This window comes from Paenibacillus sp. PAMC21692 (assembly GCF_014303795.1).
GTDB lineage: Bacteria > Bacillota > Bacilli > Paenibacillales > Paenibacillaceae > Pristimantibacillus > Pristimantibacillus agaridevorans.
Window position 1 is genome coordinate 5,752,603 of record NZ_CP060293.1, and the last position, 56,956, is coordinate 5,809,558.

Sequence of the window (56,956 nt, forward strand, 5' to 3'; positions counted from 1 at the left end):
CGCGTTCGGCTTCGACCACTTCAGAATGAGCCTCTCCCATTCTGCGTACGTAACGACTCCGTTAATCCGTTCCCTTATGACGCCGTTGCCGTCAATTAGGAAGCTCGTTGGGAAATTATTAACCTTATACAGCTTCGTAATCGTGCCTTCCCGGTCCATTAACATCGGGAACGTTAGGCCAAACTCTTCGACGAACTCCCTCGCCGAACGTTCCTTATCGTAATTCGTAGAGTTGACGCCATACATTTCCATGACATCTCCATACTGTTCATGCAGCTTCTGCAGATCAGGAGCCTCCATCACGCAAGGACCGCACCAGGAAGCCCAGAAGTTGACGAATAACAGCTTCTCTCCGGCTCCTCCGCCTATCGTATGGATAGCGTCGTCCATGCCCGGGAGCGTTATGGCCGCGGACTCGTATCCCGCCTTGGGCTTAAAGCCGCTTGGCGATGCCAGCTCCGTTGCGGCTGCGGCGCCTTGCTGCATGTATTGAAAGATGCCAAGCCCTGCTAACAAAAAAGCCGTGAAAAACCACGCTGCTGTTTTTTTCACTTAAGTCCTTCCTTCCGTTAACCCTATTCATTGTTCCCATCGTACCACGCGAGGTATGGAAGCTCAAGACAATGGGCAGATTAGCCATAAATCCGTCATAAGCACAGTCTGCTTAGGCTGAATGCGTTCATGACTACGGGAGGAACGGTATGTCACGAGCACAGGCTCATGGAAAACGAAAATCCAGCGCTACCAAAGAAACTAAGTCATCATGGTTGCAATATGCAGCATTCGCAACTGTACCGCTCGTACTTGTACTGGGAAATTCCATCCTCGTTCCCATTCTCCCGGATATGGCGAAAGCCATGTCGCTAAGCAAGTTTCAATCCAGTCTTGTCATTACCTTATTCTCCGTTTCAGCCGCTCTCTTCATACCCATTATCGGATATATCTCCGATCGGATGAGCAGAAAGGCTGTCATCTTGCCTGCGCTGGCGATCTACGGCGGTGCAGGGATATTGGCGGGACTCGGCGCCGTTTGGGAATCCTACGGCATTCTCATTGGAGCGCGGGCATTGCAGGGGATGGCGGCGGCAGGCACGGCGCCGATCGCCATGGCGCTGGTAGGCGACCTTTATCAAGACGGGGAAGAAAGCGAGGCGCTGGGACTTATCGAAGCATCCAACGGCGCCGGGAAAGTCATCAGCCCTATTCTAGGCTCTTTGCTTGGTTTATGGTCATGGTATGCGCCGTTCTTCGCGTTTCCTCTGTTTTGCGCAGGATCATTTTGCGCCGTTCTATGGCTGATACATGAACCTAAACATGAAGGCAAACCCACGCCTTTCAAAACCTATTGGAAAGAAATGAAGGCGATCTATGCCAAAGAAGGAAAATGGCTGTTTACCGCTTATCTGGCCGGTTCGCTCGGCTTGTTTATTTTATTCGGCGTTTTGTTCTATCTGTCGGATATGGCCGAAAAACCTCCCCTATCGATTGACGGCGTTGCCAAAGGCGGACTGCTGGCCATTCCGCTGCTCGGGCTTGTCATTACGGCTTACTCGACAGGGAAGGGAATTCGCAAAAATGGCGACAGGATGAAGGTCCTAATGTTGTCCGGGATCGGCCTGATGTCATTGTCCCTTACAGCCGCTTCCATCTGGCATTCGGCTTTTATCGCCTTAATCATTTTTATTACTTTGTGCAGCATTGGAACAGGGTTGCTGCTCCCTTGTCTCAATACCCTTATTACAGGATCCGTCGATCGATCGCATCGAGGCATGGTGACCTCGTTATACAATAGCCTTCGTTTTCTTGGCGTAGCGATTGGGCCTCCCTTCTTTAGCTGGATGGCCGATAAATCCGTTACGGGTTTGTTTGTCATTCTAACCATCTTAAGCGCGGGGCTGTTGATCGCCGTCGCTCTAACAATCAAACCTCCGAAACGGCAATCCAAAGCTTAACAACACCTTGGGTTTCGCGGTATACTTACTTATCGATAAGAAGTTGTAGTTGCTGCAATTTCGGGAGGATATGTCATGTCGCTTTCGCTTTCGCACCCTAATTACGAAGCTCGTACATCCATCACCAAGGCAGCTTACACGCTGCTTCTCGACTATTGCGGAAGCATCCTCCCGAATGAGGCTTGCGGCGTGCTCGCCCGGGCAAAAGAGCGGCATTCCATTGACATCATTTTGCCGATTCGCAATATTCACCCCCATCCCTCCGACTCTTTTTTCTTCGATCCCGAGGAATGGACAGCCGCCTGTTTCTCAATGGAAAAAAACCGACAACAGCTTGTCGGCTTCTTCCACTCGCACCCTAATACCGCAGCGATTCCATCGAATCGCGACGGCGAAGGCTTTTATTTTCATTCCGGCTTCCAATATTGGATTATTTCCTTGACCGATCCCTCTGCTCCGGTAGTACAGCCTTATCGTCATCAGGACGGCGTTTTTATGCCCGCTCAGCTAGTGTTTGCTTAGATAGGCGTACAAATCGCCTAACGTAAATACGTTTCGCTCAACGATTTGATTTAAATAATGAAGCCACAATCGCGCCGTCATTAGAGAATCCTCCAGCGCATGATGCCGCACCGTAATCGGAATGCAGCTGCCAGCAAGCAATTCATCCAGACTATAACCATCGCGGTTTGGCTCCAGCCACTTCGCAATCATCATCGTATCGAGAACCCGATGGTTCAAATTCACCTTGGACGTACGCCATAATGCCGCGTTGAGGAATTGTTTGTCATGGCCGGAGGCATGCGCAACAAGCAATCTGCGCCCTACGAAAGCCATAAAGTCATGAAGAGCCGTCATCAGATCCGGAGCGTCCTGCACCATCCCGTTGGTGATTCCCGTAAGCTCCACAATTGATCTCGGTATGGTTCGGCGCGGATTGACGAGGCTGTAAAAGGTCTCTGTCTCGCACAGCTCTCCGCCTTTCACGACGACGGCCCCGAACGAAATAATTTCGTCTCCATGATTAGGATTAAAACCTGTCGTCTCCAAATCAAAAACGACGGTTTCCAGCTCCCTCAGAGGCGTTTCAAGCAAAGATTGCTTACGCTGCTCCCGATTGGCGTTACGAATAAATGCCATTTGCTGAGCGTTCTGAGAGCCAAGCATGGACGCGATGGCAGGCGTGACACCCCCCATTTTGTATAGACTCCACATGCGGCCTACGCCTTTTTGTTCCTTCATTGAGACCACCGCCTTACCTTACATCAGCCTTCCCATCGCCTGACGGTATACCGCCCGCTGCAGGCGTTTGCCTATCCGCAAGCTGCTCTTGAGCTCGTCCGTCATCTCTTTGGTCAGCTTGCTGCTATGCAGCTTGCCGTTGTTTGCATACAAACCGTCTTCCATCTGTTCCGTTGTCATTAATCGCAAGCGCAAAATGAAACGGAAGGCTTGCTCGTATTGCTCCCCATCGGCTGGCGACAGCTTGCCAATGTCGATTAGCTTGCGTATGCGCTCCAGCGTCGACGTTCCCCTTACACTCGCTTGTATCGCCATCATTCGAATCGAATTGACCATTGGAATATAAGCGCCATACTTAATATCCAGACTGCCGGCATCTTCGCCATACCGTTCCTTCAGCAATTGCCCAAATACGCCGACGAGCACCTTATGCCGCATCGTGTTCTCGATCATTCGCCTAATAATGACGGGATGGTTTAACATATCGGAATAGTAGATATCCTTTAAGGCCTCAGCAACGCCCTCGTCACCGTATACGCATCTTCCGTCAGCGATAATGAGCAAATAACGGACGGATTCCCAGGCAGGTTCCCTGAACCAGCCTTCCAACCGTTCCCGCCACTCGCTCAGCGAGCTGCACCAATCTGGATTGTCGCTTAACACCTTGCCTTCGCAAGGCGGATATCCGATGGCAATCAAATTGCTTACGATCAATTGACATAATTCAAGAAAATAAGCCTTGGCCTCTTCTCCGTTCTCCGCCGGATCCCGATAGACCACGCCGCTGTCTTGGTCGCTGGACAACGTCTGTTCCTTCCGCCCGCCGCTGCCGAACAATAAATAGGCGTATGGCACGGGGGGAGACCCTTTCCCCATCCGTGCCATGTCCGCTTCGGAGAGCATGATCGCCTTGGTGATCAAGGCGTCATGCGTCTCGTTTAATTGTTCATTTAATTGTTCGACCGGCCTTACAGGGAGAAGGGCTTCCATCTGCTCGTGCATCTGATCTCGCAAGCACCGCAGCCCATCCACTCGATCGGCTGCGCCGATCTTCTTGAAGTGCTGCGAACGTGCCGGATCGCCCATGCGCCGCTCTCCCCCTTCGGTCCGTTTAATGCTCTCTTTTTAACCTTCGAACGTTTGGCCCGGTTTCTTCAATTGCTCAGGATAACCATAAGCGCCATGCTCGCTGAGGTCAAGACCGATAATTTCTTGCTCTTCCGTTACGCGGAAGCCCATGATCATCTTCATGACGCCAAGCACGAGGAAGGATGCAACCAGAACGAACGCGCCTACTACGACTACGGATTCGAATTGCACCCACAGCTGCTTCCAGCTGCCAGTATCGATAAGCCCGCCTGTTCCAACGCCGACTTTGTCGGCAAGCTCTTGCGTTGCAAAGATTCCGTTCGCCAGCGTGCCCCAAATACCAGCCATACCGTGTACGGACAGGGCATAGATCGGATCGTCGACCTTCAGCTTTTCGAACATTTTCACGCTGTAGAACACAAGCATACCTGCTACCAGACCGATAACGACGGCTGCCCAAGGATCGACGAATGCACATGATGCCGTAATTGCTACGAGACCTGCAAGCGTACCGTTTAGCATAGCCGTGATGTCGGCTTTGCCCGTTACGGCCCAAGAGATTAACAGTGCAGCTACACCGCCGGCGCCAGCAGCCAACATCGTCGTGAATGCTACATAAGTAAAAAATCCGTCGCCGATCGCTACCGTGGAGCCTGCGTTAAAGCCGAACCAGCCAACCCACAGGAGCAATACGGACAATGCCGTAAACACTTGGTTGTGACCCAGAATTTCGTTGGCGGAACCGTCTTTGTTGAATTTGCCGATACGCGGCTTCAGAAGAACCGTTGCTGCGAATGCGGCAAGAGCGCCAGTCAAATGAACGACTGTAGAGCCGGCGAAGTCTTGCGCGCCGTCTTCGGCCAGCCAGCCGCCGCCCCAGATCCAGTGAGCGACGATCGGGTAGATCAAACCAACGAAAAACAGTGTAAATACAATGTAAGAGGATAGTTTCGCACGTTCCGCGAAGCCGCCCCATGCAATGGATAACGAGATCGCGGCAAATGCCAGCTGGAACAAGAAGAATACGCCATTAGGGAAGGAATCGCCTGCTGCAGCATCACCTGCCAGTTGAGGGTCGAAGAAGAAGTCGCCCCATCCGATGAATTGGCTGAGGCCGCTGTCGCCGCCGAACGCAATGCCGTAACCGAAAGCCCAGTAGATAAGTGCCGCAAGGCCAACCGTAAAGATCGTTTTGCCCGCTACGTGACCGGCATTCTTCATCCGGGTCGAACCTGCTTCGAGAAGAATGAATCCGCCTTGCATCAAAAGTACGAGTATGAATGCCAACATAACCCATAGAGAGTTAAGTCCCATGTCAAGCGTTGCACCCGACGGATCCTCGGCAAATGCTGCTACCGGGAACAAAATTGTCATCAAACCTAGTGCAAGAAAAGTTTTCTTAATCAATACGACCACTCCTTTGGATGTTATATTACATGACATTTCACGAAAGACATATTGTCATTATATTCAGCGGTTGTTCATTTGACAATATGTTTTTTTCATTTTTTCGAAAAATATCTAACATTCTCCTTTGAAATTGGTACGAACGTTAAGATCCATCGGGTTTTTGGTCTGTTATCACGTTATCTCGGCATCTATTATTCGCTTTTTGTAAATCAAAGTCGTTTCTACTCAATATGTCAGATTTACTCGCACAAAAAAACTCGAACAGCCCCTCCTCCTTTATGAAGGGATCTTTAGATCCATTATCACTGGATGAATGTACTCCCCTCCAATATAGTTGGGATACGATTCAAGCAATACGTTTGACTGTATGGTTACTTACCTATTATCATAGAAATTGAAATCATATAGGGCGGTGGATGAAGATGGAGATGAGATTGTACCGTATCGGCGAATTGGCCAAACGGGCGCAGATAAGCTCTCGAACGATTGATTATTATACTTCCCTCGGTTTGATTGAACCTTCGGGGCGCTCCGAAAAAAATTACAGACTGTACGGAGATGAAACTTTGCAGCGCCTCGAACGTATTGAGCAGATGAAAAAAGACAAATATACGTTAGATGAGATTAAGTCGAGTCTGGACTCATGGAGCAAAGTGACGCCCGACGAGCATATATCGCTGAAGTTGACCGAAATCCAGCAGCACCTTTCTCGGCTGGAACGCGAGGTAAAGGAGCTGGAGCCCGTCATTAAGCAGCTTGGGCCCCGAAAGGCAGGCAGATTTTATACGCGAATCATGCCTCAGACAGCGGCGTGCATAGAAGCGCTCATGTTGCTCATGAACAAGAGCTCGCTCATGTAACGGATGAAGTCACATCAATCTGGAGGAATGAAGAGATGTTTATGATGGTTCTAATTATCGCAGCCTTCGCCCTTACGATTTGGGCGCAGTTCCGAGTGAAGGGCACGTTCAAGAAGTGGGCTCAGGTACCCGCCACCAGCGGACTGACAGGCTATCAAGCCGCACGTCGAATGTTGGACAACAACGGCCTCCACCATATACCCATTGAGCCCGTTCCCGGATCGCTCACAGACCACTACGACCCCATTAACAGAGTTGTAAGGCTATCCGAGCCGGTTTATTACGAGAACACGATATCAGCCATCTCCGTTGCGTGTCACGAGGTAGGCCATGCGATCCAGCACTCTGTCAGCTATCCGTTCCTGGTTGCCAGACACCGCATCTTTCCGATCGTTAACTTCGCATCCGGCATTGCGCCGTTTCTGCTTATTGGCGGATTTATCTTTAACGCCTTCGGCTTGATCGGACTTGGTATTATTTTCTTCTCCGTCGCGGTCGCTTTCCAACTGATTACGTTGCCGGTCGAATTCAATGCCAGCAATCGTGCGAGAAGCCTGATGATAACCGAAGGTTTTGTACACCAAGAGGAAGCGAAGGGTGTGGCCAAAGTATTAAATGCAGCTGCCCTTACGTATGTAGCTGCCGCGCTCTTATCCCTGCTGGAGCTTATTCGTTACATTCTGATGTTCACTCAGAACCGCGAATAAAAAATAAAGGATCAACCAATAAGAAGGCCGTCCTCGCAATATGCGGGACGGCCTTCTTATTGGTTCGAAGTTATGCAATTATTGTTCACGCTTAGCGTTATAATCCAGGAAGTAGCGAAGCAGGAAGGAATGAAAAACCTTCGCGACTAATGGCAACTTCTCGTTTTTCCGATGAATAAGTCCGATTGTTCTCGTCACGGATGGGGCGCTTATCCGCACCTTGACCGGCTGAAGAGTCCCCGAATAGAACAACGCCATCTCAGGCAACAGGCTAACGCCCATACCGGCCGCCACAAGCCCTCTGATCGTATCCGTCTCTTCTCCCTCGAAGCCGATTTTAGGCTCGAATCCAGCCTCTTGACAAGCTTCATACACGATTGGTCTTAGCGAGTATCCTTCACTGAACAATACGAAGGTCTCATCTTTAAGCTCGATAAGCTCGATGGATTGTCGATTCGACAATGCGTGGCCCGGCGGCAGGATGGCATATAACTCTTCCGTCAACAATACTTCCCCGCAAACCTGCTCATGTTCTCTAGGAAACGGCGAGATAAAGGCGAGGTCGATCTCCCCCTTCACCAAATCGCGAATCAAGGACGGGAACATCCCTTGCTTGAATCGGAACTTGACGTTAGGGTGTTGCTTGCGGAATGATGCAACGACCTGCGGTATTAACGAAATGCCGAGACTGTGCGGGAAGCCTAACCTTATCTCCCCTTTCTCCGGATCCATAAACTCTTGTATTTCTATAACTGCGCGCTCCAGATCGGCCAATATCGCCTCCGCTCGCTTAAGAAACAACTGTCCCACCGGCGTCAACTGCAAATTACGCCCTTTTTGGACGAAGAGCTTTACGCCAAGCTCCTCCTCCAGTTGGTGAATTTGGCGGCTGACAGCCGACTGTGCCACATGCAGCTCTTCGGCCGCCTGCGTGACATGTTCTTTTTTTGCTACTTTTACGAAGTAATATAGCTGTCGAAGTTCCATACTGGACATACTCTCCCGTTCCCGTGCCCTACCATATTTGTGTTAATTATCGTCGACGTCTTTGCTTCAGGTTATCCAACAACCCGTATAACAGAAATCCTGCAAGCGCTCCGCCTAAATGTCCCCAAAGATCAATTTTGGGCACAAAGATGGAGTGGATGACGCCGAAGGCCAATATTATATATACCGTCTTGCGCGAAGATACATCCAGCATCGATTTGCGCAGCAACGCGATAAACAGAAACGCTCCATACACGCCATAGATCGCGCCAGATGCTCCGATGGCCAAGTGGTATTGGTCATGCTGCAGATTCGTGACAAGCGCCGAGAACAGATTGCCGCCAATACCGCAAAGCAAATAGAAAATAATATATTTAAAGGTCTTGAGCAAATATTCTAGCGGCGGCGCAAATACCAGCAGCGCGAACATATTAAAAAAGAGATGGCCGAAGTCCGCGTGCAAAAATTGCGATGTAATATACCGCCACGGCTCCAAGAATCCGAAGGAATCGATACCGGGTACGGCTATGAACATACCGTAATTGACAATCTCCTTATAGAACTGAGCTATAAGAAAAACAATCAAATTTATTGCGATCAAAGCGGCCGTTCCAGGATAATATCTAAGATAGGAACGGAAGCTTTCATAACGGAGGAAGATCATCTTCATCCCGCCTTTCGTCTAACACGCCAAATATTGGACAATGGTGTTTCTTTGCGATTATAATTAAGGTCGTACCAACTACAAGCCCCTGAGGAGGAATTGTTAACATGGCACAAGAACGTACAGGCGTTGCCACATTAAAGGGCAACCCGATCACATTGATTGGACCCGAACTCGCGGTAGGCGATCAAGCACCTGACTTTTCCCTTAACAAATCGCTTACCGAGGTCGTCTCTCTTCAAGACTATGCCGGTAAAGTAAAATTGATTAGCGTCGTCCCCTCCATCGATACCGGTGTGTGCGATGCACAGACACGCCGCTTTAACGAAGAGGCCGCAGCTCTCGGCGACAACGTCGTCGTATTGACAGTGAGCGTGGACACGCCTTTCGCACAATCGCGCTGGTGCGCGGCCGCCGGCATCGACAAGGTTGTCATGCTCTCGGACTACAAGAACAACAGCTTCGGAGAAGCTTACGGCGTTCTTATTAAAGAGCTTGCCCTTGATATGCGTTCTATCTTCGTTCTGGACGAGAGCAACAATGTCAAATACGTCGAGTATTTGCCGGAGATGACAGAACATCCGAATTACGAAGCGGCGATTGAAGCGGTCAAGGCTCTCGTATAATACGTAAGTAACGACTTTAAGTTACACGAATAAATGCGAGTTTAAAAAGTTTGGTTTTCAGCACCGAGAAGATGGAATGTAAGTAGAAACTGAGGAGCGGAGCGTAGTGGAAGCTACGTGAGCACCGGAAGTTTCGCTTGCGTTCCATATTCGATGTCGAGCAAGCTTCGTGCTATGCTCCGTGATCAAAAGCGGACTTTTTGAACTACCTCTAATAGTTGATTTCCGCAAACAAAGCGAGTGAAGGGCGACCCTTCCTCGCTTTGTTTCGTTTTCATATAGAAATGTGAAGCCCTTGATTGCCTTATCAGGAGGTTACCCTAACCGCGGCGAGCTTCTTGTCAAGCGTGCGGTACAAATCAAGTATGACGCGATAATTAGAACCCAGGTCGCCTAACGATCCGCGAGACGCGGAATAAATATCGACCGCCGACGTAAGCGGGTTCACGCTGATGACAGAAACCGTAATATCCATCGTCCTGCCGAATGCCGTTCGCTTCTCCAGTACAATCTCGCCTACCGATTGAACCTCGTGAAGCAGCTTATACCCTTGCATCTTCTTGAGCGTGGATACGACTTCCTCCCAAGCCTTGTCCTTCGACAGCTTGTAGAGATGTGATTTCAGCAATGGATCCTTAGCTCTGTCGCCTGTCTGTTCATGACTGCGCAGCAGCCCGATTAAGGTCCGCTTCAACAACAACGATCTCCCCCTCTAGCGTCTATCTGCATTACTATTTATCATACCATGTTTTCACATATGAAAAAAGAGCTTTCGCCGGATTTTGCCAGACGATCGCTCTCTTTTTACGTTAGGAACCCGCCTATGCCGTCCGATCCACATGTTTCTGAACCCGCTCTCGCAGGTGGGTGTCCGCAGCCACGCTTTTGAAGTCCCTTTTCGAGGGCATGACAGCCGCTTGGCGATTTAGGTCTCCCGTGAAACAGCCATTGGTTCAAAACAACGAAGGACCGTGACGAACATCGCAGGATGTAAAGCTATTATAGTCCTAAGTAAGGGAAAAGTAAACGTCAAACGGCAATGTTATTTGCTTCCTTCTTTGTCCACTTCTCTGTTTGCCTCTTTGTACTCGTCTTTCACGAGGTCTTCACGATCCATCTCCGCGGCTTCCTCGGCTTCTTCCTCTTCCGATCTCTTCAGCTTCTCGGCCTGCTCCTGAAGTTTCGTGTAGATGATATTGAAGTTCCAGAACGCCAGGTACGCCACGATGCTGCCCATAAAAAACGGAATGAGGAACGTGAACTGGAAGAAGCTGATATAGATGACCAGGCCGCACATAATAGCCGTAGAGAGCGAGCGGAACGGCTTGCCGATCGTGATCAGAATCGCATTCTTCATCAGTTGGAACGTCTTCATATGATAATGAACGAGCATCGAAAAGAAATTAAAGATCGATACGCCAAGCAGCGCAAGGAACGCGATAAAGATATACGACAGAATATTAAGCTGTTCCCTGTACACGATAAAGTCGACTATCATAATGACGAATAAAAGCGTATACAAGATTCCGCCTATCATGCTCTGCTTATAATTCTCTTTGTACCCGCGGAAATAAGTTTTGAACAGGGAAACATCCGTCTCGCCCGTTACCCATTTCCGGGCTACTGCGAACATCGCTGCCGTTGCGGGAAAAAATGTGAACGGAGCTACTATCGCCATCAAAATGAGCGAAGTGTACAGGCTGCCTAACATATCCTGCTCGGTTGCGCCGGATTGTGGAGCAATAAACATCGTCAATCCGAAAAAGACGAATGGTATGGAGCAAACTATCCACAATAAATTGATTACGGCAAGCCTCATAATCCATTCGGAGATTCTGTAGAATCCCCCCATTAATCCTCTTGGCTCCATCTGATCTGCCTCCAACGCTGTAATAGTTGCGACCTTGCTACGGATAAAACGAAAACGATTTTTACTACTCATACTTCAGCAGTCATTTTTATTGGGCTGACTAACAAATAACCGGGGAAGTCCGGGATGCCCGTTAGGCGTCACGGACTTCCCCGGTTTGTTTGCACGTGCTAGTCTAGGACATGATCTCCGGACCGTATGGAATGCTTAGTTGTTGCCGTAATCGTCGGACTTCGGACGACGGCTCTCGCCGCTGCGGCCTTCGCTGCTGCGTTTGCCGCCATATCCGCCGCCGTAGCTTCCCCGGCTTTCGTAGTTGCCGCGCGACGAACTGCTGCTTCCCGAACGACGGTCGTCACGACCGCGATAACCGCCGCCGCTGCTGGACCCGCCGCTGCGGTTGCCGCCGTACGAGGAAGCCCCACGGTTGAACGGGCGTCCATTGGAGCGGATGTCCGGGCGACGTTTCTTCGCACGAAGCGGCTCTTCCGGCGTAAGCTCGATGCTCACATCCTTCTTCTCGCCTGTGAGCAGCTTGACTGCCGCAGCAAGGAGATGAACGGAATCATATTGCTCCAGCAATTGAATCGCGATCGGCTTGTACTCCGAGAATTCCTCGTTCTGCACAACTTCCAGCATACGTTCGGCCGTAATGCGCTGTTTGCCTTCGATTGCTTCCGCGATACTAGGCAGCGGCTTGCGGCTCATGCGCTGGCGCGTAATACGCTCAATGAAGTGCAAGTGGTCGATCTCGCGAGGCGTTACGAACGACCACGCCGTACCTTCTTTGCCTGCGCGGCCCGTACGGCCGATCCGGTGAACATAGCTCTCTGGATCTTGCGGCAAGTCGAAGTTGATTACATGCGTTACGCCGGATACGTCAAGACCGCGAGCCGCGACATCCGTTGCTACCAGGACGTCTATACTGCCATCGCGGAACTTGCGCATAACGTTATCGCGCTGGTTTTGCGACAAGTCGCCATGCAGGCCGTCGGCAGAGTATCCGCGCTTTTGCAGCGCTTCGCTCAGCTCGTCAACGCGGCGCTTGGTGCGGCCGAAAATGATAGCCAGTTCTGGAGACTCCATGTCCAGCAAGCGGCTAAGCGCTTCGAACTTCTGACGCTCGTGAACTTCGATATACGATTGTTCGATCGAAGGTGCCGTTACTTGCTTTGGAATAACCGAGACATGCTCAGGCTCCTTCAGGAATTGCTGAGCAAGCTTCTGGATGTTGATCGGCATCGTAGCCGAGAACAACATCGTTTGACGCTCTTCCGGAACAAGCTTAAGGATGGTTTGGATGTCCTCCATGAAGCCCATGTCCAGCATTTCGTCCGCTTCATCAAGCACGACTGTTTGTACATCTTCCAGACGAATCGTCTTGCGGTTGATGTGGTCCAGCAAGCGTCCTGGCGTTCCGATAATAATCTGCGGGCGCTTCTTGAGCGCGCGAATCTGACGTCCAATTTCTTGTCCGCCATAGATTGGCAGCGAACGAAGGCCCTTGTATCGCGTGAGCTTCCCGATCTCGTCAGCCACCTGAATAGCGAGTTCACGGGTCGGCGTCATTATTAAGGCAACAATGCGATCCTCGCTTACCGGAATTTTGTTAATGAGCGGAATACCGAATGCCGCCGTCTTGCCCGTACCTGTCTGGGCCTGACCAATCAAATCCCGTCCCGCCATTGCGTATGGGATCGATTTGTCTTGAATAGGGGTTGACTCTTCGAACCCCAACTCCGTTATTGCTTGCAACACTTTTGGTTCTAAACCAAATTCAGCAAATGTTTTCAAACTTTTCTCAAACTCCTTCTATCTACAGCCTTCTTAAGAATATCCAAACCATTATAGCACAGAAACATCCCCGAATACCAGTTAAGCGAACAAAGCCATACTAACCAGGAGCTATAATACTTCAATTCTGGATAAGGGAGCGATTCCATTGCAGGCAACAAAAAGGCGTTATCTGCTCACAATACCGACCATGACGCTCGGCGCGTTGTTAGTTGCGATCGGGTTCAACATGTTTCTCATTCCCCACCAGTTGCTTAGCGGCGGCTTGTCCGGCATCTCCATGATGATCAGTTACATCACCGGCGGCAATGTCGCCTGGCTGTATCTTCTTTTGAATATACCCGTATTGGTATGGGGATGGTTCATGTTAGGTAGGCGCTTCGTCATTTGGAGCATTTACTCCGTCGCCGCAGCAACCTTGTTTCTGAGGGTGGTGCCCGTCATACATACGGCTGACGATATTTTGTTAGGAGCGGTGTTCGGCGGGGTCATCGTCGGCTTCGGCAGCGGACTTGCGCTCAGGTACGGAGGGTCTTCCGGCGGTTTCGACGTCGTTGCCTCCATTGTAACAAAGAGACGCGATCTGCCCGTAGGAATGATCATTTTTCTGTTAAATGCCGGCGTCATTGCGATCCTTATCTTCTTCACCAAGAACTGGGACCTGGCGCTGTATTCGCTAATCGCGATTTTTTCCGCGGGCAAGGTTGTAGATCTTATCCATGTGCGGCATATTAAAGTGACGGCATTTATCATTACAACGAAGACGGAGGAGCTCCGCCAGAAGCTGCTGTCCCATCCCAGAGGCATTACCATAATCAAGACGCGAGGAGCCTATTCCTCGGCCGAGAGGGATATGCTGATGACTGTACGCACGAAATTCGAAGTGGCGGACCTGTGCAAAACCATCATTACCATCGACCCGCACGCTTTCATTAATATTGTGGAAACCGTTGGCGTCGTCGGAGACTTCCGGAGGCCGAACCCTAGCTGATCTCCGCGGAAGCGGAAGTTGTTAACAATTGCTATGTTTTTGAAAGCGAAGCTGTTATAATGTGTGTATCCCAAACGTTAGTTTCTTTACCAATCGTTTTCCCCTTCTTGCTTTCTAATTGACTATTAGGATGAAAGGGTGATGCTGAGTGGATATGGAAACGGTCAAATTGTCTCAAATTGTCGAAAGGCTTGCCCCGGAGCTTAGTCCTTACCTCACTTCCCGTGAGTTGGATCTCCGTATCGTCCTTCGTGACGGCCTTGCTGTTCTTGAGCCGGGAGACGTCATGGAAATTGTACAGCACAGCATCTGCAACGGGCAGAAACAGACGATGTTACAATGAATAGGCTTGGTTATGGGATATCGGTATAACCGCACTGCCAGTCGATCTCGTTGTCGACTGGTTTTTTGTCTCCCATTAGAACAAAAAAGAGATGACCCATTCAACGAAGTGGCTTATAATCGGATACAAAAGGTGAAGCTTTGTTGGCATTACGGCCGCGCCGTCCTTTGTCGGCGCGCCAGGTTTCATTCCTAGACATAGAGGTTAAGTATGGGGATTACTTATACTATCCTATAAAATGACGGGAGAGAGCTTAATGGACATCATTGTATCTACAATTATGCTGCTTTACGGCTTGCTTACCGGACAAGGAGAAGCGCATGGCGATGCCAAACAGCTTGCTGTCGCTTATCTAAATGCATCAGCCGGAGAAACGATCGTACAGCCGAATGCGCCGATCGTAACGGGAGAGGAGCCTCCGGGAGGCGGAGGAATGATGCCCGGCCAGGTGAAGCAGGATCCTCAGCCTGATACACCGCCTATCAAGGGGATTTACGTTACAGCGCATAGCGCGGGCGGTTCTCGCATGGAATCGTTGCTCAAACTTGTTGACGATACCGAACTGAACAGCATGGTTATCGATCTAAAGGACGACAACGGATATATTACATACCCGACAACGACGCCCGAGCTGCTGGAAATCGGTACAGCCAAAAAATATATTTCCGATATTAATGGTCTTATGGATACCCTCAAGCAGCACGAAATCTACCCTATTGCGCGTATTGTCGTGTTTAAGGACACCGTGCTTGCCGTCAAACGCCCGGAGCTGTCGTTCCTGCAGCCCGACGGCACGATATGGAAAAATGGCCGCGGCGAAAGTTTCGTCAATCCATACCGCCAGGAGGTGTGGGAATACAACGTCGCGCTAGCCAAGGAAGCTACGAAACTCGGCTTCAAGGAAATCCAGTTCGACTACGTTCGTTTCCCGGAAGGGTTCGAAAACCGCGCCGATACGCTCACGTTTAACAAGACGGAGCAAAGCCGCGTTGATGCGGTAGCCGGATTCGTCAAGTACGCGCGCGAACAGCTGGAGCCGCTCGGCGTACGCGTTTCCGTCGATATTTTCGGTTATGCGGCATCCGTGCCGGCTGCCGAAGGCATCGGTCAGGATTTCGTCAAAATTTCGAATGACGTACATGTGATCTCGCCCATGATCTATCCCAGCCACTACAGCACGGGCTGGTTCAACCAAAAGACGCCGGATCGCAGTCCTTACGAGACGATCAAGGGAGCTATGGACGATACGCACGAGAAGCTCCAGAACACCGGCGAGCTCAAGCCGATTATCCGTCCATGGATCCAGGATTTCACCGCAAGCTGGCTAGGGAAAGGCAATTACGTGAAATACGGCGTCGCCGAAGTTGAAGCTCAAATTAAAGCTCTCCAAGATTCGAACGTCACCGAATATTTGCTTTGGAATGCCGGCAACAAATACACCGCTGGCGTCAAATACGAATAATTACTTTTGTGAAAAGGCTGCCCGGCAAGGGCAGCCTTTTTTTGTTTGCATCCATTTTTAACACAAAAAACTGTTCCCTAACGACAAAGCGCTTAAAGACGCTTCCGCTCGTTTGGAACAGCTCATTTGGGTTATTGTAAAAAATTATTGAGAAAGACGCAGCGCGAGCTCGTACATATCCATGTCGAACGGTTTTTTGCTGTTTACAACCGTATCGATGTCCGTCAAAGTTAACTCGCCTTTGATCACGCCGCAGGATTTGCCGGAGTCGCCTTCCATCAGCTTTCTAACGGCAAAATCACCAAGACGACTTGCAAGAATACGGTCTACCGCTGTTGGTGTGCCACCGCGTTGAATATGGCCCAGCACCGTAACGCGCGCTTCGATACCGCTCAGATCGGTAATTTTTTGCGAGACGTCTTCGCCCTTGGCCGCACCTTCGGCGACGATGATAATACTATGACGTTTGCCTTTGGCAAAGTTGTTTTTCATCCGGTCTGCAACTTCGGCCAGATCAAACGGAACCTCCGGTACAAGAATCGTCTCCGCCCCGCTCGCAAGTCCTGCGTACAATGCAATGTCGCCGCAATGACGGCCCATAACTTCTACGATCGAAGAACGTTCGTGGGAAGACATCGTATCGCGAATTTTGTTGATCGCATCAACGACGATGCTGACCGCTGTATCAAAGCCGATTGTCGCATCCGTGAACGGGATATCGTTGTCGATGGTGCCTGGCAGGCCCATCGTTTTAATGCCCAGCTTGCTAAGCTTGTTGGCGCCCTGGTAAGAGCCGTCTCCGCCGAGGACAACCAATCCGTCGATGCCTCTTTCGCGAAGCACGTCCGCACCTCGTTGTTGACCTTCCGGCGTCAGAAACTCCTTGCATCGTGCCGTCTGAAGAATCGTGCCTCCGCGCTGAATAATGTCGCCGACGCTGCGAAGATCCATCTCGCGCAGATCGTCATTAAGCAAACCTTGAAAACCTCTTTGTACGCCGTAAACCTTCAAGCCGTGGAACAGTCCGCTTCGAACAACGGCGCGTACAGCCGCGTTCATGCCTTGGGAGTCGCCTCCGCTTGTTAATACCGCAATAGATTTAACTGCAGTCATGTTTCATTCCTCCACACCAAATTAGTCTTTATCAGGCTTGCTGCCTTCGTATCCATTGACTGTTAATCATGAAGAACAACCGCGTGAGCGGACTATTTTTCATCAGTCTCTTCGACACTTCGCGCACCTCGGCCTGGAGTCGAACTTTGGGGTCTGTCAAATAAAGGGCTAACAGACCTTCGATAATCAACCGATGGAATCCCGATGCCGGAAGCGACTTTACGTCCTCCCTCGCGCGATTTACGATCATATCGATCCGTTCGACCAGCAATTGCTTGCTATCGTAATAATTGCAGAAATTCAAATCGCCGCCAAGCTTATCTTCTTCCTGATCGATCAAATAATCGAGCAGGATGTGAAGACCGCATACATGCGGGAAATAAATACGTCGGATCGCCTCCGCGTCCTTGGCCGACAACTGAGACTCCGATGCTGCCAGAAACAGCATAAACATGCCCAGCGTAGAACCTGTCGCAGCGGCAAATTCATTCCATTGCAGGTGAGGATATTGGTAACTGTGTTGATCCCACCATGCGAGCAGCTCGTTCTCGCGCATATCCTTGCGAATATGCTTGTACACTTGCAGATCTCCATACAACGCGACCAATTCCTCCACATGCCGTTGCACACTTAAGTAAGAAGGCAGCTGCGATACGCATGTCTGGCAGGTCCGTACGAGATGATGCAGATAACCGCCGTCGTCGCTCTCGCTCCGAAGCTCGTAATAATCGCGAAGCTCTGCATGAGGATTAACGGCATCCAACATAGATTGATGAAGCAAACGGAAATCTTCGGGATCCAGCGACGTACTGCGGTCGCACAGGTTGTCCAAATAATCGCTGATCGTCTGCAGCGCGACAATAAGCGGAATCAATACATGACGGTATTCCAGGTTAGCCGCGGCATATACGCCGCCCCCTTGGCAATGAAACTTTTTGTCATCCATGCTGTTCAAGGCCTGCGTCCGCAGCTCGTCGTCAGGTATTCGTTCCGCCAATTCTCTCAAGCGGCAAAGTTCGGCATCTACTTCAGGCAACACGTATTTGTAGACTCGATGCATGAGCTTAATGGGACCTTGAGGCGCTCGTCTTCCCGAAAGCGTCGTTAGTATCACGGCGCACCCCTTTCGCGAGAATGATGTTATGAATGCCGGCGCGACTCTACGTCCTGATCGTTCCTGTACCAAATATGCAAATCGTTGATTCGGCTGGCCAAATCCGAGATTGCATAAGTAAGCTCACAGCAGCGTTCAAAGTTTTCTTCCTCGTCCATCTCGGCTTGCATGCGAATAATGCCTGCTTCGAATTCCATCACGCGGTCCGGAATGGTGCCGCGTATGAGCTCCCATCTTGCAATAATCGCGGTTCTCTCCTCCAGCGAATATTGCTCCCAATCTTTGGCGAGTGTCGGAATATGTAGACGAAGCCTGTCGTTCCATTGGAAAATGTCCATTGCAACCTCCACACAATAATGTACCATTTTGAAGGGTAATAATCCAGCCACAATTAAGTGTCGGCCTTTGGATAGACTGCTCGAATTCGTAATTCCAAGCGCTAATGCGCTTACAAAAAGCTGACTTTAACCACGACATGGCAAAGGTTCTTTTTGAGACAACTACGTCGACCGAAAGCATGGTATACTAATTGTCGAAGATTCAGTAATGGGACTAGTATTTAGAAAGCGGAACGGAGTCAATTCGATATGTGGGCCGTTTCGCAAGATAGAGAGATGGAGTGAAACGGCAACCATGAACGATTCAGTCACCACCGGGCAAACAATCTCTGCAACAGCCAAACAAGAAACATTGGCGCTGCGCGCCTTCAACTTCTCGACTTTCGCCACGCAGTCGCTTGTCATCTCCTTTATTCCTTTATATTTTATGACCAAAGGTTTCTCTGAGAGTCAGATCGGCGTCATCTATTCGGCCGGATTGTCCGTGTCCATCTTCGCCAACATTATTACGGGTCTTGCCAGCGACAAATATCGGACGATACGGAAACTTCTTGTGGCGCTTCTGTTTGCTCAACTCGTGCTTATGAGCATTCTGTACCCGCTCGAGAACGTCGTCCTGATTACGATCGTCATGACATGCTTTTATTTTTTCCAGACCCCGATTATTCCGTTAAGCGACAGCCTCATTCTATTATCCAGCCAGCATACCGGCACGCCTTACGCGCTCATTCGTATATTCGGCTCGCTCGGCTTCGCGCTAAGCGCCTACTTTTTCGGGCTGCTGCTAAAAGGAATCGGTTCGGAATGGACCATTGCCTTGGCTGTCGGCACAATCGCGATCTCGATCTTCATCAGTCTTTTCATCAAGGACTATCAAAGCACGGCGCGCAAAATCGAGTTTTCCGGCTTCTTTAAGCTGCTGGGCCAGCGTCAGGTGTTGACGTTTTTTGTGCTGATTCTGATGGTTTCCATCTCTCATCGGATGTACGAAGGCTTCCTCGCGGTCACCATGCGCCAGCTAGGCGCAAGCGACACGCTGATCGGACTGGCCTTGCTTGTATCGGCGGCCAGCGAGATTCCGACCTTGTTTCTGCTCGGCAAGTACGGTCATAAGCTGCGCGAGTTGCCTTTGCTTGCATTCGCGTCGCTGATGTACGGGCTTCGACTCTGGCTGATGAGCGAGATAAATGATCCCCAATGGTTTATAGCGACGCAGGCTATGCACAGTATCTCATTCGGCATCTACTTCTCCACTGCGCTCCGCTATCTCTCGTTTCTGATCCCGGACGAATATCGCGCATCCGGTCAAGCGGTGTATACCATTATATGGACAGGCGTCGCCGGCCTTATCAGCGGCGTCATTGGCGGCGTTGTCTACGAGCACCTCGGCCGCGTCGCCTTCTACCACGCCGCCATGTATGTCGGCATCGCCGCCGCCATCGGCTTCCTGCTGTATCACTGGCTGGGGCGGAATGGGAGGTAAGTAACTGAGTAATTAAGTAAGCAGCGTCTTTCGCTGATTTAAGTCGGTGGTATCGATCTATTTCCTTCGAAAGTGCTGCTTTCGCTGATTTAAGTCGGTGGCATCGTTCTATTCCCCTCAAAGGGGCTACTTTGACGGAGTTAAGTCTGTGACACTGATCTATTTCCCTCGAAGTAGCTACTTTGGCGGGGTTAAGCCGGTGGCATCGATCTATTTCCCTCGAAAGTGCTGCATTCGCTATTTTAAGTCGATGTCACCGTTCTATTCCCTTCGAAAGTGCTGCTTTCGCTATTTTAAGTCGGTGGCATCGATCTATTTCCTTCGAAGGAGCTATTATCGCGGAGTTAAGTCGGTGGCACCGTTCTATTCCCTTCAAAGGAACTACTATCGCGGAGTTAAGTCGGTGGCACCGTTCTATTCCCTTCGATGGACCTACTTTCGCGGAGTTACGTCGATGTCCCCGATTTATTTCCCTCGAAAGTGCTTCTATCGCTGATTTAAGTTGATGTCACCGATCTATTTCCCTCAAAGGAGCCTACTTTGGCGGAGTTACCTTGGTGGCATCAATCTATTAGTTCCCAACGTCTTCTTGGTCAAATGGATCGAAGATACTCTATTGCGTTTGGCTGCACAACATAGGCGTGATGTCTAATTGAGGTTGGTACTGTTGCTTGGAGTATTCCTTTCGCAACCAAAGATTTTATCACTTTACAGGCAAAGTCTCTCCTCTTCCCCAGACACTTGCACACATCCACCAAGCGAATAGGTCGCTGAAACCAAATTGCGTTTCGCAACACTTCTCTTTCGTAAATTGATAATTGCTCAGTCATGGCCAAGCTGTTTCTATTTCTAAGAAGTAATTCTTGAACGAAACTCCGACACTGCAGCCCCTTCTTGTCAAGCTCGTCCCATGAGAATGGGATGTATACGCAGCCGCTGAGCAACATGTGACGGATACGGGTTTTCTCGAAGTTGAAGCGATCCCTGCTGATTGTCTCGGCATGTGCACTAAAACCTTCGCACTCAAACCCAAATCGGAACGGCGCGTAAAACACATCAATAAAAAAATGCACCCCATTAGGCAGAACCAGCTCATACTCGAGAATAAATCCTTCAAATGTTTGGAAAATCGGCCAAAGTGCTTCCCTGAACATCTTGATCGTACCCGAAAGATCTCGTTCCAGCATTTCCAGCCGGCGTGAAGAGGCCTCCTTTTTTTGTTGCTGCAAAAACACATCAAACTGTTCCTCGAACGAAAATACTCTCATCTAACTCATTCCTTTCTATCGAAAAAATAAAAAAACGCCGCCCATCCCATGACATGAGATAAGCGGCGTATGCTTTACGCGCAGATGATATATATAGATTTTAGTTTGCAAAAACGATAATTTCAGTAACGTGATGACTGAGATATTTGCCTAATCGATTCGATAAATGAATGTGGCTCGAAAGACGATATCGAAGACTCGTATAGTCCATATCGAACGGCCTTCGTTTGACATGGCATTACAAGGCCACCACTATAATTATAAATATTGATAACCTCCCCGCCATTATATCAAATTAAGAGTTTGTACACTATAGTTTCATGATCGTGACTTGCCTTGACTTCAGGAGCTCCAACAGAAGACTGCAGGAATTTCTTTGCGAGCCTCATTATAAAAACGTCATCAAACGTCAACGTCTTCCTAAACTGCATAGTTTCAAAGTATAAAAGCAAGCTGAAACAGCTGTCATCATCCTTGGGCGGAACAGTGGGTTTCATCCCTGGGAATGGAGGTCAGGTATGAATGGCACCAAATTTCAAAAAGGGCCCCTTAACGGGAGCCCTCCACGTGCAAAACTGATGCTGGATTCTCGAATGCCAAATGCTATAGTTTGTGAACGTTGGCCGCTTGTGCGCCGCGGTTGCCTTCGGTAATGTCGAATTCGACCGCTTGGCCTTCATCCAATGATTTGAATCCTTCGCTTTGGATCGCCGAGAAATGGACGAACACGTCCTCCCCGTCCTCCACTTGAATAAATCCGTAACCTTTTTCTGCGTTAAACCACTTTACTGTACCTTTCAACTTCATGACCTCCTAAAATTGTACCGCCGCCTTCTGACGGCGAGTGAACTCATTATAGCGATAAGAAAATAAAAATGCAATTTTAGAGAACTTATCCCTTTTTTAGGAGGTTCAAATATTGAGTTGAGCCCGGAATAAACGGCAAACCTGTCGTTTGAATCGCTGCTTCCGCCTTCCCTTCGCTCTGTATAGCCTCGATAAGCTCCTCAAGTCGATCGTACGGCTCCCAACGCAGTGAAAGTAAAGGGTAGATGCGAACCTGACCTCCAGGCTTGCATACCCGAAGCAGCTCGCGTATCGATGCTAAATGAAAGTCATATGCGAATTGCTCGGCGTACAAAAAAAGAAAATGGCTGCACAATACAAGACCGTACCGGTTATCGGGCAGCGGCAAGGACGGCAATCGACCGTTTAAGTATCTTTTGGTTTCCTGAGCAGAGCTGCTCTTTAAATCAGTTTGAAACTGAAATAAAGATGCCTCGCGGCCATCCCTGTGTTGGTCCAGCGAACCGTAATAACTCCAGTCGAACCGATCCTGAATGCAAGCCAGCTTCTCCGTTGAAGTAACAATCTCCCTGGCAGCTTCCTGAATCCACGAAGAAGAATCTCCTTGATATCTCGGATCAATCGCAAACGCCTCGTAACCAGCCTCTGTCGCGCCCGCCGCGAACGACGAACCGCCTGCGGCAACATCCAAAATGGGACCAGCCGACAATTCTTTCTCCGTTAGCTGGAACATGGCTGCATATTCATCGAAGCTTCTGCAGGTCATAGCTACTCCAAGCTGCTCATAAATACCCGATTCCTTCATAACAATCCTCTCCTCTTCTCATCTCATCTCTTCTCAACTCGGCTAGGCTTAATCGCCAATGCGTAGCGAAACTTTACATTCCGCACGCACATATGCTATTCCCTCTCCAATGTGTATTGATTAAGGCTTCAGGAATAGCTATGATGATTACTATACCATAAATAGCTAACGGAAGGAGACATCATCATGTTCAAGAAACATCAAATTTACAAAACCGACAAATATAACATGCTGACAGTAGAAGTTAAAGGAAAAACGTTGGTTCTTCGCGAAATCTCCGATCAATGGGGAGAGGAATCGCACGAGTTCGTTAGCCGGCAAGAGATGCTGCATTGGGCCAGAAACCGGTTCCGGGCAGAAAATTATGTGGGCCGCGAAGATGAATTGCAGGCCATTATGGACGCATTTCGCGAAGTGTAACCACCTTTACTGAGAAACGCTTCAAACGATTCACAAAGCCGATTTTCCATGGCCGTTGACGCATTCCTCGTCTGGACAATCAGGCTTCGGATTTTTCCGGATCGTGCGACGAGGCGCAAACGGCAATCACGAACATAATGGCTTTGGCGATTGCATAGGTAACGATAGGAGGTTTCAATTGCTGCATGGATATGACATCCACGGTAATATTCGTAATCGCGGCGTTCTGCTTGGGCGCCATTGTCATCATTAAACGCGATTCGCTCCCCCAGGGCATGCGCAGAGGACTTGCCATCCTCTCGATTCTGCTTATCGCTTTTTCTTTTTTCCTAATCGTGTATTCTTTGTTCCGAATGGGTACATAAAGACATATTTCATAGCCGGCTGGGCATAATATCGACAAACTGTGCCCGGAGGTGGAAGTAATGAAATGGCTGAAGCTGCTGCTCGCAGTATCACTTACCCAGACGATCATGCCTATGATAGTACATGGCAGTTCAGTTCTGGAGGCGCAAAGCCGAACGAAGCAGAACCAGAGCAAATCCGGCGCCACCGCCGTTAAGCAATCCATCCCATCAAAGTCGAGGAGGAATACGATGAGTCAACTGCCAAAGCGTTCTGAAACCGAGGAGAAATTCTGTTGGAAGCTGGAGGACATCTTCCCGTCCCAAAGCGCATGGGACAAAGAATACAAGGAAGCCAAGGCGCTCATGGCCAAGGCTGCAGATTTCCAAGGCAAACTCGCTGATCCTGCGCAACTAAAGGCCTGCTTTGAGCTGGAAGACGAGCTCTCCTTGCATGTCGAGCGCCTGTACGTTTACTCCAATATGCGCCATCACGAAGATACGGCGGAACCAGGCTACCAAGCCTTGTCCGACAAGTCCAAAAAGCTCAGCGTCGAAACGGGGGAAGCTTTATCCTTCGTGACTCCCGAGGTACTCAGTCTGTCCGATGCCGACCTGGACGCAATGATCAACAACGATTCGCTGGCGAAATACCGCCATACGTTGGAAGAAATGCGCCGCGAAAAGGCCCATGTTCTCTCCAAGAACGAAGAATCGCTGCTGGCGCAGGTCGGCAATGTGAGCTCCGCCCCAGGGACGATCTTCAGCATGCTCAACAACGCGGACCTGAAGTTCCCCAAAGTTAAAAACGAGCAAGGCGAAGAAGTCGAGCTGTCCCATGGCCGCTACATTCAGTTCCTGGAAAGCAAAAATCGCGACGTCAGACGCGAAGCCTTTCTCGCGATGTACGATACATACGGCAAACTTAAAAACACATTGGCTTCCACTTTGAACGCTAACGTATCAAAAAATATTTTTTACGCGAAGGCTCGCAAATACGATTCCGTGCTGGGTATGTCGCTCTACGGCGACAATATACCGAAGGAAGTGTACACGAATCTCGTCGACACGATTCACAAGCATCTGCCGCTAATGCACCGTTACATGGAGCTTCGCAAGAAGCTGCTGGGACTGGATGAGCTGCATATGTACGATCTGTTCGCGCCTCTAGTCGATGAGTTCGATATGGAAATCAGCTACGAAGACGCCAAAAAAACGATCAAGGAAAGCCTCAAGCCGCTGGGCGAGGATTACCTCAATGTTCTTCAAGACGGCTTCGATAATAGCTGGATCGATGTATATGAAAACGAGGGCAAACGTAGCGGCGCTTACAGCTGGGGCGCTTACGGCACCCATCCTTACGTGCTGCTCAACCATAAGGACAACTTAAACAGCATGTTTACTTTAACGCACGAGATGGGCCATGCTCTGCATTCGTATTACTCCGATACGACCCAGAATTATCGCGACGCGCAATATACGATATTCCTGGCTGAGGTGGCTTCGACGTTGAACGAGGCGCTGTTGATGGATTATTTGTTGAACAAGTCCACGGATCAAAAAGAAAAGATGTATCTGCTCACTTATTATGCGGATCAATTCCGGACGACGGTGTTCCGCCAGACGATGTTCGCGGAATTCGAGAAGATCGTACACGAGCGCGCCGAAGCAGGCGAATCGCTGACGCCGCAGGAGCTTAGCAAAATCTATTACGACCTTAACGTCCTCTACTACGGACCCGGCATGGTCGTCGACAAGGATATCGAGATGGAGTGGGCGCGCATTCCCCACTTCTACAACAGCTTCTATGTATACAAATATGCGACGGGCTTCTCCGCGGCAACGAGCTTCTCAAAGCAAATTTTGTCAGAGGGCCAACCTGCTGTTGACCGATACCTCGGTTTCCTTAAGAGCGGCGGCAGCGACTTTTCCATCAACATCCTGAAGAAAGCCGGCGTCGACATGAGTACGCCGGAGCCGATCGAACAAGCGATGAGCGTCTTCGAGGAATTGATCGGGCAGATGGAAGAACTTACGGCGAAAGCGGCGAAATAAAGAAACAAGATGGATGCGCGTCAAAATTGAGAGATGAACCACAACAATCTGCAAAGATGAGACGACTGTTGCCGTCGCTTGGCTGCGCTGCAAGTTCATTTCGAGGCGAATAAGCGCTGAATACCGAAAGCTTACACTAGCTTACTTGCTTACATTGTTACGAAAGGACCTCCTCTCCCGGACATAATCTTCGGGAGGGGAGGTCCTTTGTCGTTGGGGATAGAGTCCTCCTACTCGGACTTTCAGCAAGTGACGAACGCCAATTCCTTGCGAATTGGTTCAAGTCAATTGCCGCTAACCGGGTTAAGGAAGGATCAAGCTGATAACCTTTGCTTTACTGGTGTACAAACGGAAAGCCGCTGCTTCGCCAACAAAAGCAGCGTCAGCTCTTAAAGCAGCAGGCTGATGCCGTACGCAATCAGCCCCGCAAGCAGCGACGACAGGAGATTTACCCTGTCGTTCGTCAGCGCGGCGAAGCCGCGCTCATGCCGCGCCGCGGTGCCGCAATGCGCGGCGCGCTCCGTCTCGCTGCCGCATACCCGGCAGCGATACATGGCCTGGCCGGTTGCGCCGAGCAAGGAGTCGGCGAACGCCCCGGCCAGGCCGGCTGCGGCCGCGACGGCGATCCACGCCGCCGCCGGCGCTGCCGCAGCCAGGCCCTCGCTCGCGCCATCGCCCGCGAGCGCCGGGCCCAGCAGCCACGCTGCCACGGCGCCGATAAACGCGGCGCCGGCAAGCGCGGCTGCGCTGCCGAGCGGCGTGACTCCGCCGCTCGTGCCGGGCTCGACCCGCTTGCCGCTCGTAACCGATCGCGGCGCGGTCCGGCTCAGGGCCCCGATCTCGGTGGCCCAGGTATCCGCGTTCACGGACGCCATGACGCCGATGAACGCGAATAGCCAGCCCTCATGGGGCCATATCGCATGGGCGGCGCATAACGCGAGGCCTGCGCCTCCATTTGCCCACACTTGTCCGGCGTCGCGGCGGCCGCCCTTCGCGTATTTCGCCTCCGCATTCGCTTTGGCGCGAGCCTTGCGCTTCCACTTCGACCATAGGCTCGACGATACAAAAAACGCTGCCAAACAACCGAACCATACCGGCTCGCCGAGCACGATAAAACCCGTTCCCATTGTAACGGCCGACCATGCGCCCGACACCGACAAGGAACGGGCCTTGTACGCGGCAAACGCGCAAAAGCCGCTGCCGAGCAAGCCGGCAAGCAGCCTCATCCACCATTCGTCGATCCATCCAACCATTGCTCATACCTCCAGGACATGCATTGCCTCATCTTTCTGCTGCATCCGGCAAGCCGCTTATTTGATCAGTTGACTCCCACACCCATAACTTCTCGCCAGCGGTCGGGGAAATTGGTGCAAATGAGCAGCTTTGGATCCAGAGAAGACAGCTTGCGAATGCTCCTTTTGTCGTTAGCCGTCCAAGCCATCGTCTGGATGCCGGCTTCTTTAAGCTGGGCCAGCCGATCCTTGTTTAACCTCGAATAACCAATCGAAAGGAAATCGCAACCGAGCTCGCCCAGCTCATAAATAAGCGTATTCCGCCAAGCATCCAGAATAAGGCCCGTTCTGATCGTTCTCGATAATTTCCTTACGCGGTGCAGCGTCCCTGCGTGGAAGGAGGTCAATACAACCTCTTCGGAGGCGCCATGCTTGGCGATACAATCCAGAACGGCCTCCTCGATATGCGGGTAGCGAATGCCGTCCGTTTTCAACTCGATATTCAGCTTGCAGCGTCCCTTTGTTTCGCGAAGGACTTCCTCCAACATCGGAATACTCTCGCCTTTAAAGGCGGAGCCGAACCACCTGCCCGCATCCAGCGATGCGAGCTCGGCTGCCGTCCAGCTTCGAACGTCTCCGCGGCCATTGGTCGTGCGGCGAAGCGTATAATCATGAATAACAACAGGAACAGAGTCCTTGGATAATTGCACGTCAATCTCCATCCATTCGACATCCGGCGCTTCCAGCGCCATCCGTATAGCGGACATGGTGTTCTCCGGCGCGCGGCCCGACCAGCCCCGATGCGCGACGCACGGATTGCGCATGTAACATCTTCCTCTCCCAGCGGCTTAGCCGCTCTTTGTGTCTATTCGTGTTGCGTCACGACGGACTTCCTGCTCGCTCTGTCTTCTCCCGATGCATCCCCGCGGACATACAGCTCTCTACTTCCAGCAGCATGCCGACCTCTATCTCTATTGCACCTTCTAGTATATTTTTAACAATACTTACTGCGCTACAAGCCGTCCATCCTGCTCCAGCCTCGCGCCAAAGGAGATGGAGGTCAGCCGGTCAAGCAACGTTGATGCGGCATCGCCCTCCAGAGGAGTCGGCTGGCCTTGGATAACGATCATGGGGTTGAATTTCAGCTCGCATTCGCCTTTCTTGTTGCAGGAGGCGTCCAGAATGCCCGTCTCTGCTCCCGTTCCTTTCGGATACGCAGAGAAAATAAAGTTCCCTAAACTGTATGCAATCCATTTGCCTTTATACATCTCAAATCCCTGCAACACATGCGGATGGGCTCCGATGACAAGATCGGCTCCCGCATCGATATACGTTCTGGCGTTGCTCTTTTGGTAATCTACCGGCTTGTCCACGTTGTCATCGCCCCAATGCGCCATAACAACGACAAGATCCGCGTTCTCCTCCGCGTTCTTAATAGCCGCGACGGCACGTGTCGTATCATAAGTCTCCGCTATGCCGGGCGTATGGCGGTCTGCCTTGAGCTCCGTGTATGGGATAACGCGGCTTAATCCGACGAATGCGACTCGAAGACCTTTGGCCTCCACATAATGCGGTTCGAAAGCTTCCTTGTCGTTACTGCCCGTACCCATAAAACCCAAATCGGCTTCTTTCAAATAACGGATCGTATCCAGCATGCCTTCCGCGCCTTGATCCATCGCGTGGTTGTTCGCAAGGCTTAATACGTCGAAGCCTGCGTCCTTGATGGAGGGCAGCACCTCGGGATGCCCTTTGTACACGTAAGGCGTACCCTCGATCGGCGTTCCTCCCAGCGTGATCGGAAGCTCCAGGTTGCCTGCCGTAATATCCGGCTCGCTTAAGTAAAGCAACGCGTTGCGGTACGGATAATCAAAGCCATGCTGTTTCATGAGCGGGTATAAATATTCTCCCGGCAGCATATCCCCGACAAAGGACATCGTTACGGCTTCGCCATCCGACACTGCGTTCCCGTCGCCTTCACCGGAAGCAGGCAGCGCGGTTGCGGCTGGCGCATCCGTCTCGGCCTGCAGCGGAGCCGTGGCATCAGGCTGATCAACGTTTTTCCCCTCTTCGCCTTTCGCCCCGGAATTATCCGAATTCGGTGCTCCTTCATTTCCGGCGCCATCGACAACACCCTCGGCCCCGTCCTTGTTTGTATCGGCAATCCAGCCGGGCAACAATCCCTTGTCTCCAAGAAACTCGTTGCCGCCGCCGAAGAGCATCCAGCCTCCCATGCCGCCAATTAATCCGCCGCCAACGATCAATGTCGCAATAAGAGATCTACGTTGCCGTTTCCTTCTTGTATCTTTCATTTTCCTGCGAGATTCGGATCTAGACAATGGCATAGGTTTTCTCCTTCGCAACGAATAAGAATAGATGCGCCATCATATCCGTTTTCCTTCATTATACAATCTATTCTCTCGTATGCGAAACAGAATTCTATCATTATGGCAGGGACAAGCAGCTTTAGCCAAGTATATGCTTAGCCGCTTCCTTGCCTTGGCGGATGCAATCCGGCAAACCGACGCCGTCGAATGCAGCGCCTGTCACCCAGATGCCGGGCGCCTTCCCGCTCAGGCGCTGACGAAGAGCGTTCATACGCTCAACATGCCCTACCGGGTATTGCGGCATGGATTGATTTAATCTCGTAATCTCAGTGAACAGCGGCTCCGCCGCTATCCCCATCGTCTCCCGGATATCCCTTCTTACGGCGGCGATCAACTCGTCATCCGGAAGCTTGACGCTCTCCTGATCCTCCGAGTGCCCCACATAACAGCGCAGCAGCACTTTATCCTGCGGACTCGTGTGCAGCCACTTGCTCGACGTCCAAGTGCAGGCCGTAATGTGCAGCCCCTCCGAACGAGGCACTACAAACCCCGATCCGTCGAAATCAATTCCGAACGTCGCCTTGTCGAACGCCATGACGACATTTGCGACGGATACGTAACGTACGCCGCGCAGCTCGCCGACCTCCGAGTGGTTCTCCAGCAGATCCGCAGCCGCGTAGGCCGGGGTCGTCACCACGATCCGGTCGGCAGCCAGCGTCTCGCCGCTGGCCAACACGACATCATAGCGGCCATCCCGCTTCTCGATACGATCCGTCAAAACGCCTGATCGCAGCTCCACGCCGCCTCTTCTCAGTGCATTTACCAACGCTTCTACCAGTGTGCTCAGTCCGCGCTTAAACGTCAGAAACGTACCTCCCTTTGCTGTCGCCGTCGTTGCTGCCGCCGTCGCTTTGCGATTGCTCTGCATGCCGCGAATAAGGCTGCCGTGCTTCCGTTCCGATTCCGCGAACTGCGGAAACGTGGCCTTCAGACTCAGCTTCTTGAGGTCGCCCGCATAGATGCCCGCCAACAGCGGCTCCGCGATCCGGCGCATAACCTCCGTGCCGACGCGGCGCTCCATGAAACCGCCGAGCGATTCATCGCCATTCGCCGGCCTCGCGGGCAGCACCAGATCCATCAGCGCGCGCAGCTTGCCTCCCCATGACAGCAGTCCCGTCTTCGCGAACGGCATAATTTCCGTAGGTACGCCCAGCACTAATCCCGGAGGCATGGGGAACAGCTTCTTGCGGAACATAATATACGTTTTTTTGGCCGCCGGGTTCGTCGCCGTCAGCTCGCCCTCCAGCCCAAGCTCCTTCGCCAGATCGATGATGGCTTGCTTGCGGGCCAGGAAAGAATCCGGTCCCTTTTCGATGACGAAGCCGTCCCGTTGCAGCGTATTGATTTTCCCGCCGAAGGCCGGGGCTCCTTCCACTACCGTAATGGCGATCTCCCTGCCTTGCCGCTCCGCTTCCCGCTGCAAATAAAAAGCGGAGCTCAGTCCGCTGATCCCCCCGCCAATAATGACAATTCGATCAATCGTATCTGTACTCCGCATCTCTATTACATCCTTTCAATTATACCTTTAACGCCGCGACAACCGACTCCGCGAGCGTCTCCATGTAGAGTGGATCCTTGTTCAGCATGGCGATACGCTCCAGCGTCATGCCAAGCTTGGCCGCTTCCGCTTTGGCTTCGATGTCCAGATCGTACAGCACCTCCAGATGATCCGATACGAATCCGACCGGCGCCACCAGTATCGCCTTTACACCTTCTTCGCCAAGGGTCGCCATCGTCTCCAAAATATCCGGACCCAGCCACGGCTCTCTCGTCCGGCCCGCGCTTTGCCACGTGAATTGCCAATCCTTCACCCCTGCCGCTTCCGCTACCGCCGCCGATGTTTCCATCAGCTGCTTCTCGTATGGATCGCCAAGCTCGCGAATTTTCTCCGGCAAACTATGGGCGCTAAACAATACGCGCACCGCCGCCTCGCCGCCGCTGGATACGGATAGTTTCTCCAATCCGTTTTTTACGCGATCGGTAAACGCGGAGATCAGCTTGGGATGCAGGTGATAGCTTTCAACCGTTGCCAGCTCTATGCCAAGCTCGTCCGCCTTGGCTTGCGCCCGCTTCATATAGCTGCCAATACTCATCGTCGAATAGTGCGGAGCAAGCACGATGGCTACTGCCTGCTTGATGCCGTCCTTGGCCATCGCTTCCACGCCATCCTCGATGTACGGACGCGCATGCTTAAGCCCTTGGTAGCAGACATATTGCCCTGGAACCACCGTCTCGAGCTTGTCCTGCAGCCCCGCTACCTGGCTGTTCGTATTTTCTCGGAGCGGGAATACGCCGCCTACGATCGCTTCGTAACGATCTGTCAGCTCCGCGAGCTGCTCGGGCGTTGGCGCATGTCCGCGTCTAATATGGGTATAGTAAGCTTCCACATCGTCCATCGATTCCGGCGTTCCGTAAGACATCACGAGCACGCCGATCTTGTTGCCGTTATCCGACATTGCCTGACCCCTCCTTGTTTCTCTCAGCGATCGCCCTCTCGGAATACGTATGGATAAATGCCGTCAATTCGGCCAGCTTCTCCAGAGAGGCCTCAGGGAACAGACCATGTCCCAGGTTAAAAATAAAACCAGGCTCCGAGATGCCTTGATCGATAATTTCCGCCGCATACGATTCGATGACAGACATAGGGGCAGTCAAAATAGTCGGGTCGAGGTTGCCTTGCACCGCTGTGCGGCCCGCCAGCCTGCGTCTTCCTTCCTGGATGGATACGCGCCAATCCAGTCCAATGACGTCTGCCTGCACGCTGTGAAGCTCCGGCAGCAACTCGCCCGAGCTGACGCCTGGGAAATAAATTTTCGGCTGCGGAAGATCCGACAGTTCCGCGAAGATCCGCTCGATTGTAGGCAGAACAAACTTGCGGAAATCTGCAGGTGACAGAGCTCCAACCCAGCTGTCGAACAGCTGGAACGCCTTGCCGCCGTTCGCGATATGCGCCCGCAAATAGGCGATGACCATGTCTCCAAGCTTCTGCATCAGCTCGTGCCATACCGCGGGTTCGCTGTACATCAGCTCTTTGGTTCGCAGATAATTCTTCGAAGGTCTTCCTTCGATTAAGTAGCTAGCAATCGTAAACGGAGCTCCCGCAAACGTGATAAGCGGAACTTCAAGCTCCTTGTCCAGAATCCGAATCGTCTCCAGCACATGCCCGAGATCGCCTTCGACGTCGATAGGCGTAAGCCTTGCCACATCCGCAGCCGAGCGAATGGGATTATGGATGACCGGACCGACGTTGGCCACGATGTCGAAATCGATGCCGATCGACGCCACGGGATTCATAATATCGGAATACAGAATGGCCGCATCCACGCCCAGCTTGCGGATCGGCATCATCGTCACTTCCGCCGCCAATTCCGGCTGTTTGCATATTTCGAGAAGCGAATATTTTTCTTTAATTTTGCGATAATCCGGATCGTATCGTCCCGCCTGCCTCATGTACCATACTGGCACTCGGTCAACTTGTTCTTTCCGGCTCGCCCGTATGAAACGGTCGTTATAAGACATTCCCGTTCCCCATTTCTATGTAATTTCATCTGCTTTCCATTATGCCCTTTTTCCCAAACCCTAACAACCGCCGTAACATCTCTTCCTATGACAATAGTATGACAATCGGCCCCGCCGCTGCATGTCCTCAAAGCGGCGTAAGTTCCACTTGTTCCCCGGAACGATTGATTCGGTAGATTCCCGCTTTCATATCGACTCCATAATGTTTGGCAAACAACCGTTTCCCTACGGAATCGCTCTCTACGACAACGAGATAATCGTAACCGCTAAGAAGATTGTCCATGTTATCTTCATAGAAACAACAGATCCCGTCTACATTCGGGGCATATAAAAAATACTTCCCGACATATTGCATGTAATAATTCGTTATCTGTTGATCCGTGTCCGAAGCGTACATCAGATATTTACTGCTATCCTCCTGGCCGCTTTCATACCACCTGTCGCCGGTCACCGTTTTTATTTTGTGCGGAAGCGTAGATTCGTAGCTTTTTGCAATGGAGAGGATGCCATTGTATTCGGACAACAGCAAGATGACGGCTATAGCCGTACAGGCCATAATTCCTTTTTGGTAATATCCTTTTGTTTTGACGCTTTTAAATGCACGATAGTCGGGCAATTCGCCAATTTTATAATGAAAGGAACGCTCCATATCCACTGTAGCGCACAACACCAGGCCGCCGACGAAGAGCACTACAATACTCGAGGCATAACGTTCAAATCCGGCCAGCCAAATCGCCTCATCGAGCGGCATGGAGTAGAGGTACAACCCCAGAATCCCGGCATAATACAACAACAATACGATATTAAGGGCAATCAGCGCTTTCCACAAGTTCCATCGTTTTTTCAACACTACAGCAGCAATCACCGAGGCAACGATAGCTATGAGTTCAAAGGCTACACTCCCAATCGCCGGTCTTGTCATCAGATCGGTGCTGGATCTTAGGAATAGTGAAATAATGTCCTGCATTTGCTCCGGTGTTTTTCCCGTTTCCGTATTCTGTAGACCAGAGGAAGCAACGTCGAATTTATTTTTTACTCCCTCGAAAACGGTCGCCATACGCCAATTCCATCCGAAATACGGAAGCAAGGAGCCGCAGATCAGTCCGACTACGGCAATCGCGTTTTTCCAGGCAGGTTTATTCCAATGAGTCAGCCATGTGTAGATTAGGAAGATCAACCCGACTGCCGCAAAAATAATGCCGGTGCTTTTCGTGACCGTAAGTAGTCCTGCAAGCGGTAGCACGACCACACATGCCCGTTTCAGGTTATTTCGATACTGGTAAACAATCGCGAAGATGGCTAGCGTATAAACCGGGAGCAAGAAATCCACCAACAGATTGGTGATGCGAATCGTAATATTGAAAAAGGACAGCACGGAAAGGCCTAACCCTAAAAAAGCATACAGGAGAAAACGTCTCTTCTCGGAAATAATGCCAAACATGGCATAGAAACAGGAAAAAACAAGCAGTCCTTGCGCTAATAACATCACCGATTGGACATGTCCCGCAAAACGGCACACATAATAGAGAAAAGACGAGATGCCTAGCGGATAGTTTTTGAAATCAATGAGATCCGATGCCGGCGTCGGAAAGGCATCCGTGCTTAACATCACCTTCAAGACTATCGCCCAGTGGGAGAAATTATCGTAATGCGTCAATCGGTTCTGGAAGAGCACCAGCAAAAAAACAAAGCTCCCTGCCAAAAAGGATAACTGGAATATGGACAAGGAAAACCGAATTGAATTTGCTCGTCGCGACCAGACAAACACGCTCAAAGCAAACGCAAGCACACCTAGAATCATAACGGCAAGGCTGACCGTAAAGAGCTGGCCTGCCAACCCGCCAATAAAAACAATACATGCTATCGATGAAAACACGAATACAGGGATAAACTCCCATCGCAGTGAAAGTGTTTTTCGAACAAACAGCATGTATCCCAGAAAGGAGGATACCAGAAGGGCTCCCATTAAAATCTGAAGCGTGATCAGCATTTCTATCTCTCCTAATCCTCATTGGCACTCTCGGATTGCGATTGCATCAAATCATCAAGCATCTGATCGATAAGACCTCGCTCCGCAAGACCGTCAATATTGACGACCGATAGAAGCAAATCGTCACGTCGGGATCTCGTTTTCCGCGTATGCTGAAGGATGACTTCAATATTGCTTTTTGTATAAAAAGTAACCAGCCCCCCGGTCGTCGTATCGCCCTGGAAATCGGAGGCTGAAAAAAACAGAAAATTAAAGCTGCGCAGCGTACAACGATCTCCATTGGTAAACACGACTGGACACTGAATCGGAATTCTCGGCATATTCCTCTGATTCGAGAACGGTTGGATCACGCGTCTTTTCACATTGCGAACCATATCGTCATAAGCCGTATCCCAGAGATTTAACTGCTCCGGCAAGGAGTGTTTCCGGTCATAAATGATTTGCATGAATTGGCGCTTGTCCATCTCGGAGAGCGGCTGAACTTTTACCGAATAGCGCCAGCCTTCTCCGTCCTTCTTCACGTTGACGATGACTGCATCCAGATTCGCCTCATAACGCTCTGTCTTCACGTTCAGAGAAATCGTAGTCTTCGGTGGCAAATAAATGGGTTGGGAGACGTACATGGCGATACCATGTTCCGATACGTCTACAGTACGGGCCTCATAACGCAGATTATTCTCTTTGTATTGGATGACTACGTCCTCTTGCGCCCGAATACGCTCCGTCTCCCGATAAGCGCGGCGCCCGATCATGAAGAACAGAGCATAACATAAAGCGATCATATTATATACCAGCCAGAAAACGATGATACTGCTGTAAAATAGCGCGAGGCCATACTTGCCATGCACATACCGAAGGAGCGCCGCAACCGACAACAAAAGAAGAAAGAGGTGCGGAAGGGCATATAACAGTGAGGTCATCCATTGTCGATCGGCGGCCTTTTTTTTGTTTGTCACCTTGAACTTTCTTTCATGGATGTGCAAGGTTTCAAGTAATACGGGTACAATCAGATACGGCATAAATATCGTATCGATGACTTGACTCCAACGCTGATTGCGAATATTGCTGGATAGATAACGCATCGACATGCTGTAGCAGAAATAGGACGGGAGCCAAAAAATTAAAATGTGCCAGAAGCTCACATTTACGATTTGGAAGTCGAACAGCGCAAATAAAATGGGAGCCATAATAAAAATCAACCGATTAAAAAAGGACCACCAGTACAAGAAGCTGCTCAAATAGGTAATTCTCGTCCAGAAGGCAAGCTTTTTGGAGAAGATCGCACGGGTATTCTGCAAACTTTGAAGAATGCCTCTTGCCCAGCGGATACGCTGCTTAATCATGCTCTGAATCGTGGTCGTGGTCAGCCCTTCGGCCTGAACCTCCTGAGTCGCATACGTAATATAGCCGGCTTGCTGCAGGCGGATACTCGTCTCAAAATCCTCGGTGATCGTCTTTAGCGGGAAACCGCCGATCTCCTCCATGGCCTTCCGGGAAATGACCGTGTTGCTCCCTGTATAGGCAACTGCATTGGAGGCGTTGCGCAAAATATTAACCTCTCTCGAGAAAAAATCCTGCTCGTTCGGAATGCCCTGTTCCGCATAAAGGTTGAATTGAAATAAATCCGGATTGTAGAAACTTTGGGGAGTTTGAACCAGCCCTAATTTAATCCTCCGTCTCCCAAATTTATACTTGTCGCCCCGTTTCTTCTCCGTACGAAGGAGCCATTGCCTATTGTCTTCCGTTAACTCGGGGGCCAGGAAATACGGAACGGTCTTCATTAGAAAAGTATGTTGCGGAATCATATCCGCATCAAAAGTAGCAATGAGCGGAGAGGAGGTTTTGCTCAGCGCATGATTCAAATTGCCGGATTTCGCTTCCGTGTTTCCAGGAAATCCAAGATATCCGACTCCAAATTGTCTGGCAAGCTCCTCGACCTCGGGTCGTCCTCCGTCGTCGCACAAATAAATATGAACCTTTTGCTTGTCCGGATAGTCCATAAAAGTACACGCGTTGACGGTTTTGTACAACAGATCGACCGGTTCATTATGCGTAGCAATGAACACATCTACATCCGGATAATGCTCGGGCGCAATGATCGGGAAGTCAAGCTGTGTATGTTTTTTCTGCATCTTCTGAAGAAATAATTCGAAGGTAGTCAGCACCGTTACCGTCTCGGCCGCAATCAGCAGGATGCCGAAAACCATATTCCAGAACCCCTGATCCCATGGCAACGTAAAAATCATGCGCCATAACAAATAGATGGACATCAGAATCATCGTGGCGACGAACAGAAAATTTTGCCGTTTTTCATTTTGCACTACAGACGCTGCCTCCTCGCTGCAAATACCCACCGCCGCTGCATCTGAAAGCTTAGCAGGAACAGCATGGCATCACAGATGAGTTTAGCTATTTTTTCACTCATAAAGAACAACGTATGAAAGAAATAAACGCCCGAACTGGAAATCAATATGACGAACGCGCATAACGTCAAATAGCGCCATAAACTTCCGCGGCTATCCTCTTGGCGGAATACAAAATGTTTATTTAGCAAGTAGTTGACCAGGATGGAGAAAACTCTTGCGATCATCGTCGCCAATAAAATCCGTATATAGTCCTGCTCCCCAAGCACGGGTTTTAATAAATCAAGCAACAGCCACGCTAATCCTAAATCGACTACGGAGCCGGCAAGCGAAGAGGAAATAAATCGCGCAAAACTGGAGACCAAAACCCTCATCACCCGGGCACTGTCACGGAGCGGTTTAAAATGAGTCCCCGCGTTCCTGTTCTCGTAAATGACTTGAATCGGGAGAGTATGAATCGGTACGCCGGACTGGACACAGGAAATGAGCATTTGCAGCTCGTATTCAAATCGAGAGCCGTTAACCTCTTGCATAAATGCAAGCAACTGCGGGCCAAAGGCGCGAAGCCCTGTCTGGGTATCTGTGAGCCGTTTGCCGTAAAGCAGGGCAAACATAACGGAGGTAACCCGATTGCCCAGCAATGACTTTGGCGGTATTCCTCCCTCGCTAAAGTTCCTTACCCCGAGAATGAGCGCTTCAGGACGGCGCAACGCTTCTTCGGCGAGCCGATATACATCCTCTGCAGCGTGCTGTCCATCGGAATCCGCAGTGACAACGCAGGCGATCTCGTCGAAGTGCCGTTCAATATAATGAAAGCCGGTCTTAAGCGCGGAACCCTTACCCTGATTTTCCATATGACGAAGCAGAATGCATCCTTTCTCGCTAAGCTCACGGAAAATCCATTGAAATTCCTCGCCGGAACCGTCGTCCAAGATAACAATATTGTTAAGGCCATATTCTCGTAATTGCTGTACATAGAGCAACAGCTTCTCATCTGGCTCAAGCGACGGAATAAGGATAATGGTTTCGCCTTTTTGTTCCCCCAAGGTCATCTTATTAAACCTCAATTCGACATATTTCGACAATATTATATATGAAATACTGCGTGTAGTATATAGTAAACGATTTACTTGAACCTGAAACCTTGATGTGATGCGCTTGAACCTGGAGATTGGACATATAAAAAGAATGACGCACTCTTCCCTCTGAACAGAGTTGAAGAAGCGTCTTTCGTTCAATGTACGATTAGCGTGCGCATTAGCCGCGCACCCTTGCAATTGCGAGCCCGTCATAGCCGGGAAGAATCGTGCTCTCCAGCCTGACGTCCCTCGCGATTCTTTCGTTGAACGACCTCACCGCTTGAACCGCCGGCCCTTGCTTGGTTGCATCCGTCGTGCGTCCCCGCAGCAAAATGTTGTCGGCGACGATGAGCGCTCCGGGCAGCGCGAGCTCCAACGCAAAGTCAAGATAGATGGGATATCCTTCTTTGTCGGCATCGATAAAGAAGAAGTCGAATTTACGGCCTTGCTCCTTGAGCCTCGCCAAACTTTCTTTTGCATCGCCAACGACATACTCCGCGATACCGTCATAACCGGCTTCTGCCAAATGGCGAGCTGCCACATCGGCATACGGCTGCAGCAGCTCAAGAGACACCAGCGAACCGCCGCCTTCCTTCCCTTCCATTCCGCGTGCCAGGCAGATGCCGCTGTAGCCGCCAAGCGCTCCGATCTCCAGCACCTTCTCCGCTCCGCTCATCCGCACGAGTAGCGTCAGCAGCCGGCCATAACCCTCCGCGATCGAGATCGAAGGCATTCCTTCAGCCGCAATGCCCGCCTTCACCCGCGTTAGCACCGCATCCGTCTCATAGAGACCGTCGACGTATTGTTCGATGTCCGACATTCTGCACTCTCCTCTATATTCGATTTGTAAAATTGTCGCAATTTGTCCTATACTTAATTGTACGTTTTTATAGGATTCGTGACAAGAAACGGCGATGGCCGCCTTACTGTAAGGCCACCCGTTCGATATCAATTCGGAAATGAGTGTTCATTCATGAGCAAATTGCAATTAATCGCCACCGCACCCATGGGACTCGAGGCTGTCGTCGCCCGCGAGCTGAAGGAGCTTGGCTACGAGGATACGCACACCGAGAACGGTCGCGTAAACTTCACCGGCGGACCCGAGGACATCCCTCGCGCCAATCTGTGGCTGCGCTCTGCCGGCCGCGTGCTAATCAATATGGGCCGCTTTAAAGCGACGACCTTTGACGAGCTGTTTGAAGGCACGAAGGCGTTGGACTGGCCCTCTTGGATTACGGCCGACGGAGAATTTCCCGTCAACGGAAGGTCCCAGAAGTCGCAGTTAACAAGCGTCCCTGCCGTGCAAGGCGTGGTTAAAAAAGCCGTCGTCGAGTCGCTCAAGGCAAGGTACGGTTCGGAGTGGTTCCCCGAAGACGGACCGAAATACGAGATCGAAATTACATTGTTGAACGACGAAGCGCTTCTAACGCTGGATACATCCGGCTCCGGCCTTCACAGACGGGGTTATCGCCTTGCATCGACAGAAGCGCCGATTCGCGAGACTATGGCTGCGGCGCTTGTCCAGCTTAGCCGCTGGCGCCCGGAGAGGCCGCTGTACGATCCCTTCTGCGGCTCCGGCACCTTCCTTGTCGAAGCGGCCATGATCGGCTGGAATATCGCGCCGGGACTCCGCCGCAGCTTCGTAAGCGAACGGTGGCCGCAATTGACGGAAGAGATGTGGAGCAACGCTCGCGACGAAGCTTACGATGCCGTGCGCGATGACGTGCCGCTGCAGATCTTCGGCTCCGACATCGATCCTTATGCAATCGAAATCGCCGAAGCCGCAGTGAAACGCGCGGGCTTCGCCAAGGACATCAAGCTGAGCGTCACGCCCGTCTCCAAGGCTAAGCCTCCGGGCGACTATGGCGTTATACTGACGAATCCGCCCTACGGCGAACGATTGGGCGATGATGCGCAAGCGGAAGCCGCCCTTCGCCAATTCGGTCTGACAACCCTGCATTATCCGACGTGGTCCATATTCGCGATCAGTCCGTCTACGCAGGTGGAGCATTATATGAGCAGGAAGGCGGACAAGAAACGCAAGCTGTTCAACGGCCGGATTCAATGCGATTTTTACTCCTTCTTTGGACCTTTGCCGCCGAGGGAGCGATAACATGATCGTCAGAAGCGGCGGCTTCGGCCGCCTCCTCGCATGGATTCTCGGCTGGCTGGATCGCCTGACAGCGGCCGATTTTATATTGTTTGCCGGCATGATGGTATGGAAGCTGTACTTCTTCTCTACGCTGCTGTCCGTGCAATACATGGATATGACCCGTACGGATGCGATCATCGAGACCGGTGCCGTGCTGCTGATCGCCTTCTGGACGTTGCTTCTCCCGACTCGGGGGCGCATCGTCGCGCTCGCCGCGCTTAACCTGCTCCTGTCCTTCCTCCTCTTCTCGGACGTCATCTATTACCGCTACTTCCAGGATCTCATTACGGTCCCGGTTCTGTTGCAGCTTGGACAGGTCGAATCGCTTGGAGACAGCATCGCTTCGCTGATTGGCGTCTACGACTTCTGGTTGTTCGCGGACATGCTTGTTGTGTTGCCGTTCGCCTCATTCGTCGTTTGGAGAGGGCGCGGAATATTGCAGGCGCAGCATACCTCTAAACGTCCTTACTGGAGGAAGGCCGGCATTCGTGTCGGGGTGTCAATCGCAGCCTTCGGAATCGGCTTCTCGCTGTTCGCCGCCAATCTCAATCAGGCTACGGATACATGGGCCAAAGGACTGTTCGAAAAAAATTGGTGGAACTTATCGATTTACAACGTCGCCGGCGGTCTTGGTTTCCATGGTTACGATGTTTATCGTTACGCCACCATTAAATGGTTTGGCGCGGAGACCGTAACCGCCGAACAGAAGTCCGAGACCGAGCAGTGGTTCGGGGAACGAGGACGCCTTCGGGGAGAGCTGGAGCATGATGCTCAATTTGGCGCTTATGCCGGAAGCAATGTACTGATGGTTCAAGTCGAAGCTCTGCAAGGCTTTATGCTGGGCGCCTCCATCGGCGGTCACCCGATTACTCCGGTTATGAACGAACTGATGAAGGACAGCGTCTACTTTAAAAATTTCCATCACCAGACTGCGCAAGGCAGAACCTCGGACGCGGACTTCGCGACAAATTGTTCCATGCTCCCTACCAAGAGCGGTTCCGTCTTTATTCAATACGCTTCGCATGAGTTCGATTGTTTGCCCGGCACGCTCAAGGCGAACGGCTACACCGCGGAAGTCTTCCACGCCTATCAGGGAGGCTTCTGGAACCGCAACGTCATGTACAACAATATGGAATACGATGCATTCTACAACCTGAAGCATTACGAGCTCGACGAGCGACTGGGCTGGTCCCTGGGCGACAAGTCGTTCTACAGGCAGTCGATGGAATGGATTTTGGAGGGGCGAAAGGATTCCGGCGGCGACTCGCCTTTTTACGCTTTTATGATCTCGCTTACGAGCCATCATTCGTACAAGATGCCTAAGCGGGAGCAGAAGCTGGACGTCGAGGAGCTGGAAGGCACGATCATGGGCGATTATTTGCAGGCCGTGCATTATGCGGATGCCGCTCTAGGCGAGCTGATCGCCAGACTGAAGGACGAAGGGCTATGGGAATCGACGATTTTCGTCATATACGGGGATCACGACAACTCCATTCTCGATTGGAGCTTGTATGACCGGTTCCTCGACGATCCGTCGGATTCGCTGACCCAAGAGAAGACGTTAAAAAGCGTGCCTTTTATGATCCATCTTCCCGATGGCGCTCATGCGGGTATCAGGGATACCATCGGCGGTCAGCTTGACACGACGCCGACCTTGTTGCATCTTCTCGGCATCTCGACAAGTCGGCAATATTTGCTAGGCATGCCTCTGCTGATAGATACGGATTTATCGTCGAGGTTGGTCGTGCAGCGCGATGGATCCTGGCGGGATGATTCGCTTTATTATATTCCCTCCGAAGACGGGCTTCAAAAAAACGGCCGCTGCTTCGACATCGCTAGCGGCAGCTTGCTGGAAGTATCGCGTTGTCTCGACAAGACGGCGGAGGCCGATCATACGCTCATCATGTCCGATCGGATCGTCACGGGCAATCTCATCCCCTCTTTCCGCAAAAACGGCATCATTGAGGCTATCGAGATGTCCCGTCAATAACATTGGCACAACAAACGACAAGCTGCACGCTCCAGCCGAATCTTCGGCCGCAAGTGCAGCTTGTTTGTGTTGGTTGTCCTGTCCGGTCGGGCTGGACCGATTTATTGGCTTTCAAGCCACCGGAGCACATCGTCGATATGCTCGACCGCTACAATATTCAGGCCTGGTGCGGCAGCTTTCGCCGCTTCCTCTCCGGCGCTAGGCACAAAAAATACATTCGCATCCGTTCGACTCACGGCATAAGCCTTCTGCGGAATGCCTCCAACCATGCCGACCGAGCCGTCGGCCTCGATCGTTCCCGTTCCCGCTATGCGAAGCCCTTTCGTTACGCCGCCGGGCGTCAGCTGATCGATCAGCGCCAATGTCAGCATAGCTCCATGCGATGGACCTCCGACATGCGCCATGTAGTCGTTGTACGAGACGCTCCTGGGCGTGTCAAGCTTTACCTCCGTCTGCACGGATACACCTAAAACCGCACGGTTCGGAGTATCCTCCGATGCGGCTGCCAATACATTAATTTCTTCCTTCGCCGCTCCTCTGCGTACCGACACCCGAACTTCGTCGCCAGCCTTGATGACTGTCTCCATCGTCGTGATCAGCTCCTCTACGCGGGAAACCGGTTTGCCGTTCAGCGCGTCAATAATATCGCCCGCTTGCAAGGTGCCGTCAGCCGGGCTTCCCTTAACGATCGCCACGATGCGGACGCCGTCCGGCACGGCTCCCTCGCCGAGTCCCGCCTTTTCCATGGCGATCGCCGCCGCTACCCGGTTGGCGTCTCTTTTCATGGCGACAACCTGCGCGTACGTCTCCGATAGCGGAGGTTCATTTTCCGGAATGGGCTGGAAGACGTACTGCGGGAAAAGCGCCGCGTATAGCCTGTCGGCCAAAACGGCTGGCCGGTCGAATACCAGCACGCCGTCAATGACGCCTCCGGCAGCGCCCCCTTCTACCTCGGCGTATCGATTCAGGTTCAGCGTCATGCCAGGGTACGTGACATTGTACGAGGTTGGCCATGCCGTTAACGCCAGCACGGCCAGCGTACTAGCAAGCAGCGCGCTGTTGCGCCACGGGAAGCCCCGTTTAAGAAGGACTTCGCTGACGAGAAGATCCGCGAACACCAGCACGGCGCTGGCCGCGAGACCAAAAAGCTGCAACTCCAGCTTATCGACGGCGAAGACGATAATGCCTGCCGACGCCAAACTTATTGCAACCAGAGCCATTCTGATCAGGCGAAGCACAACCGGCGCCGTGCCATTCCACAACCCCCTGTCAATCGATCCGGCAACCCAACAAAGAGGAACGACAGCCAGACCATAATACAAATAATCGATCCATTCGATCCACTCCATGCCCCCGCCGGACTCGAGCGGAGCGGGCAACCAGATCAACTCGGCTCCGATTAGATACGCCAGCCCCGCAAGGATGCCGGCAAGGTAATACCGACCGCGTTCTCTTGCTCCCTCCCGTTGTGAACGAAAATTCCGCATGCCTTTCCCTCATCCCTTCCGCATTAGAAAAAAGACAGAAACCAGCGCCGGCCTACGCCGTCGCGTCCCCTGTCTCTTCCCGCAGCATCTCCGCCGAATGACATTATTGAAAATCGGACTTTTTGAACACGCACCTTTACGGTTCGTCACTTCTTCAAGTACGTCATTGCTTTGTCGATGGCTTCGTCTTCCGTTGCGCCTTTTACATATCTGCCGTTAATAAATACGAAGGCGTAACGGGCGCATGGCCCGCAATAGGATTTGCAGCCGATGCGGACTTCCGTCTCCGGCGCCTGCATCCCGATTTTGGCCACCGCCGTCTTCATCCGCATATGCTTGCACTTGTCGCATATTCTAATATCGTTCGTTGCCATGACTCATCGTTCCAATCCGCATCCGCCTGCTGCGGCGCTTAATGATCTCCGTGATTGCCCTTGGACGGATTCGTAACGGCAAACCCTTCCTCCGGGACGTAGAAATAATCGATTCGGACGCCGTCCAGAAACGCATTGTCCTTCTCCAGAATAACGTCGATCTCCTTGTCCGTAGACACGACGACGTCATTGTCCGTCGGCTCGTCGATGCCCATGCCGTAATGGGCATGGTCGCCGTGCGCATGCGTAACGTAGACGCGCAGCAGCTTGCCTTCGTTCTCGGGCTTGTCCAGCTCCAGCTTTATCATCTTGGCCGCATTGCGGGAAATTTTGCAGTGCATCCTTCAACAGCTCCTTCTATGCCTATAAAATATAAATTCGTATAATCCAGATCAAGATATATTATACTTCCTGCCCATCCGCGCTGCAAACCATTCTGCAATAATCATCGTAAACGCGATATCATCGATCGGAATTAGCGGAAGCACATCCGGCACGACCCAGTAGACGATGACCGGGATCAAGAACAGCAGTTTGTCCCTTACGGCCACTTCCTTGGACATCAGCAGCTTGTATATGAACGCGAAAGTGTTTTTCCAATGCCTGAGCGACAGCAGCTTGCGCATGCCCCGCACCTCCCGTCCGCCTTGCGGCTTCTTTCTTGTTCCAGTATAACACAGAGATGCCGTACGGGAGCAAGGAGGAGGGGCAAGGCGCTAGGCCAAGGTTATGCAAGCGAATTCTGGCTGGCGGCAAGCAGCTGCCCCGACGGTCAGAGGCACAATAGCCGCTTACAAAGCTAATCGCAAACAGCGTCGCCCCCTTCTCCTACATTCGCAAGGACTCCAGCAGCAGAGGTCTAAGCTCCTCGTAGATGCGATCCAAGCTGCTGTATGGCAGCGGATTAACGCCGAAACCCGCCTCCACTGTAAAGCCGGGACGTCTAAATCGATAGATGAACCAATCCTTGTAACCCGCGTCGCTGCCGCTCAGCTTCACCGACTTATAACCGCTTGCCCGCTCCATCCTCTGCGCAAGCGCCTCCGATTCGGGAGGCTCGTAGTCCCGATAGTTCCAGTAGATTTCCCTCCCTTGCGTATGCAACGCGATGACTGCATGAAACGGCACGCTCTCCGTCAGCCTGGCCATAGCCTGCGCCTCCGGTTCGCTGAGCGGACAAGGTCCGGGATAATCCCGCGGGGAGGGTCCCGTTGCCCCTCTGCGCTTGCATTCCTCTTCCCAATATGCGGGAAACTGGTCGTTAAGATCAACGCCCCTCATATTCGCCTTCCAGCCGCTGAAGTCGTCCAATCCGCCGTTCCAGGCCAACAGCTGGCTGTATAGGGGATGGTTCGGCTGGACCCCTCTCTGCGCAAGCTCCACGCCGTCCGGATTTACCATAGGCACAGCCCAGATCGTCCATTCGCCGCAATACCTCAGAACATCGACTCCTCCTACTGTTCCATCGGTCGCATATGCGTTTGAGAGCTCCGTAAGAAACCGCATGAGCAGCGCCGACGTAATCCACTCGTTGCCATGAAACGACGCATTTATATGCAGGTTCCGAGTTCCGCAGCCTACGCGCAAGGCCAGAATCGGCTTGCCCATAACGCTTCTGCCGATGCTCTCGGCCGCGATAAAGGGGGAACCGATCGCAAGCTGCCGGCATTCCTCCATCATATCCTCGTATGTATATCCGATGTCATCATTTCCGTTTTTATTCAAGCTCCGCACTCCTTTACCCTTTGCCTGCGTTCCCGTTTCTTACCATCATATGCGCGGCAGCTTCCAACCATTATCGCAAAATCGTAAACTCTTCTTTAAACTAACGTACAGCAAAAAAAAGCGACTCTCCGCACAGCTGACCCGACTTGCGGTCAATTGTACGAAAAAGTCGCTTTTTACTTTTAAAAACGATATTAGCTAATATTAGGCACTTGCCAGACGACCGGCGTCAGATCGATCTGCTCGCCAAGCCATTGCTGCGCGATTTGCTTGAACATATACGGGTCGCCGCTGCAGAAAAACTGGTGAACCGGAACGGGATCATTGGTCGCCAGCTCGCGTTTTTCCTGCAAAATGGTGCTGATCTCGCGCGCCGTCTCCTCGGCGGAGCTGATCAGCGTAACTTCGCTGCCCATTACCTCGGATATCGTTTCCGACAGGAAAGGATAATGCGTGCAGCCGAGAATGAGGCAATCCATGGGATAAGTCCGTAAATGCTCGATTGACGAGCGTACAACCTCATAGGTTTCTTGAGAGCGGAAGTTGCCCTGCTCCACGAGCGGAACGAATTTCGGGCAGGCCTCGCTCACGACCTGTACATTCGGCGTCAACTCGCGCAACGCATTCTCGTAAGCGCCGCTGTTAATCGTACCGGCAGTGCCAATGACGCCGATCCAACCGGTGGTCGTGCGCCCTATAGCCGCTCTCGCGCCCGGATTAATGACGCCGACGACAGGGATCGACACTCGCGAGCGAATGTCGTATAAGGCGACCGCAGTGGCCGTATTACAGGCGATAACGATCATTTTAGGCTGGAATTGTATTAGATAATCGACGATTTCTCTTGTAAATGCTTGCACTTCTTCCGCTGAACGCGGCCCATAAGGCGTTCTTGCCGTATCGCCGAAATAAATGATTTTCTCGCGCGGCAGTTGGCGCATGACTTCCTTCACTACGGTAAGACCGCCAACGCCTGAATCTAGTATTGCTATCGGATGCTGCACAAACACACCGCTTTCTTGGACTGGGATGTAGGACGAAGAAGATAGGGGTCAAAATTACCATAGCATATGATAACCCCATCGAAAATGTACCTACATCTTAACGCATATTAGGTTAACGTTCAAGAATCCTTAGTCGCATGCATCCCTTCCTGCGAACATGGCAAAGAGCCGAATCGCCCATTCCATCCAGGGAGTGGAAAGGTGTTCGGCTCCTTGCGGCTTAGTGCCGCTCATCAGCTCAGCTTATTTCTTAGACGGTTCCGCTTCAGCTGCTTCAACGATCGTCTCGCCGACGGCTTCGAATCGATCCTGCACCGCCTCGCCCGCTTCAGCGAATACTTCTTTCATCCATTCCGTGCCATGCTCGGCAGCTTCTTCTACAGCTTCCACTGTCGATCCCAGAGTCTCAGCCGCAACTTCGTTTGTCGCTTCTACCGCTTCGTCTGCTTGTTCCCCTGCATCGGCACCATGATGAATGACGCCTGTAGCCAGCTCTTCCGCCGCTTCGGTCGAGATGCCCGAGATCGCAGCTACTTCAGTTCCTCTGCCTCTGCCGAAGCTTCTTACATTGCTCGCCATATTGCTTGCCGCTTGTTTCGTCCGATCCGCAAGCTCGATCGCCCCATGACCGATGCCTTTGGCGATCTCTCCTGTTTTATCGCCCACCTTCTGAGCCTGAACGGAGATATCGTGACGAAGCTCTTTGCCAGCCTTTGGCGCAAATAACAGCGCCGCGATTGATCCAAGCACACCTCCAGCTAACGCTCCAAACAGAAATCCTTTGTTTCCTTTACGTGTTGACATGTGATCGTCGCTCCTTTCGTTCTTAGAGTACCCTGCCCCTTGGTCCGGCCATTCAGACATGCTTCTTATTTCGGCGAAGACGAGCTTACGGGAGCCGAGGACACGGTTCCTCCGTTGCCGGATGACGGCTTGCGCCCCGTTTGCCAGAGCTGCCATGCGGTTAATCCAAGCTCCGCCCACTGGACCGCGGCATCAAGCTCACGCTGCTTGGCGATTCGTTCGGCATGGCCGATTGCGGACTGCGACAACGTTCCCGTTACCCGCTCTACAGCCGACGTCGCATGCTCAATCGTACCGCCCACTTGGCCCATCGCCTGGAATAGCCGCTCGGCCGATTCCGCGCTTTGCCGTAGCGATCGCATCGTCTGTTCGGTTGGCAGCAGCACCTGGCTCATCTCGCCAGACAGTCTGTGCATGTCTTCTTGCACCGCCTCTGCCGATGCCTGAACCCGCGCCATTCTGCCGAGCAGCGCGCGTACGGCAAGCAGCGTGCCCGCTACCCAGATCACGAACGCGGCTACAGCCACAGCGGCAATCCACTCCATCGTCATCCCTTCCGCTCCTCTCTCGCATCATTCTCCGCCACATTCCTTCATGGCCGACAAGGGCGAATGCCCATATGCGTAATGACAGTATAAGCAGACTGGGCTTGTTTTGACACAAAGTCACATGGATCCCCCCGGATAAAAATCGATGGGCTCGTTCGTCGCATGAACAATACATCATCTCGCTTGCCGTTAAATACCTCATTTGGCGCTGATCCCGACTAAGGGGTCGAACGAACAACAAAAAACACGACCCGCAGCAGGTCGTGTTCATTATGAGATCAAAATTTGCGTACGTATTCGTCGATTTTACTTGCCCGAGAGGAGAGCTGCGGGGCCAAATTTGCCGATCGCATAACTGCATCTGTTGCCGCCCTTCGCGAGACATTCCGTTCGATGCACATTCGCCTCCAGGAGAGAACGGAACAGCGACAGCTCGCACTGGCAAGCTTGATCATAACGTCCGGCAACATCGGAGATGGGACAATTATATTCATGAAGCATATAACCATCGCCGTCCCCGCGCTCCATCTCGGCCATGTAGCCGCCGCCGTTCTGAATCGCCGTCAGCTCGCGCACACGCTCCTCCAACGTCTTGCCTTCCATACGTGGAGCATAACGCTCCAGAAGCTTCCGCTTGCGGCCTTCGAACATTCGGTCGATGAGCGGCATGGTGTCGGGATCAGACTCCAGCTCGGCAAGCAAGTCGATCGCAAGCGTGTGGTAGTTACGTGGAAAATGGCGATCCGCCGCATCCGTCAGCTCGTATACATGAAGCGGACGGCCTTTAGGCTGGCGCTGCGGCACGATGCTGACACTGCCTTGGCGCTCCAGCTCGTGCATATGGCGGCGAATCGCCATCTCCGTAAGACCCAGCTCGGCTGCAAGCATCGCGGCGTTCATGCCGCCTTGCTTACGAAGCAAGTTCAGCAGCCGCACTCGCGTAGCGCCAGCTGTGCCAACGGCCTCAACACCGTCTCGCTCCGCCATCAGATCTGCCATGCCCTCTCCCCCTCTCCGCTCGACCAATCGATGATTGCCTACAGTTCTTTCTTCAGATACGTCTCAACAGCCGATGCAAAGGTCGGCAGCAATTCCGCCAATCTGGCCGTATACGGGTGCAGCTCGCTTCGCGGCCAGCTGTAATATTCCTGTACCAGCGGGCGGCGAAGCTTTACAAGCTCCGTCAGCGTCTCGGTCATATCGGCCGGATAGGCGCCTTCCGCCCCCGTAATCTCGATGATATCCTCGTAGCTGCTGGCATCCCGCATCAGAAATCCGTCGATCAGATAACTTCCGACATCGGTTACGATTTCGATCGCCAAGTGAAGCGCACGCTCCTGCGCAAGTCCTTGCATCAGGCTGCCGTTCCATCCATTAGCCAGCTCACGCAGCGCATCCGTCAATGCCGGTATGGCATCCAGCCGGACTGCGATTTGTTCCTGGTTTACATAATACATGTTATTCCCTGCTTTCGATTTACTTCTTGCTCCGGCGAGCCTTGCGTTTTAGCCAAGCAACCATAATGATGCTGCTAAAAATGATTACAAGCAAATAGGTGAATATTTCGTAAACGTCTCTCATCTCAGACATTGCTTAATCCCTCGAGCTTTCGTAATCGACGCTGACGGATGCTTCGCGCACCCGTGACATATGCTCGATGACCTTCTTGTGTACGGGATGCACCTGATAAACCTCCAGGTCGGCCATAGAATCAAATTTCGTCACGAGGGCGATATCGTAAGAGCGTTCCGAATGAAGCACATCCACGCCAACTTCTATGTATTTAAGCTCCTCGATTTTGCCTTCCATATCGCGCAGAATCGCCACAGTACTGTCAAGGTCCGCGTTGCGATCCTTCAATTTGAAGCAAACGATGTGTGTAATCATGATACTTAGTCCTCCCTATTGTACGTCTTGCCGCCTCGCCGAAGCATGCGGCATGAGTTTCGTCCTTTTGTCACATAATAACCTATGAGATGACATTACGGCAATCTTTAGTTAAAGGAGCGAACGCGCATCATGCGATACAAGGTCACAATCATTGCCACACTCATCGGACTTGCCGTCTGCGCATTCAACTATACCGGCTACGATCCTCATAATATGGTGTTTTTCATGTTCAGCGTTCCCGCGTGGTTCGCAGACATGTTCATGGACATTCACAACATCAGCGTGCTGCTGATGTACGCGCTGACCGTGCTGACGTGGGCGCTGCTCGGCTTCATTACGGATCTTATCATCGCCCGCGACAGACGAAAAAATTCCAGCACCGCCTGACTGAATGACTGAATGACTGAATGACTGTCGTCCGAGATGTCTCGCTCTAAAAACACTCAATCGTCTACCGAACCCTCCAATCCGCAACGTTCTAAACCGCATTAGATAATCACGAGCCAAAAGACGCTCATGAGCGCATCCGCGCGCAGAGCGTCTACTTGTCGCTTCTTCAAACATCCCCTTAGATCCTGACTAATTGACCACGCCGGACTATGCGTTACTTATCCTTCTCCTTAAGCACCGCAATTATCTTGCGAATCCGTTCCGGCAGCGGCAGTCCCAACCTCCCGTAGTTCTCGGTAACGGAGATCAACTCGTTCGCGATATAAAAAAATATAGCCGCCCCCATCGTCACATCCTCCGTGTTCAAAAGCACATCAATCCGATGGGCGAGCAGGACAACGAGGAGTGATAGCCCTTTGCGCGCCAGTCCCCATGCTCCAAATGAACTGCTCAGCCCTTTGCCTTCTTTCAGGGAGGCCGCAATACCCGTTAAATAATCCGCTGCCATCGCAACCAAAAGAAACGTCAATGATTCCGACCAGCCTCCAAATGCGAACAATAGAATCGCCCCCATCACCCCGCATGCCGAATTAACCCAAACGAGCGGCATCCTCGCCACCTCTTTTCATCGGAGAGTTATAGGATAGGATATGCCTTGTCGCAGAGTCTTGCTTGTTGACTTGTCCCTGCTGCCGCGTTCTCGAAACAATTAGGCCGCCCAAAATAAAAAAAGGACTGGCACCTTTCGCCTCCAGTCCTTAACTCCTATTCCATTTCGAGGTAACTTTCTTCGTCGGCCACACTTTGGATATCCTCGGACGTCACGGCAAGGTAACGATAGCCCTCCTCCTGCATCTTCCGCAGTGCACGCTCCTTCATAAAGCGCGGGCTTCCTTCGCCGGCATCTTCGTCATAGACGAGAATGATGCCGTCCGACTTGCGCAGCAGAAGCTCGTCCCGAGCTTTGAACTGCCACGGCCCCTCGTAAGGCGCCTTCGACACGGCCGCGTAATAATCAACTTGCTTAAGAAGATCGCGGTAATAGGCCTGCTTCTCTTCTTTCCAATTCTCCTCTTGATTTTGGAATGCCGTCAGGATGGACAGCTTGAGCTGAGGATATTGCGGCTTCAGGTCGATCGCCGCCTCGCAGGCCCATAAATCCACCCCGTACCCGCCGGGCGTGATCACCCATTCCAAGCCTTCCTCCAGCAGTGGAATCAGCTTGTTCGTGATTGCTTGACGAATATAGGGGATACCCTTGTGCTTCTGGTTGAAGATACCCAGCTCATGCGCGCGATAGCCGGTGACGAGTATAGTCTTCATACGCTAGCGGTTATCGACTTTCTCGAGATACAGGTCATGATTCATAAGACGGTAGGAAGCCATTTCCTCAAACTTCGTGCCAGGACGTCCCCAATTGCAGTAAGGATCGATGGAGATGCCGCCTCGCGGCGTAAACTTGCCCCAAACCTCGATATAACGCGAATCCATGAGCTTGATCAGATCATTCATAATAATGTTCATACAATCCTCGTGGAAGTCGCCGTGATTCCGAAAGCTGAACAGATATAGCTTTAGCGACTTGCTCTCAACCATCTTAACATCCGGAATGTAAGAGATGTAGATCGTCGCGAAGTCAGGCTGTCCCGTTATCGGACAGAGACTCGTAAACTCCGGACAATTAAATTTGACGAAATAATCGCGGCCGGGATGTTTGTTATCAAACGATTCCAGCACCTCCGGCGCGTAGTGGGACGGGTACTTCGTCCCTTGATTCCCGAGCAGCGTAATGCGGTCCAATTCTTCCTTTTGCCTACCTTCCATTCTTGCACTTCCTTTCGATCTATTTTTCTCTTCGTGAATCGGCAGGTTTTTGAATTTGCCCTGAAAATAAAATGGAGGTTCAAAAAGCGGCTTTTCAGCACCGAGAAGGTTGAATGAAGCTAGAATCTGAGGAGCGGAGCGTAGCAGCGCTACGTGAGCACAGGAAGATTCGGCTGAGTTCAAGATTCGACGTCGAATAATCCTCTTGAATAAGCTTCGTGATGGAAAGCCGCTTTTTGAACTACCTATACGCCTTTTTTGTTGCCATATATCCAGGTGTGGAGTTGGGGAAGCACGTGCACGCCACGTAGCAACTCATCCGGCATTGTCCGGCTAATCAGCCATTCATAACGCTCTACGAGATAAGGAAGCATCGCTAGCGGGTCCGTCTCCGTCAGATTACCGTTCCCCGCTTGAAGATAGAACGGTACATCGCGGTAACGGGCATGTACCTTGCGTGCGTAATCCAAGTCGGCATCGTCAAAGATGACGATCTTGAGACAGAAACCGTTCCCGGCCTCGCTCAGCCTTTCTATAATATCATCCAGCGTGTCCCAGTTCGTCGTCATGCCGGAGCTTGGCGGCTTGGGCGACAACGTGAGATCGTCGATGGCCGTGAACCATGGCTGCCAACGGCTTCCCTGCGTCTCCAGAGCGACTTTGCAGCCTCGATCATGCAAGCCGCGTATCAACGCAGAGAGCTGCGGCAAAAGGGCAGGATTGCCGCCTGAGATCGTTACATGGTCAAACGTGCCGCCGCCGATCTTCTCCAGCTCCTCGATAATCGCGGCTGCGGACAGCAGACGAATATCGTCCTTGCCGGAGCCGTCCCACGTGAAGGCCGAGTCGCACCAGCTGCAGCTGTAGTCGCAGCCTGCGGTGCGGACGAACATCGTTTTGCGGCCGACAACCATGCCTTCTCCCTGTACCGTCGGTCCGAACACTTCCAGCACGGGTATAGGTCTAGCAGTCCCGACCAAGCCGGATGCTGAACCGGATGCCTTTCCGAGGTTAGCCGACGCTGCCGAATCGGATCTTCTCGAACGTCGAAAATCAGTCATTGCTTTTCCCCTTCCGCTTGGGCCGATAGATGCAATAACTCGTCGGAGTCTCGCGCAGGAAAACCTGCAGACATTCCGGACGGTTCGGCAGGCTGTCCAGATGCGCTTGCACAAGGTCGTGGATGACCCGCGCGACGACCTCCGTCGTCGGAAACCGATGGGATATGCCATTGTCGAAGCTGTCGGTATCTTCGTTAAGCAGGGTGTGATCGAATCGGTTGTGAATCAGTTTTTTAATAATGGCGAAATTGACCAGGAAACCGGAATCGTCGAGTTGTTCCCCCGCGACCGTCACATTGGCGAAATACGTATGCCCATGCGTCAAGCGGCATTTGCCAGCATCGTCAGAAGGGATGTAATGAGCCGCGGCGAAATGAAAGTCCTTGTTCAGCTCGTAGCAATAATCATGCTGGACGGATGGATAAATTTGCTGCAGCATCAGCGTCCCGCCTCTCTCGAACCGCGGATGGCCATATAATCGTCAAGCCCTTTGCGACGCAGCTTGCAGGCTGGACATTCGCCGCAGCCATCTGCCAAAAAGCCATTATAACAAGTGAGCGTGCGTTCCCGAACAAAGTCGAAAGCGCCGAGCTCGTCGGCCAGTTCCCAAGTCTCCGCTTTATTGAGCCACATGAGGGGCGTATCGATCACGAATCCGTAATCCATCGACAGATTCAGCGTAACGTTAAGCGACTTAATAAAGACGTCGCGGCAATCCGGATAACCGCTGAAGTCGGTCTCGCAGACGCCGGTTACAACGTGCTTCGCTCCAATCCCTTTCGCGAGCACGGCTGCGAACGTCAGGAACAGCAGATTTCGGCCGTCGACGAAAGTTGTCGGGAGTTCGCCTTCCTTTTGTTCGATTGCAATGTCGTCGCGCGTCAGCGCGTTAGGCGCAAGCTGATTCAGCAGCGACATATCGAGAATATGATGTTTGATGCCTAGCGTTCCCGCAATCTCGGCGGCGCAATCCAGCTCCAGCTTATGTCTCTGGCCGTAGTCGAACGTGATTGCTTCCACTTCCGAGAACCGGCTCATCGCCCAGAACAGGCATGTCGTGCTGTCTTGCCCGCCGCTGAAAACGACGACGGCTTTTTCTAGTTTCATGTTGTTTCCACCTCTCCTGAAGTAGAAGACGGATATTCGCGACGGGACCGTACCGATCCCATATCAATAAGAAACGGCGCGTGAGACGCTCCCTCCAAGGGAGCGACGCGACGCGCCGAACACAAAAACGACGTTGCCCCAGGCGGGCAATCGTTTCGTTTAGTTTTTTATAGAGGGAGTTCGCGAACCTCTCCCGGCATGCTGGCGAAGGGAAATGTACCCGGACATCTTCGCGGCAGCAACCGGAGTTGCATCTTCAATTGTTCACTCGTACTATAGCACAGCCCATGCGGAATTGAAATAGAGAGTATTGACAATGCTGCTACGTTTCGCTCACTTAAGCAACCTGTCCAGCTCCCTCAACGTTAATATCATATGGTCCAGCAATTCCGGCAAATCCTCCATCTGCTCTTCTCCGATTCCCCTGCCGAAATCAAGTTCGGCCAGATGACGAACATTACTTTCCTGACTGCCATACACGGTGCTGATCGTCTGGACAAGCCTCAGCGGAGTGCCCCAGATGCCCTTAAAACATCGCTCCACCGCCTCGCATGTTCCGGCTGATCCGTCTGTCTCCAGATGGAACCGCAGCGTAAGACGGCATGTTGGCGCTGCGCCCGGAATCTCCAAAATTTCGTCGGACAACTCCTTAAGCGAGGAGTTTAGCAGCAGCTCTGCCGTCGCCGTTCCGCCGTCCGCCAAGCGGCATGACAATGACAGCTCGCGCGACAGCACGGCCATATCCAACAAATCGCGCCTGCCTGTAACGTCAATTTTGCGATCCAGATTATCTAGGTCGTACAGCTCATTCTCCAGCGCTACCTTTACATTTTCAAATACGGTTGGATGAAACATCTCGCTCCCCCTTAATTAGACGAATCTGTCTGTAAACCAGCCTCATTCCAGTATAACAAACGATTGGATCGGCGGTAGGCAAAAATACCCGTCGTCTCCCTCCCACGCAAGTTTGCCGTACGCCCCGGAAATCCGTATACTTATAAGAAGAGATACGCAAGCTCTGCTTGCCAATCATGAGAGCAGCATAATCGAGGTGACCGAGTGGAAAAGTTGGATGACTTAAAAGAAGCTTACACATTATTGGGTCTGGAGGAGTTCGCCCCCAAGGAAGAGGTTGAAAAACGTTATACGACGTTAATGCGCCGAGAGCGGTCCAGATCGCGGGCAGAGGTTGAAAGCGCCTCCCAGGGTGACGACTTCGCGAAAGTAACGGCGGCGTACAAGCTGATCCTTGCCTATGAGGACCGCAAGATCACTGACGCCTTCAACGAACAGGAATACGGCAAGTTCAAGGGGATGGCAGGCAGAGCCCAGAAGATCGATCACTTCTGGCGTTATTACAAGATTCATACGTTCGTCGCAATCGCACTAATCGCAGCAATTATTTATGGAATCAACAGCTACATCGACAAACGCGAATATCAGAAATATTTGGCCAGCCTGCCGCCGATTGATCTTAGCGTTTCGTTTTATGGCACCTTTATGGAACCGGACAACAAGGACAGCAAGGAAATGACAAATGCGGCCATGCTGAGCGCCTTTCCGGAATGGAAGCGCGTTGAGTCCAACATTGTATTCGTACCGCAGGACGACATGAATCAATACGCCTACCTTCAGAAAGCCGTTGTTACATTAATGTCGGAGAAACCCGACATCTACATTATGGACCGCGCCATGTTTGAGTGGATCGGCAGACAAGGCGCGCTGCTGGAGCTTGACGACAAGCCCGAGATCAGCGGAGCCGGAGATGATCGGAAGTTTAAGCTGACAACGGAGGATGTGCCCGAGGAACGTATCTACGGCATCGATCTCAAGGATACCAGGTTGGACAAGGACCTGCCTCTCGTAAGACCGGCAGAGGATCTGATTATCGCCGTTCGCGTCAATGCCGAACGTCCCGAGAAGGCTCTAGAGTTTATCGAGACTTATCTGGCGGATGGTACGGCGCAGGAATAAGATGCAAATGATTGAATACCGCAAAGCCCCCGTCCATGCGCTGGCGGGGGCTTTGCGGTGCTCTGATCCTGTCTATTAAACGTAAACGAGTATCTTCGATTTCTATGCATTTGACCGAGAAATCCGCTGCGAGCCAATAGAGCGATGCTACCGACTTAATTCCGCGAAAGCAGCACCTTCGAGGGAAATAGATCGGTGCCAACCATTAACGTTGCAGTAAACCTCACATGATTCAAACAGAAGTTACTATATTTGTAATTACCTGCACGTTTTTCATGGACAAAACAGAAAAAGGCTCCTACATTTAGAGACGTA

59 protein-coding genes, 1 other RNA gene and 1 riboswitch (1 of these 61 cut by a window edge) are annotated in these 56,956 nt (G+C 51.8%); of the genes, 15 read left to right on the plus strand and 45 right to left on the minus strand.

All coding sequences use genetic code 11. The annotated features are described in order from the left end of the window. Positions 1–552, minus strand: the 5' portion of a protein-coding gene (locus H7F31_RS23580) for a TlpA family protein disulfide reductase (RefSeq protein WP_261800109.1). The gene continues 6 nt to the left of window position 1, outside the view; 552 of the gene's 558 nt are visible here — the first part of the coding sequence; the start codon lies at positions 550–552; its stop codon lies beyond the left edge, outside the window. 149 nt (positions 553–701) lie between these two features. Between H7F31_RS23580 and H7F31_RS23585 the strand changes: the two genes are divergently transcribed. Continuing rightward, positions 702–1,952 (plus strand): MFS transporter, encoded by a 1,251-nt coding sequence (locus tag H7F31_RS23585; protein ID WP_187100766.1) that lies wholly within the window; start codon positions 702–704, stop codon positions 1,950–1,952. Positions 1,953–2,027: 75 nt separating this feature from the next. After that, on the plus strand, positions 2,028–2,474 hold the full coding sequence (locus H7F31_RS23590) for a M67 family metallopeptidase (protein WP_187100767.1): 447 nt from the start codon (positions 2,028–2,030) through the stop codon (positions 2,472–2,474). Here the strand turns inward: H7F31_RS23590 and H7F31_RS23595 are convergent. The 3 genes from H7F31_RS23595 to H7F31_RS23605 are packed head-to-tail and all read right to left on the minus strand — an operon-like array spanning position 2,460 to position 5,690. Then, on the minus strand, positions 2,460–3,194 hold the full coding sequence (locus tag H7F31_RS23595; RefSeq protein ID WP_187100768.1) for a 3'-5' exonuclease: 735 nt from the start codon (positions 3,192–3,194) through the stop codon (positions 2,460–2,462). The genes H7F31_RS23590 and H7F31_RS23595 overlap by 15 nt on opposite strands. Before the next feature lie 18 nt (positions 3,195–3,212). After that, a complete protein-coding gene (locus H7F31_RS23600) occupies positions 3,213–4,280 on the minus strand; it encodes a DUF294 nucleotidyltransferase-like domain-containing protein (RefSeq protein ID WP_187100769.1) in 1,068 nt (355 codons plus the stop codon). A gap of 39 nt (positions 4,281–4,319) precedes the next feature. After that, a complete protein-coding gene (locus H7F31_RS23605; RefSeq protein WP_261800110.1) occupies positions 4,320–5,690 on the minus strand; it encodes an ammonium transporter in 1,371 nt (456 codons plus the stop codon). Between the two features lie 431 nt (positions 5,691–6,121). Between H7F31_RS23605 and H7F31_RS23610 the strand changes: the two genes are divergently transcribed. Then, a complete protein-coding gene (locus H7F31_RS23610) occupies positions 6,122–6,553 on the plus strand; it encodes a MerR family transcriptional regulator (protein ID WP_187105497.1) in 432 nt (143 codons plus the stop codon). Between the two features lie 35 nt (positions 6,554–6,588). After that, the gene (locus H7F31_RS23615; protein WP_087567203.1) at positions 6,589–7,260 is read left to right on the plus strand and encodes a zinc metallopeptidase; all 672 of its coding nucleotides are present in this window, start codon (positions 6,589–6,591) and stop codon (positions 7,258–7,260) included. Positions 7,261–7,338: 78 nt separating this feature from the next. Here H7F31_RS23615 and H7F31_RS23620 read toward each other — a convergent pair whose 3' ends face one another. Together H7F31_RS23620 and H7F31_RS23625 are read right to left on the minus strand one after the other, a co-directional pair. Continuing rightward, a complete protein-coding gene (locus tag H7F31_RS23620; RefSeq protein WP_187100771.1) occupies positions 7,339–8,247 on the minus strand; it encodes a glutamate biosynthesis transcriptional regulator GltC in 909 nt (302 codons plus the stop codon). Between the two features lie 46 nt (positions 8,248–8,293). Beyond that, positions 8,294–8,782: a rhomboid family intramembrane serine protease gene (locus H7F31_RS23625; RefSeq protein WP_261800111.1), complete on the minus strand. Its 489-nt coding sequence runs from the start codon at positions 8,780–8,782 to the stop codon at positions 8,294–8,296. A gap of 236 nt (positions 8,783–9,018) precedes the next feature. Between H7F31_RS23625 and tpx the strand changes: the two genes are divergently transcribed. After that, entirely contained in the window at positions 9,019–9,537 is a 519-nt protein-coding gene (gene tpx, locus H7F31_RS23630; RefSeq protein WP_187100773.1) for a thiol peroxidase, read from the plus strand. Between the two features lie 307 nt (positions 9,538–9,844). On the opposite strand, the gene H7F31_RS23635 is transcribed toward tpx, so the two are convergent. From H7F31_RS23635 to H7F31_RS23650, 4 genes are all read right to left on the minus strand, one after another. Then, positions 9,845–10,234, minus strand: coding sequence for a DUF1499 domain-containing protein (locus tag H7F31_RS23635; RefSeq protein ID WP_087567207.1), 390 nt, complete (start codon positions 10,232–10,234; stop codon positions 9,845–9,847). A gap of 113 nt (positions 10,235–10,347) precedes the next feature. Further along, positions 10,348–10,530: non-coding RNA, 6S RNA (gene ssrS, locus H7F31_RS23640), on the minus strand. A gap of 49 nt (positions 10,531–10,579) precedes the next feature. Further along, positions 10,580–11,407: a YesL family protein gene (locus tag H7F31_RS23645; protein WP_187100774.1), complete on the minus strand. Its 828-nt coding sequence runs from the start codon at positions 11,405–11,407 to the stop codon at positions 10,580–10,582. A gap of 207 nt (positions 11,408–11,614) precedes the next feature. Further along, the gene (locus tag H7F31_RS23650) at positions 11,615–13,201 is read right to left on the minus strand and encodes a degradosome RNA helicase CshA (RefSeq protein ID WP_187100775.1); all 1,587 of its coding nucleotides are present in this window, start codon (positions 13,199–13,201) and stop codon (positions 11,615–11,617) included. Positions 13,202–13,391: 190 nt separating this feature from the next. On the opposite strand from H7F31_RS23650, the gene H7F31_RS23655 reads away from it, so the two are divergent. From H7F31_RS23655 to H7F31_RS23665, 3 genes are all read left to right on the plus strand, one after another. Next, complete coding sequence (locus H7F31_RS23655; protein ID WP_187105498.1) at positions 13,392–14,192, plus strand: YitT family protein; 801 nt, start codon at positions 13,392–13,394, stop codon at positions 14,190–14,192. A gap of 154 nt (positions 14,193–14,346) precedes the next feature. After that, the gene (locus H7F31_RS23660) at positions 14,347–14,535 is read left to right on the plus strand and encodes a hypothetical protein (protein WP_179215457.1); all 189 of its coding nucleotides are present in this window, start codon (positions 14,347–14,349) and stop codon (positions 14,533–14,535) included. A 256-nt stretch (positions 14,536–14,791) separates the two neighbouring features. Further along, positions 14,792–15,997 (plus strand): putative glycoside hydrolase, encoded by a 1,206-nt coding sequence (locus H7F31_RS23665; protein WP_187100776.1) that lies wholly within the window; start codon positions 14,792–14,794, stop codon positions 15,995–15,997. 144 nt (positions 15,998–16,141) lie between these two features. On the opposite strand, the gene pfkA is transcribed toward H7F31_RS23665, so the two are convergent. The 3 genes from pfkA to H7F31_RS23680 all read right to left on the minus strand — a co-directional run bounded on the left by pfkA (position 16,142) and on the right by H7F31_RS23680 (position 18,562). Then, on the minus strand, positions 16,142–17,110 hold the full coding sequence (pfkA, locus tag H7F31_RS23670; protein WP_087567212.1) for a 6-phosphofructokinase: 969 nt from the start codon (positions 17,108–17,110) through the stop codon (positions 16,142–16,144). Positions 17,111–17,141: 31 nt separating this feature from the next. Beyond that, positions 17,142–18,170, minus strand: a complete 1,029-nt coding sequence (locus tag H7F31_RS23675; protein WP_087567313.1) for a tetraprenyl-beta-curcumene synthase family protein — start codon at positions 18,168–18,170, stop codon at positions 17,142–17,144. An 80-nt stretch (positions 18,171–18,250) separates the two neighbouring features. Continuing rightward, positions 18,251–18,562, minus strand: coding sequence for a hypothetical protein (locus tag H7F31_RS23680; RefSeq protein ID WP_187100777.1), 312 nt, complete (start codon positions 18,560–18,562; stop codon positions 18,251–18,253). Positions 18,563–18,857: 295 nt separating this feature from the next. Here H7F31_RS23680 and H7F31_RS23685 point away from each other — a divergent pair, with 295 nt between their 5' ends. Further along, entirely contained in the window at positions 18,858–20,045 is a 1,188-nt protein-coding gene (locus H7F31_RS23685) for an MFS transporter (protein WP_187100778.1), read from the plus strand. A 593-nt stretch (positions 20,046–20,638) separates the two neighbouring features. On the opposite strand, the gene H7F31_RS23690 is transcribed toward H7F31_RS23685, so the two are convergent. The 3 genes from H7F31_RS23690 to H7F31_RS23700 all read right to left on the minus strand — a co-directional run bounded on the left by H7F31_RS23690 (position 20,639) and on the right by H7F31_RS23700 (position 22,925). After that, complete coding sequence (locus H7F31_RS23690) at positions 20,639–21,313, minus strand: hypothetical protein (RefSeq protein WP_187100779.1); 675 nt, start codon at positions 21,311–21,313, stop codon at positions 20,639–20,641. 603 nt (positions 21,314–21,916) lie between these two features. Beyond that, positions 21,917–22,114, minus strand: a complete 198-nt coding sequence (locus H7F31_RS23695) for a cold shock domain-containing protein (RefSeq protein ID WP_087567216.1) — start codon at positions 22,112–22,114, stop codon at positions 21,917–21,919. A 91-nt stretch (positions 22,115–22,205) separates the two neighbouring features. After that, on the minus strand, positions 22,206–22,925 hold the full coding sequence (locus H7F31_RS23700) for a class I SAM-dependent methyltransferase (protein WP_187100780.1): 720 nt from the start codon (positions 22,923–22,925) through the stop codon (positions 22,206–22,208). A 186-nt stretch (positions 22,926–23,111) separates the two neighbouring features. Here H7F31_RS23700 and H7F31_RS23705 point away from each other — a divergent pair, with 186 nt between their 5' ends. Then, positions 23,112–23,345: a hypothetical protein gene (locus tag H7F31_RS23705; protein WP_087567218.1), complete on the plus strand. Its 234-nt coding sequence runs from the start codon at positions 23,112–23,114 to the stop codon at positions 23,343–23,345. A gap of 79 nt (positions 23,346–23,424) precedes the next feature. Here the strand turns inward: H7F31_RS23705 and H7F31_RS23710 are convergent, their stop codons facing one another. Next, the gene (locus H7F31_RS23710) at positions 23,425–23,595 is read right to left on the minus strand and encodes a hypothetical protein (RefSeq protein ID WP_187100781.1); all 171 of its coding nucleotides are present in this window, start codon (positions 23,593–23,595) and stop codon (positions 23,425–23,427) included. Between the two features lie 346 nt (positions 23,596–23,941). Between H7F31_RS23710 and pepF the strand changes: the two genes are divergently transcribed. Next, positions 23,942–25,744 carry an oligoendopeptidase F gene (gene pepF / locus H7F31_RS23715; RefSeq protein WP_187105499.1) on the plus strand — a complete coding sequence of 601 codons (1,803 nt, stop codon included), beginning with the start codon at positions 23,942–23,944 and terminating at the stop codon, positions 25,742–25,744. Between the two features lie 389 nt (positions 25,745–26,133). Here the strand turns inward: pepF and H7F31_RS23720 are convergent, their stop codons facing one another. The 10 genes from H7F31_RS23720 to H7F31_RS23765 all read right to left on the minus strand — a co-directional run bounded on the left by H7F31_RS23720 (position 26,134) and on the right by H7F31_RS23765 (position 39,131). Next, positions 26,134–26,997, minus strand: a complete 864-nt coding sequence (locus H7F31_RS23720) for a DUF92 domain-containing protein (RefSeq protein ID WP_187100782.1) — start codon at positions 26,995–26,997, stop codon at positions 26,134–26,136. Between the two features lie 65 nt (positions 26,998–27,062). Beyond that, positions 27,063–27,800: a glycerophosphodiester phosphodiesterase gene (locus H7F31_RS23725; protein WP_187100783.1), complete on the minus strand. Its 738-nt coding sequence runs from the start codon at positions 27,798–27,800 to the stop codon at positions 27,063–27,065. 180 nt (positions 27,801–27,980) lie between these two features. Further along, positions 27,981–29,318 carry a CapA family protein gene (locus tag H7F31_RS23730; RefSeq protein ID WP_187100784.1) on the minus strand — a complete coding sequence of 446 codons (1,338 nt, stop codon included), beginning with the start codon at positions 29,316–29,318 and terminating at the stop codon, positions 27,981–27,983. Positions 29,319–29,439: 121 nt separating this feature from the next. Further along, on the minus strand, positions 29,440–30,858 hold the full coding sequence (gene hemG / locus H7F31_RS23735) for a protoporphyrinogen oxidase (protein WP_187100785.1): 1,419 nt from the start codon (positions 30,856–30,858) through the stop codon (positions 29,440–29,442). A gap of 19 nt (positions 30,859–30,877) precedes the next feature. After that, the gene (gene hemH / locus H7F31_RS23740) at positions 30,878–31,816 is read right to left on the minus strand and encodes a ferrochelatase (protein WP_187100786.1); all 939 of its coding nucleotides are present in this window, start codon (positions 31,814–31,816) and stop codon (positions 30,878–30,880) included. After that, entirely contained in the window at positions 31,806–32,879 is a 1,074-nt protein-coding gene (gene hemE, locus H7F31_RS23745) for a uroporphyrinogen decarboxylase (protein WP_187100787.1), read from the minus strand. Before hemE ends, hemH begins: the two co-directional genes overlap by 11 nt. A 127-nt stretch (positions 32,880–33,006) precedes the next feature. Then, a complete protein-coding gene (locus H7F31_RS23750) occupies positions 33,007–34,869 on the minus strand; it encodes a hypothetical protein (protein WP_187100788.1) in 1,863 nt (620 codons plus the stop codon). A gap of 11 nt (positions 34,870–34,880) precedes the next feature. Next, complete coding sequence (locus tag H7F31_RS23755) at positions 34,881–37,190, minus strand: glycosyltransferase family 2 protein (RefSeq protein WP_187100789.1); 2,310 nt, start codon at positions 37,188–37,190, stop codon at positions 34,881–34,883. Next, positions 37,190–38,284 carry a bifunctional glycosyltransferase family 2/GtrA family protein gene (locus tag H7F31_RS23760; protein WP_187100790.1) on the minus strand — a complete coding sequence of 365 codons (1,095 nt, stop codon included), beginning with the start codon at positions 38,282–38,284 and terminating at the stop codon, positions 37,190–37,192. Before H7F31_RS23760 ends, H7F31_RS23755 begins: the two co-directional genes overlap by 1 nt. A gap of 205 nt (positions 38,285–38,489) precedes the next feature. Continuing rightward, a complete protein-coding gene (locus H7F31_RS23765) occupies positions 38,490–39,131 on the minus strand; it encodes an O-methyltransferase (protein WP_187100791.1) in 642 nt (213 codons plus the stop codon). 153 nt (positions 39,132–39,284) lie between these two features. On the opposite strand from H7F31_RS23765, the gene H7F31_RS23770 reads away from it, so the two are divergent. Both H7F31_RS23770 and H7F31_RS23775 read left to right on the plus strand, forming a co-directional pair. Next, entirely contained in the window at positions 39,285–40,424 is a 1,140-nt protein-coding gene (locus H7F31_RS23770; RefSeq protein ID WP_187100792.1) for a THUMP domain-containing class I SAM-dependent RNA methyltransferase, read from the plus strand. Position 40,425: 1 nt separating this feature from the next. Next, the gene (locus H7F31_RS23775) at positions 40,426–42,453 is read left to right on the plus strand and encodes an LTA synthase family protein (protein ID WP_187100793.1); all 2,028 of its coding nucleotides are present in this window, start codon (positions 40,426–40,428) and stop codon (positions 42,451–42,453) included. Between the two features lie 101 nt (positions 42,454–42,554). Here the strand turns inward: H7F31_RS23775 and H7F31_RS23780 are convergent, their stop codons facing one another. The 11 genes from H7F31_RS23780 to H7F31_RS23830 form a co-directional block, all read right to left on the minus strand. Continuing rightward, complete coding sequence (locus tag H7F31_RS23780; RefSeq protein WP_187100794.1) at positions 42,555–43,940, minus strand: PDZ domain-containing protein; 1,386 nt, start codon at positions 43,938–43,940, stop codon at positions 42,555–42,557. 146 nt (positions 43,941–44,086) lie between these two features. Then, entirely contained in the window at positions 44,087–44,314 is a 228-nt protein-coding gene (locus H7F31_RS23785; protein WP_087567233.1) for a YuzB family protein, read from the minus strand. A 38-nt stretch (positions 44,315–44,352) separates the two neighbouring features. After that, positions 44,353–44,655 (minus strand): heme biosynthesis protein HemY, encoded by a 303-nt coding sequence (locus H7F31_RS23790; protein ID WP_087567234.1) that lies wholly within the window; start codon positions 44,653–44,655, stop codon positions 44,353–44,355. A 51-nt stretch (positions 44,656–44,706) separates the two neighbouring features. Next, positions 44,707–44,940, minus strand: coding sequence for a hypothetical protein (locus H7F31_RS23795; protein ID WP_187100795.1), 234 nt, complete (start codon positions 44,938–44,940; stop codon positions 44,707–44,709). A 202-nt stretch (positions 44,941–45,142) separates the two neighbouring features. Then, positions 45,143–46,039: a M14 family metallopeptidase gene (locus H7F31_RS23800; RefSeq protein ID WP_261800112.1), complete on the minus strand. Its 897-nt coding sequence runs from the start codon at positions 46,037–46,039 to the stop codon at positions 45,143–45,145. Between the two features lie 194 nt (positions 46,040–46,233). Further along, complete coding sequence (gene racE, locus H7F31_RS23805; RefSeq protein WP_087567236.1) at positions 46,234–47,043, minus strand: glutamate racemase; 810 nt, start codon at positions 47,041–47,043, stop codon at positions 46,234–46,236. A gap of 243 nt (positions 47,044–47,286) precedes the next feature. Then, positions 47,287–47,847, minus strand: a complete 561-nt coding sequence (locus tag H7F31_RS23810; protein ID WP_187100796.1) for a YtxH domain-containing protein — start codon at positions 47,845–47,847, stop codon at positions 47,287–47,289. Positions 47,848–47,912: 65 nt separating this feature from the next. Next, on the minus strand, positions 47,913–48,398 hold the full coding sequence (locus H7F31_RS23815; protein WP_187100797.1) for a DUF948 domain-containing protein: 486 nt from the start codon (positions 48,396–48,398) through the stop codon (positions 47,913–47,915). A 303-nt stretch (positions 48,399–48,701) separates the two neighbouring features. After that, positions 48,702–49,394 (minus strand): helix-turn-helix transcriptional regulator, encoded by a 693-nt coding sequence (locus tag H7F31_RS23820; RefSeq protein ID WP_261800113.1) that lies wholly within the window; start codon positions 49,392–49,394, stop codon positions 48,702–48,704. Positions 49,395–49,432: 38 nt separating this feature from the next. Continuing rightward, positions 49,433–49,852, minus strand: coding sequence for a DUF86 domain-containing protein (locus H7F31_RS23825; protein WP_187100798.1), 420 nt, complete (start codon positions 49,850–49,852; stop codon positions 49,433–49,435). Between the two features lie 136 nt (positions 49,853–49,988). Further along, positions 49,989–50,282, minus strand: coding sequence for a Dabb family protein (locus H7F31_RS23830; RefSeq protein WP_187100799.1), 294 nt, complete (start codon positions 50,280–50,282; stop codon positions 49,989–49,991). 132 nt (positions 50,283–50,414) lie between these two features. Between H7F31_RS23830 and H7F31_RS23835 the strand changes: the two genes are divergently transcribed. After that, entirely contained in the window at positions 50,415–50,672 is a 258-nt protein-coding gene (locus H7F31_RS23835; protein ID WP_187100800.1) for a hypothetical protein, read from the plus strand. Between the two features lie 217 nt (positions 50,673–50,889). Here the strand turns inward: H7F31_RS23835 and H7F31_RS23840 are convergent, their stop codons facing one another. The 7 genes from H7F31_RS23840 to H7F31_RS23870 form a co-directional block, all read right to left on the minus strand. Then, complete coding sequence (locus H7F31_RS23840) at positions 50,890–51,285, minus strand: phage holin family protein (protein WP_187100801.1); 396 nt, start codon at positions 51,283–51,285, stop codon at positions 50,890–50,892. A 155-nt stretch (positions 51,286–51,440) separates the two neighbouring features. After that, positions 51,441–51,998: an SLOG family protein gene (locus H7F31_RS23845; RefSeq protein WP_187100802.1), complete on the minus strand. Its 558-nt coding sequence runs from the start codon at positions 51,996–51,998 to the stop codon at positions 51,441–51,443. Positions 51,999–52,001: 3 nt separating this feature from the next. Next, positions 52,002–52,499: a preQ(1) synthase gene (queF, locus tag H7F31_RS23850; protein ID WP_187100803.1), complete on the minus strand. Its 498-nt coding sequence runs from the start codon at positions 52,497–52,499 to the stop codon at positions 52,002–52,004. Between the two features lie 245 nt (positions 52,500–52,744). Beyond that, entirely contained in the window at positions 52,745–53,560 is an 816-nt protein-coding gene (gene queE / locus H7F31_RS23855; protein ID WP_187100804.1) for a 7-carboxy-7-deazaguanine synthase QueE, read from the minus strand. Continuing rightward, the gene (locus H7F31_RS23860) at positions 53,553–53,999 is read right to left on the minus strand and encodes a 6-pyruvoyl trahydropterin synthase family protein (RefSeq protein ID WP_187100805.1); all 447 of its coding nucleotides are present in this window, start codon (positions 53,997–53,999) and stop codon (positions 53,553–53,555) included. Before H7F31_RS23860 ends, queE begins: the two co-directional genes overlap by 8 nt. Beyond that, positions 53,999–54,667 carry a 7-cyano-7-deazaguanine synthase QueC gene (gene queC / locus H7F31_RS23865; protein ID WP_187100806.1) on the minus strand — a complete coding sequence of 223 codons (669 nt, stop codon included), beginning with the start codon at positions 54,665–54,667 and terminating at the stop codon, positions 53,999–54,001. Before queC ends, H7F31_RS23860 begins: the two co-directional genes overlap by 1 nt. Positions 54,668–54,820: 153 nt before the next feature. Next, positions 54,821–54,864, minus strand: a riboswitch (PreQ1 riboswitch). Between the two features lie 136 nt (positions 54,865–55,000). Next, positions 55,001–55,522 (minus strand): hypothetical protein, encoded by a 522-nt coding sequence (locus tag H7F31_RS23870; protein ID WP_187100807.1) that lies wholly within the window; start codon positions 55,520–55,522, stop codon positions 55,001–55,003. A 204-nt stretch (positions 55,523–55,726) separates the two neighbouring features. Between H7F31_RS23870 and H7F31_RS23875 the strand changes: the two genes are divergently transcribed. Beyond that, on the plus strand, positions 55,727–56,641 hold the full coding sequence (locus tag H7F31_RS23875) for a J domain-containing protein (protein ID WP_187100808.1): 915 nt from the start codon (positions 55,727–55,729) through the stop codon (positions 56,639–56,641). Positions 56,642–56,956 lie beyond the last annotated feature (315 nt).

Coding starts and splice junctions, on each gene's coding strand:
- H7F31_RS23760 (WP_187100790.1), bottom strand. CDS start 38,284: ATGACCTTGGGGGAACAAAAAGGCGAAACCATTATCCTTATTCCGTCG.
- H7F31_RS23615 (WP_087567203.1), top strand. CDS start 6,589: ATGTTTATGATGGTTCTAATTATCGCAGCCTTCGCCCTTACGATTTGG.
- pfkA (WP_087567212.1), bottom strand. CDS start 17,110: ATGACTGCAGTTAAATCTATTGCGGTATTAACAAGCGGAGGCGACTCC.
- H7F31_RS23795 (WP_187100795.1), bottom strand. CDS start 44,940: ATGCGCAAGCTGCTGTCGCTCAGGCATTGGAAAAACACTTTCGCGTTC.
- tpx (WP_187100773.1), top strand. CDS start 9,019: ATGGCACAAGAACGTACAGGCGTTGCCACATTAAAGGGCAACCCGATC.
- H7F31_RS23595 (WP_187100768.1), bottom strand. CDS start 3,194: ATGAAGGAACAAAAAGGCGTAGGCCGCATGTGGAGTCTATACAAAATG.
- queC (WP_187100806.1), bottom strand. CDS start 54,667: ATGAAACTAGAAAAAGCCGTCGTCGTTTTCAGCGGCGGGCAAGACAGC.
- H7F31_RS23710 (WP_187100781.1), bottom strand. CDS start 23,595: ATGATGACAATGGCGCCCAAGCAGAACGCCGCGATTACGAATATTACC.
- H7F31_RS23585 (WP_187100766.1), top strand. CDS start 702: ATGTCACGAGCACAGGCTCATGGAAAACGAAAATCCAGCGCTACCAAA.
- H7F31_RS23770 (WP_187100792.1), top strand. CDS start 39,285: ATGAGCAAATTGCAATTAATCGCCACCGCACCCATGGGACTCGAGGCT.
- H7F31_RS23680 (WP_187100777.1), bottom strand. CDS start 18,562: ATGGACATTTTCCAATGGAACGACAGGCTTCGTCTACATATTCCGACA.
- H7F31_RS23750 (WP_187100788.1), bottom strand. CDS start 34,869: ATGCTGATCACGCTTCAGATTTTAATGGGAGCCCTTCTGGTATCCTCC.
- H7F31_RS23780 (WP_187100794.1), bottom strand. CDS start 43,940: ATGCGGAATTTTCGTTCACAACGGGAGGGAGCAAGAGAACGCGGTCGG.
- H7F31_RS23600 (WP_187100769.1), bottom strand. CDS start 4,280: ATGGGCGATCCGGCACGTTCGCAGCACTTCAAGAAGATCGGCGCAGCC.
- H7F31_RS23820 (WP_261800113.1), bottom strand. CDS start 49,394: ATGGCAGATCTGATGGCGGAGCGAGACGGTGTTGAGGCCGTTGGCACA.
- pepF (WP_187105499.1), top strand. CDS start 23,942: ATGAGTCAACTGCCAAAGCGTTCTGAAACCGAGGAGAAATTCTGTTGG.
- H7F31_RS23815 (WP_187100797.1), bottom strand. CDS start 48,398: ATGACGATGGAGTGGATTGCCGCTGTGGCTGTAGCCGCGTTCGTGATC.
- H7F31_RS23830 (WP_187100799.1), bottom strand. CDS start 50,282: ATGATTACACACATCGTTTGCTTCAAATTGAAGGATCGCAACGCGGAC.
- H7F31_RS23825 (WP_187100798.1), bottom strand. CDS start 49,852: ATGTATTATGTAAACCAGGAACAAATCGCAGTCCGGCTGGATGCCATA.
- H7F31_RS23720 (WP_187100782.1), bottom strand. CDS start 26,997: ATGGTTGGATGGATCGACGAATGGTGGATGAGGCTGCTTGCCGGCTTG.
- H7F31_RS23840 (WP_187100801.1), bottom strand. CDS start 51,285: ATGCCGCTCGTTTGGGTTAATTCGGCATGCGGGGTGATGGGGGCGATT.
- hemH (WP_187100786.1), bottom strand. CDS start 31,816: ATGTCGGATAACGGCAACAAGATCGGCGTGCTCGTGATGTCTTACGGA.
- hemE (WP_187100787.1), bottom strand. CDS start 32,879: ATGTCTTATAACGACCGTTTCATACGGGCGAGCCGGAAAGAACAAGTT.
- H7F31_RS23835 (WP_187100800.1), top strand. CDS start 50,415: ATGCGATACAAGGTCACAATCATTGCCACACTCATCGGACTTGCCGTC.
- H7F31_RS23785 (WP_087567233.1), bottom strand. CDS start 44,314: ATGGCAACGAACGATATTAGAATATGCGACAAGTGCAAGCATATGCGG.
- hemG (WP_187100785.1), bottom strand. CDS start 30,858: ATGCGGAGTACAGATACGATTGATCGAATTGTCATTATTGGCGGGGGG.
- H7F31_RS23590 (WP_187100767.1), top strand. CDS start 2,028: ATGTCGCTTTCGCTTTCGCACCCTAATTACGAAGCTCGTACATCCATC.
- H7F31_RS23705 (WP_087567218.1), top strand. CDS start 23,112: ATGTTCAAGAAACATCAAATTTACAAAACCGACAAATATAACATGCTG.
- H7F31_RS23730 (WP_187100784.1), bottom strand. CDS start 29,318: ATGCCATTGTCTAGATCCGAATCTCGCAGGAAAATGAAAGATACAAGA.
- H7F31_RS23790 (WP_087567234.1), bottom strand. CDS start 44,655: ATGCACTGCAAAATTTCCCGCAATGCGGCCAAGATGATAAAGCTGGAG.
- H7F31_RS23660 (WP_179215457.1), top strand. CDS start 14,347: ATGGAAACGGTCAAATTGTCTCAAATTGTCGAAAGGCTTGCCCCGGAG.
- H7F31_RS23775 (WP_187100793.1), top strand. CDS start 40,426: ATGATCGTCAGAAGCGGCGGCTTCGGCCGCCTCCTCGCATGGATTCTC.
- H7F31_RS23620 (WP_187100771.1), bottom strand. CDS start 8,247: ATGGAACTTCGACAGCTATATTACTTCGTAAAAGTAGCAAAAAAAGAA.
- H7F31_RS23625 (WP_261800111.1), bottom strand. CDS start 8,782: ATGTTCATAGCCGTACCCGGTATCGATTCCTTCGGATTCTTGGAGCCG.
- H7F31_RS23690 (WP_187100779.1), bottom strand. CDS start 21,313: ATGAGAGTATTTTCGTTCGAGGAACAGTTTGATGTGTTTTTGCAGCAA.
- queE (WP_187100804.1), bottom strand. CDS start 53,560: ATGACTGATTTTCGACGTTCGAGAAGATCCGATTCGGCAGCGTCGGCT.
- H7F31_RS23700 (WP_187100780.1), bottom strand. CDS start 22,925: ATGAAGGAATCGGGTATTTATGAGCAGCTTGGAGTAGCTATGACCTGC.
- H7F31_RS23765 (WP_187100791.1), bottom strand. CDS start 39,131: ATGTCGGACATCGAACAATACGTCGACGGTCTCTATGAGACGGATGCG.
- H7F31_RS23610 (WP_187105497.1), top strand. CDS start 6,122: ATGAGATTGTACCGTATCGGCGAATTGGCCAAACGGGCGCAGATAAGC.
- H7F31_RS23645 (WP_187100774.1), bottom strand. CDS start 11,407: ATGGAGCCAAGAGGATTAATGGGGGGATTCTACAGAATCTCCGAATGG.
- H7F31_RS23675 (WP_087567313.1), bottom strand. CDS start 18,170: ATGCATCGAGTCTACAAATACGTGTTGCCTGAAGTAGATGCCGAACTT.
- queF (WP_187100803.1), bottom strand. CDS start 52,499: ATGGAAGGTAGGCAAAAGGAAGAATTGGACCGCATTACGCTGCTCGGG.
- H7F31_RS23810 (WP_187100796.1), bottom strand. CDS start 47,847: ATGTCAACACGTAAAGGAAACAAAGGATTTCTGTTTGGAGCGTTAGCT.
- H7F31_RS23870 (WP_187100807.1), bottom strand. CDS start 55,522: ATGTTTCATCCAACCGTATTTGAAAATGTAAAGGTAGCGCTGGAGAAT.
- H7F31_RS23665 (WP_187100776.1), top strand. CDS start 14,792: ATGGACATCATTGTATCTACAATTATGCTGCTTTACGGCTTGCTTACC.
- H7F31_RS23725 (WP_187100783.1), bottom strand. CDS start 27,800: ATGCGCAATCCGTGCGTCGCGCATCGGGGCTGGTCGGGCCGCGCGCCG.
- H7F31_RS23685 (WP_187100778.1), top strand. CDS start 18,858: ATGAACGATTCAGTCACCACCGGGCAAACAATCTCTGCAACAGCCAAA.
- H7F31_RS23845 (WP_187100802.1), bottom strand. CDS start 51,998: ATGAAGACTATACTCGTCACCGGCTATCGCGCGCATGAGCTGGGTATC.
- H7F31_RS23655 (WP_187105498.1), top strand. CDS start 13,392: ATGACGCTCGGCGCGTTGTTAGTTGCGATCGGGTTCAACATGTTTCTC.
- H7F31_RS23860 (WP_187100805.1), bottom strand. CDS start 53,999: ATGCTGCAGCAAATTTATCCATCCGTCCAGCATGATTATTGCTACGAG.